The sequence below is a fragment of the Enterococcus sp. 3G6_DIV0642 genome (assembly GCF_002140635.1).
Lineage (GTDB): Bacteria > Bacillota > Bacilli > Lactobacillales > Enterococcaceae > Enterococcus_D > Enterococcus_D casseliflavus.
Genome location: NZ_NGLH01000001.1, coordinates 2,450,547 through 2,508,217, shown reverse-complemented (window position 1 = coordinate 2,508,217; position 57,671 = coordinate 2,450,547). Strand labels below are relative to the sequence as shown.

The window sequence follows — 57,671 nt, the reverse complement described above, 5'->3', positions numbered from 1 at the left end:
CATTGTATCTTCCACTCGATAGACTTCCGAGCCGTTTTCCATCATGATTTTTCCTGCCAACAAACAGGTCTCCAATAATAGCTCTTTTGATTCAGCCATTTCCAAACTCCTTTTTCAATCGAATTTGCGCACTACATTCTTAGTGTACAATTTCAGCGAGTTTTCAACAAGGAAGAAAAGTAGATTTGAAAAATAACTAGCAGCCAATGCGTAGGATTTTTTGTGATAAATGAAAGGAGAAGCACTTCTTTTAATTAGTAAACATTCGTTTTTAATGAACAAAGTGAATAGAAATAAGATAACGGATGGAGTGTTTTATTTTAAAAAAATGAATATCTCGGTTACAATTAAATAAATATAAAAAGGGGGATTTATTGATGCGAAGGAAGGTCTATACAAGAGAACACATTTTGAAGGCCGCTTATGAACTGATCAATAGAGAAGGTTTTGGCAATTTTACGGCCCGGAATATCGCTAAGCACATGGGAATTTCTACTCAACCGATTTATCTTGAGTTCGAAAATATGCAGGACTTAAAAAATACCTTGGTGGAGGCTGTTTTCAAAGATTTATCGGAAAATGTTTTTCCAGTTGTTCGAACAGGAGACAAACTTGTTGATTTAGGCCTGAATTATATACGCTTCGCTCAAGAGCAGCACAATCTCTACATCGCCCTTTTTATCGACGACTATGGCGGTGGGAAATTGATGCATGATTTTTCATCGACCTATTTCAAATCCTTGATCAAATCAGAAGAAAAATATGCGGATCTTTCAGAAGATGCGGTAAATGCACTACATAATGGCGCATGGATCGTTGTGACTGGTTTGGCTTCCTTAATGTCGGCGGGTATCATCACACCCACCGATGACCAGATCATCAAAATCATCAACGAGACCATTGAAGGCGTAATCGAAAAGAAAGATAGCTACATCTTCGATTAAAGAACAAAAAATCTGCATCCCATTACTTATTGGGTGCAGATTTTTCTTGACATTTTTAATAAAACTAGCGAAAATAACTGTTATGGAGAGTTGGCAGAGTGGTAATGCAGCGGACTCGAAATCCGCCGACCCGGTTCATCCCGGCGCGCAGGTTCAAATCCTGTACTCTCCTTATGAAGAAACCAGAAGAACCCTTGATTATATAAGGAATACTTATATATCAAGGGTTCTTGCATTTTTTTAAATGTAAGAAAGTGGAAGAAAACTAGAGAAAATAGAATGATTTTGCACCAATTTTGCACGAGAATATGGATTCATGCAAACAGCTCACCCATTGTCGTGCTAACGATTTGAGACTCTTTTTGTTCCATTTCATCAAGAATATGCTGATAAATACCTAATGTCGTTTCAATTTTTTTATGGCCCAAACGTCTGGAAACGTATTTTAGATTAACACCTTGATAGATAAGTATTGATGCATGTGTATGTCGAAGTCCATGAAAGTTTATCGGTTGATCTATTCCAATTTTCTTTTGATGTTTCTTCAACGTTTTGTTTACTGCAGAGTTTGATATCAACTCCATATCGTCATTTAGGAAAACTAGATTTTTCTCATTCTTTAGTATCCTACCAAAATAATATTCACGTTGATGTTTCTTTAATTGTTTTAAAAGGTCAAGAGTGAAGTCGTCAACAGTAATAAGGCGCATTGATTGGTAATTCTTTGTATTTGAAAAGTCTTGTTTGTATACATAGTCCCATGTTTTCTCAACTCTAACAGTTTTATCTTCAAAATCTATACAGTTCCAAGTCAATCCAAGTATCTCCGCATATCGCATTCCTGTAGCAATACCTAAAAGAATCATATATCTAGATACGTAGGTTGGCTTGATGCCATCAATCAAAGAATTTGTGAGTTTTTTGGTTTCATTGTAGTTTAGGAATTTATCTCTATCTGATTTATCTGAAATACCACCACGAGATGAAACCTTATAAGTAGGGTCTTTAAAAATAATTCCTTCTTGCAGTGCATCTTGGATCGCTGCTTTCATATAGATGTGAATTTTTGAGACAGTGGAGGATCGTCTTGTTTTAGCAAATTCATTCAACTTCTGTTGATAAATTTTCCTATTCAAATCTTTAAGTTTTATTCCTTTGAAATTTACTTCCGCAAATTTTATAGACTTTTCTATATCAGCATCATTTGCTTTTGAAAATTTTCCTTTTCTATAAACTTCATACCATTCTCGAAAATAGACAGGAAATTCTTGATCAGCATCAGAAATTTTAAACCCCTCAGTTAGTTTTTTTTCAATAGCAGCTGCGGCTAAATGAGCTTCTTTTTTTGTAGCGAATTTCCCTTTAGTTTTTGTTTTGTATTTACCATCAGTATCTTTATAAGAAACACGATACTGCCATCCATTATCTTTCTTTTGAATACTAGCCATATTGATTCAACTCCTTAGTTTTGCTACAATAGGCTTGACTAAATAAGCTTTGTGTTTATTTTGTTTTACGCGCTCTCGCTTTGGTCGGTGGAGCGCTTTTTTTTATTGTGCAGAAGTCATATATGCATCGGTAATTAATTCTGCTTGTTCCATATAGACATCAGTTAGTTTTGTAGCCCAATCTTCGTAATCTTCATAATTTCCAGATCCGCTAGTTAAATGAACATTTGCCATTTCCTGTATTCCTTCATTAGATATTTCAGCCAACTTACTTATTTTATCATTGGATAGTTCTGCTAATCCTTCTACTCCGTTTTGATTATTTGGATATTCAGCATTGTATTCATCAACTAACTTTGGTGCTGCATCTTTAATTTTCTGTGTGTATTCGTCTAAAATAGCTTGATACTGTTCATCAGCACTTTTATTATCTTCTACAGGAGCTTGGCTTTCTGATGAAGCTATATCTGATGTTTTTTCTGATGTTGCAGTTACTTCTTTTGAGCTAGTCGTTGTGTTTGCAGAAGAGGCTTTATCTTTAGAATTACCTCCAATAGATCCCCCAACTGCAGCAACTAGAATTACCACTAAAATCCAGAACCAAACCCTTTTGTAGAATGGTTTCTTAACCTTGTACATTTTACCATCTTCGCCTCTAACTCTTTTTGCCATTTTTCTTTCCTCATTTCTTTGATATAATATATTTGTACAGTCTCAGAAATGAGCAGATCTTTTGGGAGCGGGAACTTCCAAAAGATTTTTTGTTTATCCAAAAATTTTAATAGGTTCCACGAATATAAACTCATTGTCGAATGTAAATTTATAGTTGCGATGATAATGGTATTTACCGTATTTATTGAAATAGTGAATGAGAGTATCTTCAAAAAATTCGGGAGTTACGTTTAGGTGTTCGCTGCATTCATAAATGTTGTTGCATCCATTCAAAGCACAGTCTAAGAGATCATCAAGTGTGATCAGAATTTCAATACCAAATCTTCTAGCTTTCCATTCTTCTTTCCAAGCCTCGGGATCTTTATAATTAAGAATATTTCCAATAGTTCTTTTATGGTGACCAAATTATTCAGCCAAAACAACCTTCTTTTTTCTACTTGATTTATTTTTATCTAAGTATATCCGATTGTTTCTATAAAGACCTGTATATCCAGTGTCCTGTTCTAAAGGTAATTCTATAACTGGAATTTCAGTCGTAACCTTGTTTAAAAGATTTTCAAAATCATCCATCTGCAACCCTACTTATCATCAAATTTTTTATCTGCCTCATCTAAATATAGATTTAGATCTTCAAATTCTTTTTTAGATAACTTCCTATTAGGATCGTCAGAGTGAGCTGCGATTGTGAATAATTCTTTTTTCTGTTCTTTGAGTTCATTTTGAGCAAAATCATATACTCTTTTTTGGCGATCCATATTCAACTGGCTGTAAATAGAATCTATTGAAGACTTGCTTTCTTTGTAAGTAGTGTCAATATCACTTTTCATAATCCCAAAATAATCAGCGATTTTTTGAATAACTCCATGAGATGGATTAGAGCGCAAATTCATATAGTCACTCATAGTTGATGGAGAAATCCCAATTTCTTTAGCTAACTGTTTTTGGGTTATATTATTTTTTCTAATAAAACTTTTTATATTTGCTGCAATAATGATATTCCTTTGTTTGTCATCCATGTTCTCACCTCTTTATATTTCATATTATACGAAAAAATCGAATCAAAGTAAATATATAAGTACGAAAATTACGAATTTATTTGTTGACAATACGAAAAAATCGTATTATATTTGACTCATCAAATACAGAACTATGAGGAGGAAGTTGGATGAAGACCCTAAAAGAGTTGCGAGTGATGCATAGTTTGACTCAGGAAGAGCTAGCTGAACTTTTTGATGTTACTTCAAGAACTATTCAAAATATGGAAAAAGACTCTTTAAAAATAAAAGATAGTTTGCTTAGGAAATATATTGATGCTTTCGGTGTCAAGTATGATGAAATTTTTTTAGGTAACGAATACGAAAATTTCGTACATAAGCAAGATAAAAAGAAATCAATCATTTTGACCTTCAAAAGCAAACAAAGAAATTAGGGAGGGAGAAACACTATGTCTCAAACCATTGAAATCAATACACCGATTCAAATCTTAATACCTTCACATTTAAAAGTTGTGGAAATTGAAGAATATGAATCATTAAAGAAAAAAGATTTGATGGGTCAAACATGGACAATGGATGATCTTAAGGAACGGCTGCAAACTACTGACGAAGATTGGATAAAGGAAAAAATTCTTTATCCAAACAGAGAAATACTAGATGTCAGGAACGGCGGTTTTGTTCGTTACTCAAAAGGCAAAGGGAATCCTTGGAAATTCAATGCTTTAGAAATGGCGAAGTATTTGCAAGAAAACTGGGCAAATATCATGTCAGATTGAAAGGATAATTCAAATGAAATACACACTATCCCAAGAACTATTGATACATAATCTTATCAAAGAAAAAATCAGAAGCTTACACGATCAACTTAATGATCGGAAAGTACAACTAACTGAAACACAACGAGATTTATCGATTCGGGAACTCCGAAGTTTTCAAGAGTTGATTTATCAGAATCGATTGAATCGGCAAATAGATTTGAGGTGAGAGGACAATGAATGAGGAAAATAATTTAAATGTACCAACTCTGGAAGAATACACGAAAATTGTTGTTGAAACAGGTGAAAATAACCCGAAAACAATCGCGGTTATCACGGCAAATGATATTGAACCAAGCGAGGGTTTTCGAGTTCGCATTACTCCTAAATATGATTAATGTTCTGTATCACGTGGAGGTATAGGATCATTTCCAAAACTATCTTTTGACTGAATTTGGCCATTCTTTTTTTGGACAATGAATTCAGATTGCTGATTCTTAGAAATATTTTTACCATACTCAACAGCATCCGATTTTTTATCAAAAATTTTAGTATCTTTGGAATTGCCTTCACCATGTACAGCCCATTTTCCGTCTCTAGGAGATACCCATTGATTTTTACCCACAAATCTCACCCCCTCATCAATTATTTCAGCCGACCACTGACTGATAAGGAAATTATACAACAGAAAGGAAAGATTATATGAATAAAAAATGGTTAGCTACGCTCCATGACAATCCTTTGTATAAAGCACGTCAATTACAAGGGATTGCTTATGCCAGCTTATTGTTAAACGGTATTTTGTTAGCTATTTGTTTCCTATTAATGATTGGAGGGTAACTAGATGTTTAAAGAAAGAGAAATTATTTTCACTACAAATCGAATGTATGTTAAGCCATACACTCAAAAAATTAAGTCGATTATCTGGAATAAGTTTGAATCGACATGTGAAGTAGAGGATCGTTCATTTGATAGCGATGAGACACCTGCGATTGCTTTATATTTTGTTGTTTCAGATGATCAGTTTCAAAAGTTACAAATGGCCATCCCTAAGTTGCTACCGGATTTAGTAAGTAAAGGAGGAATTCAATATGAATAACGACAAGTTAGCCCTAACGTTAGCCGATAAGTTGATGGCAAAAGTCAACAGTTTGCTAGATGCAGAAGTTCGAACAATTACTGCCGATTTACAGGATACTCAAAAGGACATTGAAGCAAAACGCACGATTTCAATAAAGGTTGGAATCAAAGTCACTAGTGATCATCGAGGAATTACCATCGATGCAGAATCAAATCATGGATTACCGAAACGAGAATTGGAACCAGTTGTTTATCCAATTGATGTCAATAATTCTGGACAGATAAATTTGTTCGAAGATGAGTGAAAGCTGCAGGTGATGTAGATGTTATCAAAGGCGATCGATTACTTGGAAAAAATGCCTGCAATTGTCATGCAAGTTCGTATGAGGAAACGTGGAAAGAATTATGTATACAGTATTGAAGCGAAAACTGAGCGAGGCAGAGTAGAGACGTTTCAGCTGCGTGGAAGGACATTGTATCATCATATTTTTCATCTGGGAAAACCAACCGAAGAAAAGGTTCTTTTCCAGTTTTCAGAACAATAAAAAAAGCCGCCAAATTGGCGACTTCTGAGAATGGTATTTCTTATCTCCGACAAGATAAGTATACCATCCTCAGACTATTTTTGCAAAAAACGCTACTATTTCGGCGTTTTATCGTCCTTGTATTAGATACTAACTTAACGGACGTAGAAAATTCTGGGGTGTTTGTCATGAAGAAATCATTTGTTAGAGAACGCAGAGTGGAAGCAGGACCATATAAAGAAATCCGACTTTACAGTAGGACGATCGAGCAGGAACGAAAATGCAGAGAACCCAGAGGTAGGAAAAAAAAAGTCACTGGTTTATCTCAAGCAAGATGGAATCAAGCCCAAAGTAAAAGAAAGGCTGCTTTGTTTCTATATGCAAACTTTGGAGAAAAAGATTACTATGCAACCTTCACTTATTCTGATCAATTTCTACCTGAAAAGCCTGCTGATGCCAAGCGTGATCAAGAAAACACTTTGAAAAAACTAAAAAGACTCTATGAGAAAGAAGGGGTCGAACTCAAGTACATGTGGTTTACCTCGTATCAATACGATGAGGAAGTAGGCTATATCACTCGAATCCATCACCATATCGTTTTAAACAATGGTCCATCAAGGGATGCAATCGAGAGTGTTTGGTCTAAAGGGCGAGGTAAGAAGAAGCAGCCTCTTGGTCGAAGGCAAGTGCAAAACATTCAATACGATTCAGATGGAATGCAAGGCTTGGTCAATTATTTAACTGGTCAAGAGAAATGGGAAAATCGCCAGTGGAAGAAAGGTCAAAAGCGATGGTCCAAGAGTCGAAACCTTAAAGAACCACACGAAACAACGAATGATGATTATTGGTCATTTAGAAAACTAAATAAATTAGGTATGTCCAATGATGATGGAGCAGAGGAAATTCTTAAGAGGTTTCCTCAATACCGAATTTTAGGAGATATATTGAAAATTTACGATGAGGATCGTGGATGGTATTTCAAAATCGAACTGTTCAGAAATGATGATGGATAGAGAAAGAGGTAGAAATGGAAAGTAAACAAACGTATCTCGTCGCCTGCTTTGATAAATCAGATTGTATCGACATGATGCAGGAAGTTTTTTTGATATTAAACATTGATGATCAAAACAAAGGGAAATTTTCTCCATGTATTAAAACATTGGAAATCAAATCAGAAGAAAAGGAAATCCGATTTCTTCAAAATCAGCAAATTTGCGATGCTGCATCAAACAAGTTAAATGATCAGTCAGCATATACAGGAATAGTTAAGAGTGATCGGTATTCACAATTCGTTTGCTTTGAAGATAAAGCAAACTATGAGCGCATTTACCGCAGAACATTAGATACATTTGGACAAAACGACAAAGAAGGATTTATTACTGAACTAATGCAGAAAGTAGGTAGAAATGATGTCTTCAAGAAATTTCCAAAATAGAGTCAACAATGATTTGGGCGATATCTTTGAAAAAATGATTGATCAAGGATGCTGGTACTACAGAACAAAAGAAATAGCTTTAATTGAAAAAACGCCTGAACCGTTTCGTGTGAAGCAGATACTCGGCGATGGCAGAATGATCGTTTATCCAATCGGGAAAGCTCAACCAGATTACAAAGGAACTCTATGGGATGGGCGTGCCATTGTTTTTGAAGCAAAGATGACCACAACGGATCGATTAAAAAAATCAGTGATCACACAAAATCAGGCGGCCTTGTTGGATCTCCATCAAAAATTAGGAGCGATGGCAGGTGTTTGTTGCATGATCAAAAAGACCGTTGGGTTTATCCCATGGAGTGATTGGCAGAATATGAAAGCAAAATATGACCGTCAGTACATTCTTGAAGAAGAGTTGGAAGAATATCAGGTTGCTACGCCTGGCTACATTGATTTTCTAAATAAGACAAATTGGTGATCCTGTGGATGAAAGAATAACCAGTTTCAAAGTAGCACGTGTCGAGTTCACCATGTTTTGCGAGATACGAGGATGGACGGTTGAGTATTTTTCTAACAATCCCAAGAATTACCGTCAATACTATGCAAGATGTTACGTTCCGGAAAAGGCGGATACCTATCATTTTATTATTACACTTGCAGGGAAGTACTATCGCCTTCTCGGAAATAAGAAGTGGGAGCCTTATGAATATGTGTATAAGCCAGCAGATGCAGGAGGTGATCAACATGAAACAGAATCAACAGGCGATGAAGCAGAAAGAACATGAGAAAAAGAAACGCCACAGAGAACGGGCTTTAAAACTACAACGATTGCTTTACCTTTCTAACCTTGATGATCGAGAGATTGATCCATTAATTGAGGACGAGCGAGAAGCATTGCGTGTTGAACTTTGGAGAGGGGAGCAATCCCATTTGCGAATTGTTGAAGTTCTATACAAAGGCGAAGTGATTTTCACAGGTACTCGAAAAGACGTATGTCGGAAGTGCAAAAAAGCAAATCGAACGATGAGCGATTTATTACGTTATGGTCATGAAGATAAACAAGGAAGGACTTACCGTTATAAGGATTGGAGTGGAACCATTGACGATGGGGTTGATTACGATTAATCAAAATAATTGGAGGGAAATTCATGAATGAGTTAGTTGAATTAGTAGAACAATGGTCAAAAGAAAAAGGATTGGATAAAGATTCTAGCAAACAAATGTTGAAAGTTGTCGAAGAAACTGGTGAAGTTGCAGCTGCATTAGCAAGAAACGATCAAGATGCATTACGTGATGGTATTGGCGATGTAGTAGTAACCCTGATCATCTTGGCAATGCAAAATGATATGGATTTATACGAGTGCTTGAATTTTGCTTATGACGAAATCAAAGGACGGACTGGAAAGATGGTCAATGGTGTTTTCGTTAAGTCCAGTGACCTGTAATAATTCCAGAATCGGAAGATATTACCAACTAGGAGGACAGAGAATGATTGATGCAAACCAAATGCAAAAACAAAAAAGATGAAATGTTCAGGCTTGAAGTTCAAGTAATCCCATTTCTTAATCAGTTTGAAGTTTTGGAATGTTCAGCCAGCAGAGAAGAATTAGAGTGTGTTCTAATTCCTGAAACAGCAGAAAACATTCAGAAGCTAAATGAATTTCTTTGCTTTATGAATTATTGGGCTATAGTACCAGAACACTATGCTCCAGCAATTTGTGAATTCTTAGAATATTGTCATGCTGAAGGGGCTGGAACATTAGATTTAGCTTATCTGGTATACAACTATCTAAACATCAACACAGATTGGCTATGGTTCGGTACTGCTGAAAGAAAATGGGTAGTCCGTTAATGACAGATACTACTAACTTTAGGAAAAGAAAAATGAAACGGGTATTGTTAATTACGTGTTCTCAAAAAAAAAAGGTGCAAATGCACCCGTCAAAGTCATTGATAGATTTCCCCAGTTGAATCAGCATCATACACTTCTCCATCTGGAGCAACACGATAGAATCCTAATGTGCCAGTACCTCCGTTTGCAATGGCGGCTTCACTTTGTGCTTTAAATAGATAGTCACTGCCTATCATTTCCCAAAATGTTAGTCTCGTGTCCGCATCGGAAAATCCGTATTTCTGCTTAATAGCTTCTTTTGCATCCTCTTCATTTGAGATCAGGGATACTTGGCTTGATGAAGACGTTGTATGATTTGAGTTGCTTGTTGAAGAACTCGTATCTGTTGTAGAAGGTCTAGTAATTGAAGAACTTGAAACTGTTGTCGAAGGCTTAATAATTGTGGAGCTCACGGAGCTACCAGAAGAATCTTTATAACTTTCATGCGTTGAAGAATTTTTTGTATCGTTATTACTTGCCGAGCATCCGGAAAGAAATCCAATAGCAATAAGGGATAGGAAAATTTTTTTCATAATATGTCTCCTTTGAGTTTATAAATGAATTATAGCACAGAATAATTATTGAATATGTATTTTTATAGGATAATCCGATTTTTTTGAATAGTCAGTTATCCACCAAAATAAACAACTTAAGGAGTGAAGCCAGTGCTACAAATTTTAGAGCTTTTCGGCGGCATTGGCAGCCCTCGAATTGCATTAAGAAATTTAGGAATACCGACAAAGTCAATTGATTATGTGGAGATAGATCAAAAGGCCGTTGATAGTTACAACGCTATCTTTGCAAACGAGTTACCGTTTAAGACTCAATCAGTTGTTAATTGGAATCTCAAACCAGATATTTTGATCCACGGATCGCCTTGCCAGGATATATCTATAGCAGGACATCAAAAAGGTGCTGATGAAGGATCAGAAACTAGGTCTAGCTTGATGTGGGAAACCATTAAAATCATACGTGATATGGGAAGGTGGAAGCCAAAAATTGTGATTTGGGAAAACGTCAAAGGCGTGCTGCATAAGCATATGAGAAAGAATTTTAATCGCTATCTTGATGAAATGGAGAAACTTGGATACTCAAATAGTTTTGAATTATTGGACGCAAGAGATTTTGGTCTACCACAAGCAAGGCAGCGTGTATTCACGATATCGATTCTTAATCAAGGGCCTTTCAACTTTCGAATTCTGAAACGCAAGCAAATGCAGGACATCAAAAAGTTCTTGCTTAATAACGATCAGGTCGATCCAATCTACAACGTAACGCAGCCTAGTGTCTTGTCTGTAATCGGAAAGACAGGTATCAAACGAGCAACGGTGATTCAAGAATACGCCTACACAATTACAACTCGACAGGATCGTACACCAGCACAAGTCATTGACTGTGGCAACGATCGATATAGATATCTAACTGAATTGGAATGTTGGAGATTGCAAGGATATTCAGATGATGATTAATTTGCAGCGGCTTCAACAGTTGAAAGAAACGGAAGATTTAGGATGCCAATGTATAAGCAATCTGGCAATAGTATACAAGTTGGGATCTTCGAGAGTCTTTTCGAAGTATTGATTTAAAGAAGGAGTGGTCCAATGGCAATTTACGTAGTATATGAGCAAGATCAATTCGTTTTTGAAGGAACACCGCAAGAAGTGGCAAAACGGCTAGGTATCAAGATTGATACTGTTTTGTGGTATAGCACGCCGACTGGTATTGCGAGAATGAGCAAACTTAAGAAGAGACGGCGTGAAATTGTGAAGTTGGAGGATTAGTCAGTTATCCTCCAAAATAAACAAAAAGAAGACAAAATTAATTGTCCTCTGAATTAGAATCAATAAATTGATTAATTTCTCTTTTTGCATTTTCAAACTCATAATTTTGGAATATGTGGTCGTCAATCAAAAGTAAATTGTCAACTGAATGGGTTGCTATGTGCATCTTGCACGACGTAGCAAAAACATTACAAGAAACATTCGGGGTAAAGAAAGGAAGGATCTCAAAGTCATTTTGCAGTCCTTTCTGAAATTCTTCGAGATAAACTTCGAATCCATCTATGTTGGATGGGGATAGGGTTAATGTTATTTGCTTTTTCAAGATAATTATCTCCTTTTATTAATAATTATACCACAAATTGCCTTAATACCTTTTCCCAGCTTATGGATATTAAATTGTTAAATTTAATGAAATCAACCGTGTGAAGGACATAAGTCTTTGAAAATAGTGGATTAGTCAGCTATCCGACGAAATAAAAAAACTAGTTCGAAAACTAGTTTAAGTTTCATAAGGATTATTTACAACGTTATTGATCATCTACAACTTTTTTCAAAGCGTTCATAATAATTGTTTCATCTGATGGATTATTCATTACTAATTCAGTTGCTTTGGCATTAGCAGCAGCAAAAGGAGTTTGTAAAGATTGTTTTACTTTTGGGTCAGTGACAGAGTCTATATAATCTTTCTCTTTTTGCCAAGCATCTTTAATTTGTTGATAGTATTCATCTTCTATATTTGTCATAGGGACTGAAGTTTCTTGGTTGCTAGAGTTTTCAATAAAACTACTTGCTGGGGTGTTATCTTGTGATTCCGATGTAGATTGATATTTATCGAGAGAATCTTCAGTAGTATTTTCGTGTGATTCTGTTGCAGAAGAAACCATTGTTGTCGAAGATGTTTGTAAAGTATCAGACGAATCGGAAGCAGTGCTGACGGACGTTTTGTTAGAACATCCAGATAGTACCAGAACACAGCCTAAAATAAAAAATGACTTTTTCATAAGTTTATTCTCCTCATATAAAAGCTTTTATGTTGAATTAAGGATAGCATAATGAAATAACTTGGTAAATAATTAGCGCTAGAAACGGTAAATGAAGTGAATTGTCATTTCATTAAACACAGTAAAGAATAGTCAGCGATAGCAAACGGGAGGGATAAGATGAATACGCAAGATCCAATACCGAAAAAAGGAACTTTAAACGACTCTCAACATTGGCATCTAGGTTTATTAGTAACACTCTATCATAATCATAAAGTGGATCAAGGCTATCCTTATTATCTAGCTTTACAAGATTATTTTGCACGGGATGACGGCCCTGAGATTGAAGACGAAGAGTTTGCTCAAGTAATAAAAGTATTTAGCAACTATGTGTTGAGTGAATTGGAGCAAGCCAATGAAAGTTAATCAGTATACAGTAATAGCTATTGTATCAATACTGCTAACAATCACAGGCTTGAGTTGGCTATCCTATACAATTGTGGATCAACAGAAGCAGATTGAGCAGTTACAAGAACAACTGCAGCATGAGCAAATGAAGTACAAGATTATTATCAATGATCCACTGGTACGAGATGCGATGGAAAGTGGAGGTTGATTATGACAGTTGCAGTTTTAGGTTTCACAAGATTCGTAATGATAATGGTCGTTGCAGTAATTGTTGGAAAAAAGATGGACGAGAGGGAAGGTAAATAAAAAAAGCCACTTCCTTTTTGGAAAGTGACTAACGCAAGATTATTTTACCATAAAAGGAGTGGCGTTTGTGAGATTTCAGTGGCTTAAAAATTATCAAGATTTAGAAGAGCAGATTCTCTTCATGAAATGGAATCTTAACAAGAGTAGGTTGGAATTGGAACGATGGGTCAGTGGTGATTTAGCAAACGTCCGTCTTGAAAAAAACTCAAGGTCAGCTTCTTTAGAAGAGAATTTTCAAATAATTGAAGAAGAGATTGAATTACTAGAAGATCAACTAAATGAAATGGTTCTACTGATAAAGTCGTTTAAGGGATTAGACAATCAAATAATGTATTTGAAATATGTTGAAGGGATGACTTTAGAAAAAATTGCCGAAGATCTTAACTACAGTACATCGTATATTCAAAAGAAACATACTGAATTAAGAAAAGCAATTGATTTTGTCGATGAGTATATTTTAAACAAAAATAAGTTGAAGATGAAGATATCATTGCAAGATCATCGAGAAAAGTTGCACAAAAGTTGCACTACTAATTCTAGTTTTAAACTTGATTAATATGGAATATATTAATAGCGTAGAAGAAACGAGAGACGGTCTATGGCTACTCACATAATCATAAACCGAATGGAGGAAAGCTCCTTATCGCAAAACTTCTTTGAATAAATAGAAAGACAGCCCATTGTTTTGAAACGAGGTGAATCACTTCAAATCAAATTTCGCTAGTGCTGTCTTTTTGTTATGAGTATTAAATGTACTCCACCACTAAGAAAGGACCCCTTTATAATGGCTTTAAGAGCGGACAGACAAGGACCCCACCGGGTAGCCTTTGAGAAGAACAAAAAGGTATTGCTTAAAACTCACAACACTTGCGGCATTTGCGGTAAGCCTATTGACAAAACACTAAAAGCACCACATCCTATGAGTCCAGTAGTGGATCACATTGTACCAATCAATAAAGGTGGTCATCCATCAAGCATCGAAAACTTGCAGCTGGCTCACTGGACCTGCAACAGACAGAAGTCTGACAAACTTTACTCGGTTAAAGATGAAGCGCCTAAAGTTGTAGGTAACAGAAACCTTCCACAAAGCACTGAATGGGCGTCTTATGGCGGTTAAAAAATTTAGATACAATCATACCAAAAAGAAATTAAAAACTGATACAAGCGAAAAGAGAAGGGGGGATAGGTACCCCTCCACCTTGGCGGCCGAGCTTCACGCCGTCACTGTACATTTTTTCTCACGCGACTTTTTGAAAGGAGTGAAATAATGGAAATTTATGGCATTGAGTACCTAAGAAATAAGCTAGCTCCTCATAAAATTCGTGTTGATTTAAGGTATAGACAATACGATATGAAGAAGAATGAATCAAGCTTCGGAATCACAATTCCACCTGAAATAAGAAAAAGATATCGATCAGTTTTAGGATGGTGTGCCAAAGGGGTGGATTCTTTGGCTGATCGTTTAGTTTTTCGTGAATTTGAACATGATGACTTTGAGGTAAACGAAATTTTTGAAGCAAATAATCCGGATGTATTTTTTGATAGCTTGGTTTTGTCATCTTTGATTGCTTCTTGTTCTTTCGTTTATATTTCAAGGGGTGAAGGAGAAATACCTAGATTACAAATAATTGAAGCAAGCAATGCAACGGGGATTATTGATCCAATTACAGGACTTCTAACGGAAGGGTATGCAGTTCTCGAAAGAGATAAAGATGGAAATCCATCTATTGAAGCATATTTTCTGCCTGGTATAACTCATTACTATTATGCTGATGAAAATATACCGGATGAACCTATCGAACATAGTTTTGATTATCCATTATTAGTGCCGGTAATTCATCGGCCAGATGCAGTTCGGCCATTTGGTCGTTCTCGTATTACACGATCAGGTATGTATTACCAGTCATACGCAAAACGTACACTAGAACGTGCAGATATCACCGCAGAATTTTACTCATTTCCGCAAAAATATGTTTTAGGAACAGATCAAGATTCAGAACCATTGGATACTTGGAAGGCAACCATTTCAGCGATGCTCGAATTTACAGTTGGAGAAGGTGGTAATGCTCCAACAGTGGGACAGTTCACGACTTCTAGTATGACTCCATTTACAGAACAATTAAAAACTGCAGCTGCTGGATTCGCTGGTGAAACAGGACTTACATTGGATGACTTGGGATTTGTTTCCGATAATCCCTCATCGGTTGAAGCGATTCGGGCAAGTCATGAAAATTTAAGGCTAGCTGGACGTAAAGCACAACGATCGTTAGGATCTGGAATATTGAACGTAGCATTTATTGCTGCTTGTTTACGTGATGACTACCCGTATTTTAGATATCAGTTTGCAAAAACAATTCCTAAGTGGGAACCATTATTTGAAGCTGATGCCAATTCATTAACATTAATTGGAGATGGTGCGATTAAATTGAATCAAGCGATTCCAGGATATATCAATAGTGAAATAATCAGAGATTTAACTGGAATAAAAGGTGGCGATAGTAATGGATAACGACATTGTTCCCGCATTACTTGAAAAAATTAAAAATGAATTTAGTGAGCAGACAATCAATAGTCAGAAGTTGAAGTCTGCTTTTTCTTTGCTCAAAAATCGTAAGGCCACATACAAAAATGTAAATGAGTTTGCTATTGAAATTGGAGAAATATTAGCAAATGTATTAGGCAGCAATATCAACATTGACATTCTTCCTGACGGGAAAATGTATTTTAATATTGCTGATCGGTTGCTTAATGAAACGCTGAAAAACAATTACGATTTGATTTCAAATTTTTCTGTTGATGTTCAAGAGCAGTTAAACAAAGAAGCTGCAATTAAAATTAAAGGACAGAAACCTGACTTCAACCAAGACAGGGTGAATGGCCTTGTAAACAAGATATCAGCAGCAGAAGATTTCGATACTGTTAAGTGGGTATTAGGAGAACCGATCGTAAATTTTAGTCAAAGTGTTGTTGATGATGTTATTAAAGCAAATGTAGATTTTCATGCGAAATCTGGGTTAAGGCCAAGAGTCAACAGAACCTTAGTCGGACATGCTTGTGATTGGTGTAAAAGTTTAGCTGGCTCATTTGATTATTATGATTTACCAGATGATATTTATCGAAGGCATGAAAGGTGTAAATGTATAGTTGAATATAAAACGGGTGATGGTCGAAAACAAAATGTATGGTTAAAAGCTTGGACTGATCCACAAAAGGAACAGAAAATTCAAGCTAGAAAAAATATAAATTTGAGAAAGGATGCGTGATCCAATATCTCCCAGCGACAGGGTTATCATGCATGATCGAGATTGAAAGGGGATAGTTTATGACTACTAAAGTGAAATTTGGTAATCAACATCCTACTCAATCGGTAATTATTCCATATGATAGATCTGTATCTCAAAGAGCGATTGAAAGATATCAAAGAACTGGTCGCAATTGTTATGATTGGCAAATTAGTATGCTTGAACCTATCTTGGCTATTGATGAAGATAATTTATGGGTTCATCAAAAGTTTGGTTTCTCAATTCCACGAAGAAACGGTAAAACCGAGGTTATTTACATTATTGAGTTAGATGCTTTAGAAGAAGGATTAAGTATTTTGCATACGGCTCACAGAATCAGTACGTCTCACGCTTCATATGAACAAGTAAAAAAATTACTTGAAGACACGGGATATATTGAGGGCGAGGACTTCAATTCAATCAAAGCTAAAGGTCAAGAACGATTGGAGCTATACTCAACTGGCGGCGTGATTCAATTCCGAACAAGAACATCTAGTGGTGGGCTTGGGGAAGGATTTGACTTGCTTGTGATCGATGAAGCTCAAGAATACACTACTGAGCAAGAATCAGCTTTGAAGTATACCGTGACAGACAGTCAAAACCCTATGACGATTATGTGTGGTACGCCACCAACTCCTGTATCTAGTGGTACCGTTTTTACAGGTTATCGAGATACTACGCTATTCGGTAAATCGAAGTATTCTGGATGGGCCGAATGGTCAGTTGAGGATATGAAAGATATCCATGATGTCGAGGCTTGGTATAATTCCAATCCTTCATTGGGATATCATTTGACGGAACGAAAGATTGAAGCGGAACTTGGTGATGACAAACTCGATCACAACGTACAGCGTTTAGGATACTGGCCTAAGTACAATCAAAAATCTGCTATTTCTGCTAAGGATTGGACAAGGTTGAAAGTAGTAGCTCTGCCTGTACTGAAAGGACCGTTGTATGTTGGTATCAAGTATGGGAATGATGGACAGAATGTTGCAATGAGTATTGCAGTTAAAACTTTATCCGGAAAAGTATTCGTTGAAGCAATTGATTGTGTGTCTGTAAGAAATGGCAATCAATGGATCATTAATTTCTTGAAAAAAGCTAACGTAAATGCAGTGGTCATTGACGGTGCTGGAGGTCAAAATATCCTAACTAAAGAAATGGAAGAGTTTAAAATTAAAGCGCCAATCCTTCCAAAAGTATCAGAAATCATTACTGCCAATTCATTATGGGAACAAGGGATATTTCAACAAACAATTTGCCACAAAGATCAGCCATCTCTAAGTTCAGTAGTTACGAACAGTGAGAAGCGCAATATCGGTAGCAACGGTGGATTTGGTTATAAATCGCAATTTGAAGATAGAGATATCTGTTTAATGGACAGTGCACTATTAGCACATTGGGCTTGTAGTATTAAAAAGCCCAAGAAAAAACAACAAAAAAGGTATTAGACGACTATTTAGCGGTAGTCGTTTTTTAATACACAAAATTACCGAACTGTCGGGCAAGCAGGAGAAAGGAAGTTTGTATTATGACATTCAAAGCAATTGAAACACAAGAGGAACTGGACCGTATTATCCAGGAGAGATTGAGTCATGAAAAAGGGGAGTTCGCTGATTACGATGAGATCAAAACGCGTAATGCTGCATTAGAAGCAGAACTAGATGATTTGAAATCAACAATCGAAGATTCAAGCAATGCCGCTAAGACTCATGAGCAAACAATAGCTGATCTAAATAAACAAATCGCTGAGAAAGAAACAGTGAATTTGCGCACTAGAATTGCGTTGCAAAACGGATTGCCAATTGATTTAGCAGATCGCTTGGTTGGAGATGATGAAGAAAGTATCAAAGCTGATGCAGAACGGTTAGCGAGTTTTGTAAGTAAGAAACAAACGCCGCCACCTTTGAAAAATACTGAAAATAATTTAGGTGAAGGAAAAGATGGCGCTTATAAAAATCTAATTGAAAATCTTAATTTAGAAGGAGAGTAATATTATGTCAACATTATCAAAAGGAAGTTTATTTGATCCAGAATTAGTTACAGACCTTATTAACAAAGTGAAAGGAAAAAGTTCTTTAGTAGCTTTATCTCAACAAAAGCCGATTCCATTTAACGGTCAAAAAGAATTCACTTTCACTATGGATTCCGAAATCGATATCGTTGCTGAAAACGGTAAAAAAACACATGGAGGAGTTTCTATTGCGCCGTTGACTATCGTGCCAATCAAGGTCGAATATGGCGCTCGTATTTCTGATGAATTCTTGTATGCTTCAGATGAAGAAAAAATTGATATTGTAAAAGCATTCAATGAAGGTTACGCTCGCAAACTTGCTCGTGGTTTAGATTTAATGGCATTCCATGGAATCAATCCACGTACTGGTACAGCGTCAGCAATTATCGGAACGAATCACTTTGACGGGAAAGTAACGCAAACAGTTGACTTTAATGAAGCAGATCCAGATGTAAACATTGAAACGGCTGCTTCAATGGTACAAGGTGCGGAAGGTGTAATTTCGGGTATGGCGATGGATCCGCAGTTTTCAGCTGCCTTAGCATCTTACAAAGTAAATGGTATCAAACAATTTCCAGAGTTAGCATGGGGAGCGAATCCGGGAGCTGTTCGTGGAATCCCAACTGATATCAATCGCACAGTATCTAACGGCGGGAATGACTTGGTTATAATTGGTGACTTTGCTTCCATGTTCAAATGGGGATATGCGAAAGAAATCCCATTGGAAGTTATCAAGTATGGTGATCCTGATAATAGCGGACAAGATTTGAAAGGTTACAATCAAGTTTATTTACGTTCAGAAACATACCTGGGTTGGGGAATTATGGATGGCAATAGCTTTGCTCGTGTGATTAAACCAGCAGGAGGCGGACAATAATGCAATATAAAAATACAAAAACAGGGGTTACTTTTAGTAGCCCTTGCGTTGTTTCTGGCGGTGATTGGGTCTTGTTGAAAGATGAGCCAAAAACTGATGAAGAACCAAAAGCACTGAATGAAGTAGAAATTGAAAATACTGACGATGAAGCTGAAACACCAGTTGCTGTTCCAGAACAACAAGCTGATGAAAAAGATGAACAAGTGGCTGGATTAGAAGGCATTACTAAAAAGCAAATCATGCAGGAATTAGATGCATTTGGCATCAAGTATAACCCTAGCTCTAAAAAGCAAGAATTGTACGATTTGATGATGCAAGGGAAGTGATTTCATGGCAGCCTTTGCAACTATTGATGATTTGTCAAACCTATGGCGTGCCCTTAAGCCAGAAGAAATCACGCGAGCTACTGAATTGCTTAATATTGTTTCTGATTCTTTGCGAATGGAAGCCGATAAGGTGGGAAAAGATTTAGATAACATGATAAGCATGAAGCCTGATTACTTTTTGAATGTTGTCAAATCGGTAACTGTTGATGTTGTAGCTAGAACACTAATGACATCAACTAATCAGGAGCCAATGACCCAGTATGCAGAAGGAGCATTGGGTTATTCCGTTTCTGGATCGTACCTTGTGCCAGGTGGCGGATTATTTATTAAAAACAGCGAATTGAGCCGTCTTGGTTTAAGACGGCAACGGATGGGAGTGATTGAATCTTATGGCACTTTTGAAAGGAATAACAATTCAATTGGTGGGTTTGACCAAAACGGGAACTGATCCATTCGGGAATCCAATCTACGAAGAAGCAGATATTGATGTTGAAAATGTCTTAGTCACTCCTACTTCCACTGATGATATTGTCAACCAACTTACTTTAACTGGAAAAAAAGCTGTATATACGTTAGCAATCCCGAAAGGAGATACTAATGATTGGGAAGACAAAGAAGTAAAATTCTTTGGTAAACGATGGCGCACCTTTGGCTTTCCTACAGAGGGTATCGAAGACTTAATCCCACTTGATTGGAATAAGAAAGTGATGGTGGAACGTTATGGCTAAGATGAAATTCAAGTTGAACCGGAGTGGAGTAGCAGCTCTAATGAAGTCCAATCAGATGCAAGGTGTATTAGAAGAGAAAGCAACTGGTGTGAGAAATAGAGCTGGCGAAGGTTACAAACAAGATATTTATGAAGGTAAAACGAGAGCAAATGCGATGGTATATGCGGATACATACCAAGCAAAAAAAGACAATATGAAAAATAATACCCTCTTAAAGGCGGTGCGATAAATGATTGAAATTGTGATCAAGAATTTTCTCGATAGTCATTTATCTGTAACTTCCTTTTTAGAAAAACAAGGGAAAATGCCAGAAAGCTATGTTCTTTTCGAAAAGACTTGTAGCGGTGAAAACAATCTTATTTCGTCTTCAACATATGCTTTTCAAAGCTATGCACCTACTTTGTATAAAGCTGCATTGCTAAATGCTGAGTTGAAAGAAGTTTTAAAAGATCTGATCAAACTGTATGAGATCAGTAAGATTAAGTTGAATAGTGATTATAACTACACGAACACAACAACAAAAGAGTACAGATATCAAGCAGTATTTGATATCACTCATTATTAGGAGGTTAACAAAATGTCAGATGCAAAAAATGTATCAACAGCTAAGCCCAAGGTAGGTGGAGCTATTTATTCGGCACCATTGGGAACTACATTGCCCCAAAATGCAACAACTGAGTTAAACGCTGCATTCAAAAGCTTAGGGTATATTTCAGAAGATGGTATGACGAACTCAAACACACCGTCTTCTGAGAATATTAAAGCATGGGGTGGGGATACTGTTGCAAGTCCTCAAACAGAGAAAGAAGATACCTTTACTTACACTTTGATTGAAGCGTTAAATCCAGAAGTCTTGAAAGAAGTCTATGGATCGACAAACGTAACGGGCACAATTGATACTGGTATTGAAATTAAAGCAAACGCAAAAGAACTTGAAGAACACGTCTTAGTTGCAGACATGATTCTAAAAGGCGGGATTCTTAAAAGAATTGTTATCCCAAACGGAAAAGTAACGGAAATCGGAGAAATTAGTTACACTGATGCTGATGCAGTAGGTTATGAAACAACTATTACTGCTATTCCGTCTGATGATGAAGGAAATACTCACTTCGAATACATTCAGAAACCAGCAGCTAGCACAGGAGGTTCAGGACAATGATTAAAGGAGAAACAAATTCAGGATTCAAGTATTCTATCGAAGAAAAACGATTAGATAATTATGAACTCTTAGAAGTTATTGGTGAAATAGATGAAAATCCTGTGGTTGCGCCGAAAGCTTTAAATCTTCTTTTAGGAAAAGAACAGGCAGCAGCTTTGAAAGAACACGTTCGAGATGAAGATGGAATTGTTCCTGCTGCTAAAATGGTTGAAGAACTTGGAAATATTTTTCAAAATCAAGATCAAACAAAAAACTCCTAATCCTCGCCGGAATGATCAATATCGATGAGAGTTCATTGATATGCGATCTAGCCGAAACCTATAAAATATATGACTACAAACAGCTGCCAGCTTCTAAGGTAGCTGTTTTTTCATGTGGACTTAGAGATGAATCTAGAATAAAGCAAAAGCTTAGTGGGCAAAAAATTCCGCTGAATACTCTTTTATTAGCGGGAATAAACGATAACTTAAGGCTTTTGGTTTGGGCAAAAACAAAAGATGGCCAAAAAGGAAAAAACCAGCCTGAATCGATTCTTTCTAAATTAGTCGGAAATAACATGAACGAAAGAGAGGAAGTTGTATTTGATTCTGGTGAGGATTTTACTCGTATGAGAAAACAACTGATTGGAGATTCAACGAATGGGGGTGATGAATAATGGCAACAGAATTAGGACAAGCTTTTGTACAAATCATGCCCTCTGCCAAGGGAATTAGTGGATCCATAACAAAACAATTGTCTGGTGAAGCTGATGCAGCAGGAACAAGTGCTGGAAATTTAATTGGCGGTAAGCTAGTTACGGCGATTGGTGGAATTATTGCAGCGGCTAAAATTGGTGAACTTATAACTAAAGGCATTTCTGCTTCTTTGTCAGAGGGTGCCGCATTGCAACAGTCATTAGGAGGGATTGAGACTCTTTTCAAGGGCAGTGCTGATAAGGTAAAGCAGTACGCCAATGAAGCATATAAAACGGCTGGATTATCGGCGAACGATTATATGGAGAATGTTACTAGTTTCAGTGCAAGTTTGTTGCAATCTATGGGCGGAGATACTGAAAAGGCTGCCGATAAAGCGAACATGGCAATGGTTGATATGTCCGACAATGCTAATAAAATGGGCACAAATATGGGTGATATTCAAAATGCCTATCAGGGATTTGCGAAACAAAACTATACTATGCTTGACAACTTAAAACTTGGTTACGGCGGAACTAAAACAGAAATGGAAAGACTTTTAGCAGATGCTACAAAATTAACCGGTGTTAAATATGATATTAACAATTTGAGTGATGTGTACACTGCGATTCATGCTGTTCAAGAAGAATTAGGAATTACTGGAACTACAGCTAAAGAAGCTGCAGAAACATTCAGCGGGTCTTTCACTTCAATGAAATCAGCGTTTTCTAATGTGCTTGGAAATCTTTCATTGGGACGTGATATAGTTCCTTCTCTTCAAGCATTAGCACAAACCACTTCAACGTTTTTATTCGACAACTTCATTCCAATGGTCGGTAATATATTGAAAGGTCTGCCGGTAGTGTTTTCTACACTATTTCAAGAAGCTGGTCCAAGGTTTCTCGAAGGTGGAGAAGCATTGTTGTCACAGTTAGGAATTGGGATCGATGGAGGTTTATCAACGTTGTTAGGAAACGTTCGAAGCGCAATCGATCCAATAATTCAAGCATTTAAAACAGCCTTTGGTCAACTTCCACAGCTATTTCAAACAGTGGTATCTACACTTACGCCAATAATTAACACAATTGCTACTGCCTTTACTAAGCTTGATTTTAGTGGGCTTCAAGCAGTAATCTCTGCAATCATTCCTGCTATAACGAATGCTTTCAGCACGATGATGACAATTGTTAGTCCTGCTATTGATATGGTCGTCAATTCTTTTGTAAAAATGTGGAATGCAGCTCAGCCTATCGTCACTGTGTTGGCTAGTGCGCTGATGCCTGTTTTACAAGTTGTAGGTGCATTTTTAGGAGGAGTTTTCAAAGGAATTCTAATGGGTGTTTCTGCGACATTCGACATGATCACAAGTGCAATCGGATTTTTAACGCCAGTTATTACGTGGCTAGTTGAAGCGTTCAAAGCCTGTGTACCTGCATTAACAACTGTTGCTGAGTGGGTTGGAACTGTTATTGGGTACTTTACAAATTTAGGCAGTGCAGGAGGATCGTTAAGTGGCATACTAAGCAGCGCTTGGAGCAATATTAAAACTGCGGTATCAACAGCTGGAAGTTTAATATCAGGTGCAATTAGTGGCATTCGTGTCGTATTTAGTAGCTTAGGAAGCGCTGGTAGTGCTTTAAGTGGTGTTATGTCTAGTATATGGGGAGCAATTCGATCAGTCATTTCAGCTGCAGGAAGTATTATCAAAACTGTGATATCAACTGTTAGTAGCGGATTTAGTGCAATGGGAAGTATTTTTTCAAGTGTTGGATCTCAAGTAACAGGTATTATCAATAATGTAAAAAATGTTATTAGTGGTCTTGCTAATATTGATATCAGTGGTGCTGGTGCAGCTATAATGAATGGATTTTTAGGAGGATTGCAATCAGCTTGGGAAGGTGTAAAAAATTTTGTTGGAGGAATCGCAGATTGGATCAAAGAACACAAAGGACCGATTTCTTATGACCGAAAATTATTAGTACCAGCTGGTAAAGCAATAATGGGAGGGTTTAACGAGACTTTAAAAGATAAGTTTAAAGATGTACAGGCAACAGTAAAAGGTATGGCTGCAGGTATTTCTAGTAGTTTTATTGATGATGAAATAGATGCATTTTCTAATAAAACACTTCAAATGGATGTATCTAAAACTATATCTGATGGAAACTATACCGCTAAAAGAGTTATTGCTGATGGCGCACTCGCTCAAAAGAAAAATGAACCTATGTATATCACTATAGAGGGTACAGTGTTATTAGATGGTCAAAAGACTGGAACTATCTTAGCACCAATGGTAAAAATTGAAAATGATCGTATAGAAGTTATGGAAAACAAAGTTTATAGAAATAGGGGGTAAGTTATGAAAATACCGGTGTTCTTTGGTGAGGTTGACTTATCTTCTTTTATAGACGAGATTACCTCATTAGACAGAGGGATTGGACCTTCAACCACAATTGAATCAAAATCTTTTGGTGAGGCTGGTAACGCTTTTGTTTCCAGTACAAATGAGGAAGCCTTAATCAAGATGTCCTTTTTTATAAAAAGTAATGTGATAGAGAAGAGAAGAGGATTAGCGGGTCTTTTGAATACTAAAGTACCTCGGAAATTAGTATTTGGTGATGAACCGAATCTCTTTTATTATGCTATACCTCAAGGTGATAAAAGTTTTGATGATAAAAAAACTTATGGAACAGGAACTATAACTTTCCAAATTACTGATGGAGTTGCTCATAATAATTCACTGGATAGTGTAGTCGCGAAAGTTGATTCCAATGGAATTCTTGCGATGGATATTGATTATAAAGGAACAGATAAAACCCCGCTAACACTTACGATCCATAATAATGCCGAAACTGGATTTTTAGGTGCTATTGGCATGCATGGTGATGAAAATACCTTTCTAACACAACTTGGTTATGTTGATGAAGCAGATGGCGAGATCCGAGAAAAAGCGCAGATCATTATCGGAAAGGATGGCGGCGTATTTAGCAATTGGACGGATGCGACAACATTTTATGAGAACCAAGAGAAGGCGATTGTTGCCAAGATGCCGGTAACGACTGCGTATGGTGGATGGATGGGTGGTATCCCAGCGGATGCCAAGAAATCAGGTACAAAAAAATGGTATGGAACAGCCAAGGAACTGATTCTTCCAAATCCAATTGAAAGTGCGTACTTGTGGGGAAGGGCATGGTTTGAAACAGGAAAAATGGGGCAAACTGGTCAATGGACATTAGCCTATGTTGACGAGAATAATCTATTTGTGGCAGGGATGGCAATTTCCAAAGGAGACAAGAACGGAAATAGTGCTACTGTGTATTTTCTGATTAATGAAGGAGCCGGCACAAAGATTTATAAAAGTATCCCACTGACTCCATCTTATTGGTTGCCTCCAAACCCGTATGGATCGCAAGCAAGAAATGACAATCGAAATATGTTTGATCTGAGAAAAGAAGGCGAGAAAATCACGTTTTTCTGGAATGGCGGCTATCATTCTGTCAATGTTCCCTTCTTAAAAGGAAAAAAAGTGAAACGAGTCCAGTTCTATACTGGTCAATATGCAGATCGTACACCGCAACAAGCTGTTCCTAATATGGGACTTAGGGATGTGTTGGTTGCAGATTTGAAATCACAGTATTGGCAAGATCTTCCCAATCGCTTTTCAGCTGGATCAGATGTGATTATCACCAAAGAAAATGGCATGAACATGATCTATCGGGACGGAATCCAAACACTTGAAGATTTTATCACGGGAAGTAATTTTCCATATCTTGTACCTGGCAAAAATCATATTGAATTCCCTTATTCTCCATTTACTACCGTTCCGCCTAAAATAACTGGGACGTATGAAAAGAGGTTTGTTTAGAATGGAACGACCATTAATCGCAATCTTAGATAATAAAGACCAATTACTCTGTGTGACTGATGAATATGAAGGTGGGAATTTACATACCTATTTGTTAGGTACTGCTGCATTCTTTCGATGTTCCATCTTACAAAAATCTGCTATGTCACCTTATTTTAAAGTTGGAAACAAGATCTGCTTTATTTATAAAAACACTGCCTATCATTTTGATATTACGGATATGGTTAAAAATGAGAAGTATGTTACCGTACAAGCTGACAGCCTGACTTTGGAATTGCGAAATGAAGATGCTTCTGAATATAAAGCCGCAAAAGCGATGACCTTTGAGGAATACCTCAAGGTCTTTTTGTTTGCTGGTGACAATCCATTGGTTATGGGGATCAATGAAGTAGCGGACAAAAAACTGCAATTAGAATGGGAAGGCAGCGAAGATGATCTTCTTGCTCGCTTGTTTAGTTTAGCAACGAGGTTTGATGCAGAGATTGAGTTTGTTACGCAATTGAATCAGCACTGGGGCCTATCTCAAATTGTTTTGAATGTGTACAAAGCGAATGATGATAAAAACCAAGGTGTAGGAAATAATCGACAGGATGTTCTTCTTGAGTGGGGGAACAATGTTGAAACAATCGAAGTGAAAGATAACATTGATAACCTAAAAACTGCCATTAAGCCGATCGGAACAGATGGTTTAACAATAGCGGGTATTGAAATCGATGAACGAGATAAGGATGGCAATCAACTTTTTTACAGTCCTAAAGCTTCCGCGATAATTTATGCTGTTCAAGCAAGAAACATTTTTATGGCAAAAATGAATGGCGAAGGGTATATCAAAAAGAATTGGTCCTATGAAACTAAAAACCAAAACACCTTAGCAGGCCAAGCATTAGCACAGTTGAAAAAACTATCACAGGTGGAAGTTACAGTAACAATAAAGTCGTATGAATATCTTGGAATCGGCGATACAGTCAGGGCTTTGAATACAGAGTATCAGCCGGCGTTGAATTTATCTGTTCGAGTAAGTGAACAAGATATTTATTTTGATGAGCCGAATAGAAACCAAACAAAATTTACTAATGCTCAGATTCTACAATCAGAAGTGGATACTACTCTACTTGCTCGTGTTCAAGCATTGATAGAATCAAATAAAGTCTTCACGTATGAAATCATCACTAGTGATGGGGTGACTTTTAAGAATGGATTCGGCAGTACCACATTAACTGCTCGTGTTAGAGATGGTATCAAGGATGTAACAGATACCTTTAGTCTGAAATGGTATAAAGATGGCACTTTGTTTTCAAATACCAAGACAGTGACAATCAATGCTGCAGATATCGAAGAAAAGGCAGTCTTTCGTTTTGAAGTAGCAGACGATTCGGGGAACGTGCGTGGTGGCGCTGAGGTGACAGTTACCAATATCGATGATGGTAAGAAAGGAGAACCAGGCGAAACATACTACCCACATCGTGGATATTTGATGGCAGACGGTACCTTTACCAAGGTTTATCCGAATGATAATTTGTTTAGAAATTCGGAATCACCTAATGCTATTGCTTATGCTGGAGCGACCTCAACTAAGACTGCCAACTTATCAGTTCCAGAATGGAATGCCGCGACAGCTGTAAAATATGCAATCAGTGGTGGTACTTCGACTATAGCCTGTACGATGCCAGCTGGAAGTATGACCACTGCTGGGGTAAAAGAGAATTACGATATTTCTATTTATATTAAGAATACAGGTACAGTAGATTTTAATATAGGTGGCAATATCACTACTTCAACAAGAATTGAAGCAGGTGAAGCTAAATGGGTTACTTTCTTATCTAAAGACTACTCGCACCCTACTGGGGCAGCTAGGCAATTTTCCATTACAAGATTGTCAGTAGGAGCTGCTATTGAATTTATTGTATGGAGAGCTAAGTTTGCATATGGAACCTACAACTCTATTTGGACCCCAAGACCAGATGAAGACTACGAAAATGCCTATCCAAAATACGAAGGATTCTATTCAGATACGAATCAAGTTGGGTCTGATAATCCTGACGATTACAAACCATGGATACCATTCATGGGACCGCAAGGAAAAGACGGCTATACACCGGTAAAAAATGTTGATTATTTTGACGGACAACCCGGTCAAAATGGGAAGAGTGCTTATCTATGGATAAGATACTCTCAGAATGCCGATGGATCAGGAATGACTACAGATCCAGCAAATGCTAAATATACTGGTTATGCTACAACGGAAACGAACGTTGCACCTACCAGTCCAAGCGTTTATAAGTGGCAACAAACGAAAGGCGATCCTGGTATTGGTATTCCCGGAGAACCAGGACCAGACGGAAAGACGTCATATCTGCATATCAAATATTCGAATGATGGCGGATTGACTTTTACGGGAAATGGCGGAGAAGACGGTGGGGATTATATTGGGCAGTATGTTGATTTTACGGAAGCAGATAGTAAAAAGCCAAGTGATTATACGTGGTCATTGACGAAAGGTTCCAAAGGGGACAAAGGTGATCCTGCACCACTCATTTCTTTGTCAGGAACAACACAAGCGATCACAGTTGATAAAGATGGAAAGATCACTCCAGCTTCTAGTTTTTCTGTGACCGGAACTGCAGTGAATACCGCTATATCAAATTGGACGTATAGTCTAAACGGTGGTAATTTTGGTTCAGCTGTTCCTACAGGAGTTACTCGAGCAGGCAACACTGTTACGATCGATCCTACAAAAGCTGTATTTGATACATTCACCATCAAGGCGGCTGATGCGACTGTGAGCGATGTATTCACTATTTCTAGAATCAAAGACGGTGGAGAAGGACCTCCTGGATCAGATGCTTATACTGTGTTTCTTACGAACGAATCCTACACCTTTGCTGGATCAACAACTGCAGCATTGGCTGGATCAACAACAACAGAAGTGATCGTATATAAAGGCATCAATAAAATTACACCTACTAGCATTACTGTAGGAACTAAGCCGACAGGACTCTCCTCTAGTGTGAGTGGATCAGTAATAACATTAATAGCTACAACTGCATTAGTATCGAAGAGTGGTACTGTACCGATCACAATCACAGCTGATGGCAAGACTTTTACGAAGCAGTTTGCCTATTCAATTTCTTTTCAAGGTGGAAAAGGGGACAAAGGAGACAAGGGAAACACAGGGGATAAAGGCGATACAGGAGATACTGGTAAAGGGGTTACTGCAGAGGAAATCAGCTATGCTATTTCTCAAGATGGAACAACTCCGCCAACGTCTGGATGGTCAGGGACAAGTCCCACACCTAAAGCGGGCTGGTATATGTGGACAAGAACAAGGTTCAAATATACGGATAATACCTACAGTGCTTATTTCTATCTTGTCGCTCAACAAGGGAAAGATGCGATTGTTATCTCTGATACAGCACCTGCCAATCCAACAAAAGGAACTTTATGGCAAGACAGCAGCGTCACTCCTCAAATCATTAAAGTGTTTAACGGAACTGTTTGGAGTATGTGGGGGATGCCTATTGATAACTTACTTGCTACCAACATTCTTTCTGAGAATGGGGTGTTCAAAAGGTTAGAAGGAGCAGAGATTGTAAATACATTTTCCTATACAGATTCTGGTGTAACTTATACTGGAACTACTACTATGAGAGATGGGAATGTGACTATTGCACGAACCGGTTCGGACGGGTCAACATGGACGACCACAATGGATCGTGTCCAAGGATTTGTTGATACCTACAAAGCTAGTTCTTCTGCACCGGCTAGAACAACACAGTTAGGACAAGGGAAGTTATACATGGTTGAAAGTGGAGTCGGTGGTTACTTGCCAGCAGCCGCTTTAAATCCGGCACCTTGGGTAAATATTCCATTAGCAAGTGGATTTGTCACAATAGAAGGGGCCACTCCTCAATATCGGAGAATTAGACTTATAGATGGTAGTTATGAAGTCCAGTTGAGAGGTCGTGTGGGACCGTCCAGTGGGAATTTCGATTTAACCGGACGAAGAATCGGGTCGATTCCTTATGCTGCTTCAATGCTTGAACTTTTTTTATGTGGGGCAAATTCTGGTCGATCTGGTCGTATACAAGTAGAATTAAATGGTGATTTGATGGTAGCTTCCGCAGACAGTGGTGTGACTTATATCTCACTATCAGGGATTAGATTTGTTAGTATATAGGGGAGGTGAAACGATGAATATTGCAAGTATTACATTTAATTATGACGCGCAAAAACAAGTAAAGGGATATACTGTTTATGTCGACGGAAAGGTAGGAGATGTACAGTCTTTTTCTGGTCAAGTGAATATTGGTAAAGATGAATTGGATCTATCTTTCATTCTGAATCTAGTTCAGGAAAAAATCGGAGAAACATTTACGAAAGAGCAACCAGAATAGGTTGCTCTTTTAATTTATTGGAAAGTAGGTGGCATATGTTCAGTTGGGGGAAAACAGAATGAAAGAGTTTTTGGAACGCGGACTTTGTTTAAATAATAGAAAAGGTGGTATATATGGTGATTATTGATAATGGTGTGTTACTGAATGAATTTCGGGGGTTGCTGACAAATGGATATGTGCAGTTGTTCTTGTGGGTAGTGGTAGGAGATATCGTGACAGGACTTTGCAAAGGAGTATTTATCAAAGACGCTAATAGTACAAAAGGATTACTCGGCATTGTTAAGCATATGCTAGTTGTGTGCTTAGTGATCATTGCTTATCCGTACCTAAAGATTATGAATCTCGAGACGTTTGCGACCGCATTCGTCTTTTTCTATATCGCAGTTTATGGAATCTCAATTATTGAAAATCTTGGACAACTGGGGATTCCAATTCCAAACTGGGTAAAAGAAAGACTAACTAAATTACAAGATAGTAATGAAAATCCAAAACCTAAAGTAACAGAAATAAAAATCGATTATGGTGATGGTCAATCTGAAACCCAAGCTCTGGATAGTAAAAATGTTCCAGACTATGGCGATGGCCAAGAATTTACAGAAAAGAAGGAGTAGCCGATCGGCTGCTTCTTTTTTAGAGAGGATGATTGATATGAGTTTCATCAAATACGAGTATATCAATATTAATGAGTACTCAAGACCAGTAATCAGGAATAACGGTATTGATGGTATCGTTATGCACTACACCGCCAACAATGGTGGCACCGCACGCAATCACAAGAACTATTTTAATAATCTTAAAGGAACCTATGCTTCTGCTCAACTGTTTATAGATGATATTGAAGCACTCTGTATCATTCCCTTGAATGAAGTTGCATATCACGCTAACGAAATCAGCAAATACAATGCAGATGGTTCACGCTATCGTCCACTGTATTCTAAGATAGGCAACGCCAACTATTCAACGATCGGTGTTGAAATGTGCTTAGACAAGAATGGAAACATTACGGAAAAGACATTCCAAAATGCTGTGAAGGCTGTCAAAGAATTGATCGCCATTTATCCTCATATTACGAGAGAGAAGATTTGGCGCCACTTTGACGTAACAGGCAAAAACTGTCCAGCTCCTTGGGTGGCAAAACCAAGTGAATTCGAACGATTCAAGAACGCAGTTTTCAGCAATACAAGCAACAACACACAAGCAAACACACCACAAATTCAACCAAAGAAAGTAGGAGAAACCATGTTACTATTTAGAAATCAAAATGATCCGAAAGTTTACTTTTTGACAGGAAACAAATTTACTCATGTGAAAACAGAAGGCGACTTGAAGAAAATCCAAGCGATGATGGAAAAAGCAGGCTATGAAACTTGGATTCACACAGATCCAGTTCAAGTTGCGTATCTCCGCAAAGTAGCAACAGAAGCATAAAAAATCGCCCACTCAAAATAAAAAAGTGGGCGATTTTTTTATTAATAGGACAAAGAAAGCTTTCAATTAAATTGTTTGTTTTGATTTGCAGCCGATAGTTCCTTTACAATAAAACTTAGAAAAAAGAGGAATTAGATGCGATTTTTCGAGTGATCGAAAAGCGAAAACTATTAATCTGTTTTTTATTCCCTCTCCTTTTAGTTCATTAGATAAAGGGTTGAGTGTACTATCAAATTTCCTGTCAGAAATCCATTTTTTAATTCGTTTATGTTCAATTAGAAAATCATTTCTATGAGCCTGTCTTCCTGAGAACAGAAGGAACCAAACATAGTAACGCTTAATAAAGTATTTTAAGTAGGCATCTGATTGACCATGTGCAGCTTCAATTAACTTATCTAATAAGAAAAGAATATCAATATCTTTATTAAAACCTTTTTGACAAGTATTTGAGATACTGTGGCCATTAAAATACCAATTATATCCGACATAATCAATTGACACTATTTTTTTGGTGTTGCTGAATACTTTTAAATTAAAGTAAACATCTTCACCAATTGGATAATCTAAGAATAAGATATTGTTGTCTATCAAAATCTGGCGATTATAAATTTTTGCCCACGGCGCAAGAATAACATATTTTCCCCAATCACAATCCCGTGGAAAATCAGAAAACATGATTTTGCTTTTGTTCACACGCTTATAACCACCGATTACCAAATCAGCATCGTTCTTGATACAATTATCAATAAATGTCTGAATGTAATCCTTCTCAATATAATCGTCGTTATCTATAAACATTATGAATTTCCCGGTCGCTACTTTTATTCCAAGATTTCTAGTTTTAGATACACCTTCATTGATTTTTGTAATAACTTTTATTCTTGAATCTTCCATTTCTTTTTCTTTTAGGATCTCTAAGCTGTTGTCAGTTGACCCATCGTTAATTAACAGTAACTCAAAGTTTCTAAACGTATTTGCAGTTATTGAATCAATGCATCGAGTCAAATGTTCTGCAGCATTATAAATAGGGACAACAATTGTGAGTGCGGTTACGGTCGACATTTTTTCACCTTTTATTCTGAAATAAGTTTCTTTTAATAAAAAATAGCACTCAGAGTAAAAAAATACAACTTACAGAATTGTCACATAACGATCAGGCAAAGGGTGAGGTAATTTAATTGATTTTAGAATTGCTCATGCAAAGAGTTGATTTTTTTATCAACAAAAATAGCCTGCTTCGGCGGGCTTGTACATAGAATCATAAAAAATAAGGAGTAGATTGATGGGACTGTTAAAGAATTAAAAGCATTGTGGAAAATGCTACTAACATTCTTACTGAAATTGAAAAATGCTCTCATACTTTAAATGAGTATGAGTTTTTTTATATTTTTAGTTTAATAATAGAATTGAACTGTGTTAATTTTACTGATATTATGTGTTAGGGAATATTCATGTACCAATATGATAAAAGGAGTACTACTATTGAAAAAAATTAACAAGTCACGTATGAGGTATTATGATATTATTGTGTATACAATTTTGTTTGTTATGATAATTCTTATAGGATACTATCCTCTGTGGAGTCAAAACTTATCTTTGGTTTGGAATATAGATGGTTTAGGACAGTATTATCCAGCTTTCATCTATACTGGAAAATACCTCCAAGAAATATTTATAGGGATTTTTAATGGACAATTAAAGTTTCCAAGTTTTGATCTTGCAATTGGTATGGGAGAAGACATAATTGGCTCCTTAAACTACTATGGTTTTGGTGATCCATTAAACATATTTGCAATTTTAGTAAATGATAGAAATGCCCCATATTTATTTTCTTTTATGATTGTATTTAGGATGTGGTTGTCAGGTTTATCACTTATAAAGTATCTATCGAACTTTAACCTTGATAAAGTAGCTGTTAATATAAGTGCTTTGGCTTATGTATTTTGTGGCTTTTCCGTAATGGGTGGAACAAGGTACGTTGAGTGGTTGTCCGTATTAATTTTTTCTCCGATGATTTTGTTAGGTGTTGAAAAGATTATTTATAATAAAAATTTTACTCTTTTTATTGTATCGGTAATGTACGCTGCCCTATGTGGTTTTTATTTTTTATTCATGATTTCAGTTGTTCTAGCTTTTTACCTCCCTATAAGACTTTTGTTTCAGAAAAAGAGTTTTAGAATAATGATTTTAGAAATAGTAAAATCTATTTTTGCTTATACTGTTGGTATACTTTTAGCGGCACCATTTTTCTTTCCGACTCTTCAAAGTTATTTTTTAAGTGAAAGAAAAAGCGAGCCAATTCAAAATATAGTTTTTAATTCAAATAATTATATTCCTAATGTTTCAATAAAATTTGATAAATTAATTAGTCTACAAGCAGTAGAACCACCAAATTTTTTGTCCGGAATTATCATACTGGAATTATTGGCAGTTGTATTATTGTTGTTTTTACCTAACAATAGAAGAAAATTACAATGTTTGATTTTCTTTGTAATTACTTTTGTCGCTTATTCATTACCAATTACTGGGTATCTATTTAATGGTTTTGGTCAGACAAATGATAGGTGGGTGTTTATTGTTCATTTATTATTGTCAGGAATTTTAGCATATGTATTGACCGAATACAGAAAGATTTTGGAGAAAGAGTTTGCTCAACATAAAAGTAAGGGCAAAAAAATAAATATTATTTTTTCTCTAACAGGATTGATGGTTTTTTTGAATATTATTATCAATTTATGGGGTGTTTATAGTAGCTATGGTTATGACTGGACAAAAGAATTTATTGCATATGAAAATTCTGAAGTTTATACCAACTCACCCGTAAACTTTTCAACTAAAGTACAAAAAGATTCTGAGTTGTATAGAGTATCAAATGATATTCTTACGGGTATAAATGGACGACCTGAAAATGTAGCAATGATTAACGATTACTATGGATTGTCTTATTGGTTTAGCGTTATTAATAATCGTTCGCAAGAAATTGTTGATCAATATAGTCAATCATCATTAAAGTGGCGCTCCTATGGTTTTGCCAGCCATAATACGATGAATACATTAAGTGGCGTCAAATACTATTTTTCAAAAGAACCTCTAGTTGATCCTACAGGGTACCAACTTATCGAAAATGTTTCTTTTAATAATCAGAACTGGTTTGTTTATAAAAATGTAAACTTTCAGAGCATTGCGTTTGTTTTAAGTGAGGGAGAACAGGGAAGATTTGCAATAAACAATCCAGAAGACAGGGAATTACTCATCAAATCAAGAAATGACGCAGATGGAAAATTGGAAGATATAGTTTATAGTGGAAACACATTTGAAATAAAAGCATCTGCTTCTTTAGGAGAAAAACTTTTGCTACTAGTTCCATATCATGAAAACTGGAATGCTTATGTAAATGGTAAAAAAGTTGATCCCAGAATTGGACCTATGAATTACATGTATGTGATCTTAGATAATGGAGAAAATAGTGTACGATTTGTTTATTCAAACCCATTTATCAAATTAGGTCTGATATCGTCAATTTTAGCTTTGGTCATGTGTATTATATTTTATATTTATTTTAAAAGAAGTTTCTAAAAAATTAATGTATAAATTTCTATGAAATTAATAATAGAGACGTCTAATTCATCTATAAATCGTAAAGTAGATAATGAAGAAAAATAAAATAGTCCGCTACGCGGGCGTTTGCATAAATCCTATTCATTTTACTTGCAGTAACTAAGTTTATCCTATAGATTAGTAGGTACGTGCAATACTCTACGAGGAGTATTAGGCGGTAATGCTTGGGGAAGTGTGCCTAGTACTCTTCGATTTTTTTATTTTAGCATTATTTCAATGTAATAGATATTATTGATTAGAAAACCGTCATAAATTGGTTGAGTTTGATTAATAAAAGATGTATCTTATACTCATACCCAAAATGTTTATTTTTCGTTTACTCTTTCGAGATCCACTCTATCATAACTAGGGTGGATTTTTTGTTGAAATAAAAACTATGTTCTTGTAGAATGGAATCATAGCCTTGACCGGGGCTATTTCATTTTATATCTTTTTTCAGGCCACTCTCCTTGAGGGTGGGTTATTTTTGAGCATAAGGTTTGAATAAATTTTAGATTGCTCATAAAATTAATTTACCATATAAAAAAACTTTTTTATCTAATTGAGCCACTCCTCCCCGAGAGTGGTTATTTTTTGTAAAAAAAGCACAGCATATTCTCATATGCCGTGAAAGAGTGACAAATAAAAATGTGAAAAAACAGTTCTCACTAAGAAAATTTATTTTGCATCAATTTTGCATTAACTCTGAAAATTGGCTTCTAAATCAATGTTTATAATGGGGGTTTTAGGCTTGTACTCTCCTTATATCAACGCTTTGGAGCGTTTAGCCTATCTTTCGAGATAGGCTTTTTTGTTTGTTGTGGGCAGAAGCGTGGGCAGAGAAGCTAACTGACTGCCGAGCTTGATCAATAACTATCTGAAAAAACCTCAGCCTATCCTCGATTTGGAAATCAACAGAAACATACGCCAATTTGCTGAACCCTTTTTTTGCTTGTGGTCCTGCAACAAACGAAAAGAATCAATCGGGCAAACGTGCTAAGGCATATTCAATTTGTTCAGAAGTAAAGCCTTCATAGGAAAGTTGGTTCGCCACACGCTCATCTGATAAGGATAAATTTTGCGAGTAGCGAATCGCTTTTTTCAATGCTTGCTCGTTCCAATCGGCATCTACCGTAGCTACGGCAAAGTCTGCGGCGCTCTCAGAAAAATCCTCATAGAGTAGTTGGCGTTTTAAGCTCGACTGAGAAAACGCATTGCTGGATAAGTATCTTTCTGCACGATTCAGTGCATTTCTTTCTTCGCGGGAAAGTTGAGGTGTATGTTGCTCGTTGTTTGCGGGTTCTTCTTGTTGCGCGCTACTTGCTTCGTTGTTGCCAGCTGTTTGTTCTCCTTGTGGTTGTTCCACGGGAGCAGCGGCATCGCCAAAGGATTCATTTTTCCCTGATTCGTTACGTAAAGAAAGGCTTAATTGCGCAGTGATGCTATCGAAAGACGCCACATCTTGGTAGAAGGACAAGCCACCATACGAAAACAAGACAATAAAAGCGGAAGCGACAATGAGAAAAACATTTCGATCTCGTTTGTTTTTTTGAGTTATCAACCCAATATAAAATAAGATAATGCCAAAAATGAAACCAATCAAACCGATAAAAAACAAACCAGCGAAAAATGTAGCCATAAGCATCCCCCCTAAGAAAACAGTTTCCTAAAGTTAATAGTACTATGTCTGGAATCAGAAAACAGATTTGTCTTTTCATGAATAGAGGAAAAGGATGATTTGACAAATGTAACGTCTATGCTATTAACAGATCATTCATATGTATTAAAGAAGTGACGCTCAAGAATTACTGGTGAAATCGCTGGTAAACGAAATGAAAGTACAGTTGTATCAGTAGGAGGGAAGAAGATGGATTTTGAAGAAAAAGATTACTTCATGCGTTACACAAAAATTGCGGCACAGGGATTGAGCAAATTTATTACGCAAGGATCTGTTGATGAAATCTTACAGCTGGATGAACAGCAAAGTGGACAGAAGCAAGAAGCGGATACTGCAAAAGACAAAAGCGAGCAAAAAAAACAAGAAAGCACCTAGCTAATTTTTTCCTTAGCGAGGTGCTTTCAGTACGAATCGGTATCCTTCATTTGGATAAACTCCTTATGCAGTTTTTTTCAATTCTTGTACAGCTTGCTCGATCGTAATTCCAGTCGCAAAATGATTCGCATCTTTTTTATCGAAAACGATAAATAAATTCAATTTGGTATCCAGAGTTACACGATATTGTAGATCTGTGTTATAGAATGTCATAGTCATTCTCCTTTCTTAAATCTTGTCATTGAAAGGCAACGGTTAGTTGATAACGAAATTCCATAGTTAGAATAACACTTTTTTTCACAATAGTCCAATAAAACTATCAAGCGAACAAATCTGACTGATCCTTTTCAGGAAATCAATGCCTGAGAATGGCAGCAAAAGAAGTTTCCTGGAGTCAGTAAATTCGGGAAAAGTATCTTTGTATATTTTCAGAAAAATAGAATTCATAAAAAATTTCTTAAGAATTTTGAGGATAGCTATTTTCTTAGATAACAAATTTGTAAGATTGAGAGTATGAGATGATTGGAAACCTTGATATCATAAGGTTTGTCTCCAAATTATGTTTTGTGCAAAAATATATTGATTGTATTTTTTTGAAAAAGAGATCGTATCTCTTGAATTCTATGGTATGATTTACTTTAGAAAAATGAAAATGGATTATGAAAACGGATGTGAAAATATGTGCGGAATTGTCGGCTTTGTCAATTCGAAAGACCAAAAAGAAATCATTATTGAACGCATGATGGACCGGATCGTTCATCGCGGACCAAACAGTTCAGGAAAATTTACCGACGACCAAGTAGCGTTAGGGTTTCGTCGTTTATCGATCATCGACTTAGAAGGTGGCTCACAACCGATTTTTAACGAGGATCGAACAAAAGTCATTATTTTTAATGGGGAAATCTATAACTTTCAAGTGTTGCGGGAAGAATTGATCCAAGCGGGTCATGTTTTTTCTACCCATGCGGATACCGAAGTAGTCTTACATGGCTATGAGGAGTGGGGCATTGATGTTTTGCAGCGCCTGCGGGGAATGTTTGCTTTTGCCATCTGGGATACTCAAAAACAAGAGCTTTTCGGCGCACGAGATCACTTTGGCATCAAACCATATTACTATGCGCAAATGAATGGCAGTTTTATGTTTGGTTCTGAAATCAAGAGCTTTTTGCCTCATCCAGATTTCAAGAAAGAGTTGAACCAAGAGGCGTTGAAACCTTATTTGACGTTTCAATACTCGCCTTTGAACGGAGAAACCTTCTTTAAAGGCGTTCATCGTTTGCAAGAAGGGCATTATTATTTGTTTAATGAACAGGGATTGACGATCAAGCAGTATTGGGATGCAGATTTTTCAGTGAAAGAAAATCATTCAAGAGAAGAATGGGTCGACAAAATCGATCAAGCAGTCCAAGAATCAATTGCCGCTCATCAAATCAGTGATGTTGAAGTCGGCTCATTTTTATCCAGTGGTGTCGATTCAAGTTACGTAGCTTCTGTCTTGCGACCAGATCGCTCGTTTTCAATCGGGTTCGATGACAAAACCTACAACGAAGCGATCGAAGCCCGCAAATTGACGGAAAAACTCGGTTTGAACAACACAGCAGCGGTCATCGATGGTGAAATGTCCTTTGAGGCATTCCCGTTGATTCAGTATCACTTGGACGAACCAGATTCTAACCCTAGCTGTGTCCCTTTGTACTTTTTAGCCAATCTGGCAGCACAGCAAGTGCGAGTCGTTCAATCTGGGGAAGGGGCAGATGAATTATTTGCCGGTTATGCTGCTTATGGCTTCCACACAAACTCTAAAGCGGTGCGCGTTTTTGCCCAAGGATTGAAAAAATTGCCACAAAACATCCGCTTTCGTTTGGGACGTCAAATCGGCAAAATGAAAAACTTCCATGGTCGAATCCATCTTTATGAAGCAACGGCACCTGCCCAAGACTTCTTTATCGGGCAAGCACTGGTCTTTGAAGAAGAGGAAGCACTGCAGCTTTTAAAACCAACGTATCAAAAAGGACCCTCTGTTGCTGAAATCGTTGCGCCTCATTACGAGAAAGTCAATGGTCTCAAAGACGAGGTCAATAAGATGCAATATTTAGATCTTCATCAGTGGATGCCGAAGGATATCTTGTTAAAAGCAGACAAAATGTCCATGGCGAGTTCCTTGGAATTACGTGTTCCTTTATTGGATATCGAGATGCAGAAGTTGTCGCAAACGATCCCGACGAAATATTTGATCAATCAAAACAACACCAAAGATGTGTTTCGACAAGCGTCAAACCGTCATTTGCCAAAAGAGTGGGCAAACCGTGAAAAACTCGGCTTTCCTGTACCTATCAAGGCATGGCTGAAAGAAGGAACAGGGTATGAAGCAGTCAAGAGCCTTTTTGAGTCAGACTTTGCGGCAACCTTCTTCGATCAAACAGCAATTTTACAAATGCTTGAAGACCATCGCCAAGGAAAACCGAATCTTCAGCGAAAAATCTGGACGATCTTTACGTTCTTGACCTGGTATAAAGTATTCTTTATTGATGAATCGATTCCAGAAGCCAAAGAAATCGTTTATGAAACACTTTGATTTGAATATGGAAGCAAAAAAAAAGCTGATGCGGACATCCCGCATCGGCTTTTTTTATAGACCTAAATATTTTTCCAAGTAATCGACCATGCCATCTTCCGCATTGGTTTTGTCGGTAACATCATTGGCGATCGATTTTAATTGTTGCGTGCCATTCGCCATAGCAACGCCCCAACCCGCATAATCCAGCATCTCCAAATCGTTGTGTTCATCACCAAAAGCGATGATATCTTGTCGATCCAAAGACAAAGAATCCGCGATCACCGAAAGACCAAGTGCTTTATGGACCCCTTTTGGTACGATCTCTAAGATAGCTTGAGGTCCGCCCCATGTTCGAACATCGACCGCATCGTCGAATTGATCCTTGATACGTAAAGAAACAGATTCTGCTAATTCATTTTCGGTTTTCACCAGTAATGAAGTGGGGTCCGTTTTTAAATTTGCTAATAGATTTTTTTCGGAAGCATTGCCCGAAAAGAAAAAGTGCTGATCAAATCCACTTAGGTCATCAATAAAAAAGGTTTCGCGATTTTCTGCTGCCACAAACGTCAGCCCCAACTGCTCTTTTTGCGCTATGAGCTCAAACGCAATTTCTCGAGAGATCGAGTGCTCCATTTCATTTGCCCAGACTTGTCGAGGTTTATGGACCAACCCGCCGTTAAAATTGACCATTGGTGTTGTGAGCGCCAATTCTTTATAGAACTGATCGCTCATACGAAAAGGTCTTCCTGTAGCGATGGTAACAAAGTGTCCCGCTTTGGTGGCGCGAACCAGTACCTCACGTGTGCGAGGGGAAAGTTGGGATTCAGTATTTAAGGTTGTGCCATCTAAATCAATGGCGATGATTTTTGGTTTCAAAAGACTCGCTCCATTCTCTTATGGTAGTGGCTTAAGTGTAACATATTTCTGTCATTTCACAATACAAGTAAGTTTTCGATAAGTTTTCATAATATTTACAAAGCAAAACACGAACATTAAACGTTTTTGGTTCGTTTTATTCGGAAAAAGGTTTGAAAAGCGAAAATTATTCCCTTATAATTTGTAATTGTTCGATGAAAAGCGCAATTATTCATTTTTTCTTTTCATAGAAACGATTAAAGTTCAGGAGTGAAACATAACATGGAAAAGTTTTTCAAATTAAAGGAGAATAAAACGACGGTTTCAACAGAAGTGATGGCCGGGGTCACCACCTTCTTCGCGATGAGTTATATTTTGTTTGTAAATCCGACGATTTTATCTGCTGCAGGCATGCCGTTTCAAGCTGTTTTCTTAGCAACGATCATCGCTTCAGTGATTGGGACCCTGATCATGGGCTTATTTGCAAATGTACCTTATGCGCAAGCGCCTGGAATGGGACTTAATGCATTCTTCACCTTTACCGTTGTTTTTGGTTTGGGCTATACGTGGCAGCAAGGATTAGCAATGGTTTTCATCTGCGGCCTGATCAACATTTTTATCACGGTCACTCGAATCAGAAAACTGATCATTCACGCCATTCCTGAAAGCATGCAGCATGCAATCGGCGGCGGAATCGGGATCTTTGTGGCTTATGTAGGGATCAAAAATGCCAACTTGCTAAACTTCAGTGCAGACACTGCCGCAGTGACTGGTTCAGTTGTCGACGGTGAGACGATCGTGAGTGCCAATTTTAATGGTGGGATCGTCCCAGCTTTGGCGAATTTCAATAATGCACCTGTTTTGTTAGCAGTGATTGGTTTAGTAGTGACTACTTTATTAGTGGTGAAAAATGTTAGTGGGGCAATTATTTTTGGTATTTTAGGAACGACGATCATCGGTATTTTGATGGGTGTAGTGGATTTAAGTGCCATTGATTGGCACGGGAATTCATTAGGAAGTTCCATCAGCGAACTAGGCATCACATTTGGCGCTGCGTTTGGCCCTGAAGGAATGGGCTCACTATTCAGTGATTCTGCCAAAATCCCTCAAGTAATCATGACGATTTTAGCGTTTAGTTTATCAGATGTCTTTGATACGATCGGTACCTTTATCGGAACAGGACGTCGTACAGGGATCTTTTCGAAAAAAGATGAAGAAGCGGTTGAAAACAGTAATGGGTTGAACACAAAGATGGATAAGGCTCTTTTTGCAGATGCCGTAGCCACTTCTGTAGGTGCCATCGTAGGGACCTCAAATACAACGACTTATGTGGAATCAGCAGCTGGTATCGGTGCTGGTGGACGCACGGGCTTGACTTCTGTTGTAGTGGCAGCACTCTTTGCAATCAGCAGTATCTTTTCTCCACTGATCTCAATCGTTCCCGCACAAGCGACAGCACCAGCGTTGATCTTAGTTGGGGTAATGATGATGGCTTCGTTTGCAGACATCAAGTGGACCGATCTAGAAGAAGCAGTTCCCGCTTTCTTCGCGTCTATTTTTATGGGCTTGTCTTACAGTATTTCCAACGGGATCGCTGTTGGTTTCATTTTCTACGCATTAGTGAAAGTAGTGAAAGGAAAAGCCAACGAAGTGTCTCCGATCATCTGGGTCGTCAATGCGTTGTTTATCCTAAACTTTGTCATTTTGGCTTTGATCAGTTAAGTTTAATGAAGAAAATCTTTCTGTATTTTAGATGCAGAAAGATTTTTTATTTGATTATTACTCACGATACGGTATAGTATTTGTGAAAGAAGGTTTGTAAATGAAGATTGATTGGAAACGAAATCTACTGATTTCATGGGTAGGTTGTTTTTTTACGGGTGCCAGTTTTAGTCTTGTCATGCCATTCATTCCCTTATATATAGAAGAGTTAGGCGCTCCAGAGAGTCAAATTGAGTTGTTTTCTGGATTAGCAATCTCAGTAACGGCGTTTGCGGCGGCTATCATTGCTCCAGTATGGGGAAATCTAGCAGATCAAAAAGGTCGTCGTTTAATGATGATTCGCGCGGCTGCGGGGATGACAGTGACGATGGGTTCATTGGCTTTTGTACCGAATGTCTATTGGTTGTTGATCATGCGATTCTTTACCGGAATTTTATCGGGGTATATTCCCAATGCGACTGCATTGATTGCTTCGCAGGCGCCTCGAGAAAAAAGCGGTTGGGCGCTTGGGACATTGGCTACAGGAGCCATCGCAGGGAATTTGATCGGTCCATCGATGGGTGGAGCGTTGGCGCAATGGTTCGGTATGAAAAATGTTTTTATCATTACTGGTGTTGTGCTGCTGATCACGCTCTTGCTTACGATTTTTCTCGTTCAAGAAGATTTTGAGCCGGTTGAAAAGGGCGATTTGCTGTCCATCAAAGAAATTTTTGGTCAAATCAAAAATATGCAGCTGCTCGTCGGTTTGTTTATTACGTCACTGATTTTACAGCTAGGTGTAACGAGTATTAGTCCGATCCTTACGTTGTATATTCGTGATCTAAGCGGGAATAGCGGCAATATTTTGTTTGTCAGCGGATTGATCGTCTCTGTTGCCGGTGTTTCAGCAATCATCTCTTCGCCATTTTTAGGCAAAATCGGTGATCGTTACGGCAATCACAAGGTATTGTTAGGCGGTTTATTGCTGTCATTTTTCTGTTTCATTCCGATGGGCTTTGTCTCCACACCGTTTCAGTTGGGCGTGCTGCGCTTCTTGCTTGGTTTTTCTACTGGTGCGTTGATGCCGTCGATCAATACACTGATCAGCAAGATCACCCCGATGGAAGGGGTCAGCCGCATCTACAGCTACAACCAAATGTTCTCTAACTTTGGGCAAGTGTTAGGTCCGATGGTCGGCTCAACGGTGGCAGCCGGTTTTGGTTATCCCGCCGTCTTTTGGGTAACTAGCGGGTTTGTACTGATCAATATTTTTATCTCAGGATTTAATTTCCGTAAAAGCTTGCGTAAAACGGACATCAGTGAATAGTTGAAAAGAAAAAAAAACCAGTTACAATAAAGGTAACTGGTTTTTTTTTAATGGCTTGTCTTTTCAGGCGCTGGTGCGATAATACCAACAAGAATGATCACCACACCTGTGACCAAAGAGATGATTGAAGTTAATTGAAAATCATAAGTTGCTCCAGCAAGTGAGCTGCCTAGATAGCCAACGACTTGACCTAATACAAAAGTCCAAAATAAAGTGACTAGGTAACGCATGACGACACCTCTTTTCTGCGTATCTTCCATTTCGACTTTAGTTTATCACAAAAATATTTATTGTAAAGATTTTCACTTTTTCATTTTGTTTTTCAAATCTAATTACTAGCAGAAAGAAAGAGAATTTTCATTTTTGGAGGGATTTCAATGTATTCACAGCTCACCACCTTAAGCGCCTATTCGTTGCTGCAAAGTACGATCAAAATTCCTCACTATATAGAGCAAGCCAAAAAGATGGGCTATCAGACGTTGGGGCTGACCGATCATAATGTTCTCTATGGCGCGGTCGAGTTTTATCAGCAATGCCTAGCACAGGGCATCAAGCCGATTTTTGGCGCTTTGTTCGACTGTACCTTCGGGGAGGGATCAATGTCCTTTCCATTGTACGTATTTGCAAAAAACCTCAAGGGCTATCAAACCTTGATGCGTTTATCAAGTGAAAAAATGATCACCGAGCAGTTGAATTTGGCTGCTTGTGATTCTTTGCAGGACCTCTTTGGTTTGCTGCCTGAAGGCGAGGGATTTCTGCCTTCTCAGCACGATGATCTAGAAGCCAATCAAGAAGCACTGCGAGCAATCAGCCATAAATTTGATTCTGAGAGCTTGTTTTTAGGTATTACTAGCAAAGGGGTAGATCCAGAAACGATCGCTTGGTTTAACGAGCAAAACATTGCACCATGTGCGTATCAACCAATCGCGGCTTTAGCACAAGAAGAAGCCTTTGCAGTCAAAGTGATGACCCATATCAAAGAGGGCTCGCAAATTGAAGACTTTCGTCAGGCAAAAGAGCAAGGGACTGCGCAGCTTTTTCTACAACCGGCAGACCAACTGACCGCGGCATTTGGTGAAGCGTCGCAGGCATTGATGAATAATCAGCGGATTGCAGCTGAATGCGCCGTCGAGCTGCCACTGCATCAGCGGCTATTGCCTCATTACCCGCTACCAGCCGAAGAAAGCGCTGCGGACTATTTGCGGAAAATTTGTTTTGAGCGTCTGCCTCAGCGTGTTGATCACGTTACATCGGCGTACGAACAGCGTTTGGATTATGAGTTGTCTGTCATCCATAAGATGGGCTTTGATGATTACTTCTTGATTATTTGGGACGTCATGGACTTTGCCCACCAACAAGAAATTGTTACCGGAGCTGGACGGGGATCGGCTGCCGGAGCATTGGTGGCGTATGTTTTATCAATCACCGACGTGGATCCCATCAAATATGATCTTTTGTTTGAACGATTCTTGAATCCAGAACGTTACACGATGCCTGATATTGATTTAGACATTCCTGACAATCGCAGAGACGAGATTTTACAGTATGTGCGCCAAAAATACGGACAAGAATATATGGCACAGATCGCCACGTTTGGCACCATGGCGGCCAAAATGGTTCTGCGAGATGTTTCTCGTGTCTTTGGTCTTTCGCAAAGTGAAGCCAATCGCTGGTCAAAAGCCATCCCCAATGCCTTGAAAATGACCTTAGATCTTGCTTATGAGCAATCCAATCAGCTGCGAGAGTTGGTGTCGTTTAATGAGCGAAACCAAGTAATGTTTCAAGTCGCCAAAATTTTAGAAGGCTTGCCACGTCACGTATCGACTCATGCCGCTGGTGTGGTGATCAGTGACAAGAATTTGCTTGATCTGGTTCCCTTACAAGAAGGCAGCGATGGGATCTGGTTGACCCAATTTACCATGAATGACGTAGAAGCCATCGGCCTATTGAAGATGGACTTTTTAGGCTTGAGAAACTTATCGATCATTGATAATACCTTGAAAGGCATTAAACGAATCAGCCAACAAATTGTTACCCAAAAGGAGGTTCCTCTTGATGATCCAGCAACATTGCGCTTGTTTCAAAAAGGTGAGACCGCAGGGATCTTCCAATTTGAATCAGCGGGGATACGCAATGTGCTGCGTAAGTTAGGACCAGAAAGCATCGAGGATATTGCCGCAGTCAATGCCTTGTATCGTCCAGGACCGATGCAAAATATCGATACCTTTATTAAGCGGAAAAAAGGACAAGAGCGTGTCTCTTATCCAGATGACAGTTTGATTCCGATTTTGCAAAACACTTACGGAATCATTGTCTACCAAGAGCAGATCATGCAGGTAGCTTCCAAAATGGCTGGTTTCAGCTTAGGACAAGCAGATATTTTGCGTCGAGCAATCAGTAAAAAGAAAAAAGACGTCTTGGATGAGGAACGTCGTCATTTTGTGCAAGGAGCCTTAGCCAATCAGTACGATGAAAAGACCGCCAATTTGGTCTATGACTATATCGAGCGGTTCGCCAATTATGGGTTTAATCGATCCCATGCGTTTGCCTATTCCTTTATCGGCTTTCAAATGGCCTATCTGAAGGTACACTATCCCGCACCATTTTTTGCTTCGATCCTACACTCGGTACGCAACACCGCCAGCAAAATGAAAGAATATTTAAATGAAGCCGCACGTTATGGCGTAGAAGTACTGCCGCCTTCGATCAATGCCAGTGGGTTTAGTTTTCAACTGCAAAATGAAAAACAAATTCGTTTTGGTTTCAGCAGTATCAAAGGAATCCGACGCGACATGATCCAAGACATTTTGGCAGAAAGAAAAGAGCATGGTAATTTCACGTCTATGGATCAATTTTTGCTTCGCTTAAATCAGCGTAACAGCAAATGGTTAAAATTGGATTATTTATTACCGCTTTTGAGCATCGGCGTATTCGATGTGATCGCCCCCAATCGAAAACAAGCATTGATCCAGCTAGAAGGAAAGATCCAAAACATTACTTATAGTGGCGGCAGTTTGGATCTCTTAGAAACTATGGCACTAAAAGAAGAAGCCGTTGCTGATTACAAACTGGAAGAAAAACTGGCTTTGGAAGAAGAATACTTAGGTGTTTATTTGTCTGGCCATCCCGTGGAACAGTTTCATAAATTGCACCAGTTAAAACAAATCACCGACATTGCCGATCTGGTTCCGAATGAACGGGTGCGTATCCTTTTATATGTGCGCAAGATTCGAGAGATTCGAACGAAAAAGGGCGAACAAATGGCGTTTGTCGAAGGAACGGATGCCAGCAAAGAAGTGTCAGTAACGATTTTTCCCATCGTTTATCGACAAGTACGTTTCTTGATTGAAGAAAATGCTGTTCTTTATATCGAAGGAAAGGTCGAGGTAAGTCGTTACAATGGTGAAATCCAACTCATTGCTGATAAAATAGACTTAGCAGAAAACGTTCAAAATAAAATTGCGTCACAAACTTGTTACTTAAAGATTTCTGCTGAAGCTGAAACGTCGCACCTGCAAGCATTGTCGAAGGAAATGAAGCAGCATCACGGAAATATTCCAGTGGTGATGTTCTATGAAAGCAGTGGCAAAAAAGTGTTATTAGCAGAAGAAAACTGGGTGACGGATGAGCCGAACTTTGTCAAACAACTGATCGCATTATTAGGAAATGGAAATGTAATTTTCAAGTAATTTTCCGAAAACGGTAATTCAACTTACACTTTTTTCAACTTTTTCCCACTATTTCAAGACATTTTCATGGAATAATGGTAGAATATGTCTCGTGGTTATTACTTGAAAACTAGCAAACAGGGGCTTCCCTAAACAAAATCTTTTGATGAGGTGAAAGAATAATGAAACGCATTGGAATTCTAACCAGTGGCGGCGATGCACCAGGAATGAACGCAGCGATTCGCGCAGTTGTCAGAAAGGGTATTTTTGACGGACTTGAAGTATACGGAATCAACTATGGCTATGCCGGACTAGTCGCAGGCGACATTCGTCGCTTAGATGTTGCTGATGTTGGTGACAAAATTCAACGTGGTGGAACATTCTTATATTCAGCACGTTATCCAGAATTTGCGACACAAGAAGGACAATTAAAAGGAATCGAACAATTAAAGAAATTTGGCATCGAAGGGCTAGTCGTGATTGGGGGAGATGGATCTTATCATGGTGCGATGGCACTTACTCGTCACGGTTTCCCAGCGATCGGGATTCCAGGAACGATCGATAATGACATTCCAGGAACAGATTTCACGATTGGTTTTGATACAGCCATCAATACTGTCTTGGAATCGATTGACCGGATCCGTGATACAGCGACATCACATGTCCGCACATTCGTGATCGAAGTAATGGGTCGTGGTGCTGGCGATATCGCTTTATGGTCAGGTGTGGCCGGTGGTGCGGATGAAATCATCATCCCAGAACATGATTTTGACATGCAAGTTGTTGCTGATCGTATCCGTGAAGGACGCGACCGCGGGAAAAAACATTGCTTGATCGTTTTAGCCGAAGGTGTGATGGGCGGAAATGATTTTGCTGACAAACTTTCTGAATACGGCGATTTCCATACCCGTGTATCAATTCTAGGACATGTTGTCCGTGGTGGTTCACCAAGCGCTCGTGACCGTGTGTTAGCAAGTAAATTTGGTTCATATGCCGTTGAATTATTGCAACAAGGCAAAGGCGGTCTATGTATCGGTATCGAAAACAATGAAATGATTGCTTCTGATATCATCGATACCCTTGAAAACAATCGTCACAAACCAGATCTTAGCTTGTATAACTTGAACAAAGAAATCTCATTCTAAAGAGATTTTTAAAGCAACGCAACAGTAATTTTGTAAAAAAAGCTTATTAGCTATTTTAAATAAATGAATAGGAGCGTTTAGTAATGAAAAAAACAAAGATCGTAAGTACATTAGGACCAGCAAGTAACAGTGTGGAAATTATTTCTCAACTGATTGAAGCCGGTGCGAATGTCTTCCGCTTTAACTTCTCTCATGGAGATCATGAAGAACAATTAGCGCGTATGACAATGGTTCGTGAAGCCGTAAAGAAAACTGGTAAAGATGTCGGTATCCTTTTAGATACAAAAGGTGCTGAAATCCGTACAACTGTACAAAATACGACAGAAGCAGACTTTGGTCGTGCTGGATACATCCAATTCAACGTTGGCGATGAAACACGTATTTCAATGGATCCAGAACACAAAGGAACAAAAGAAAAAATTGCTGTAACTTATCCTGGTTTATTTGAAGATGTTCATGTGGGCGGACACATCTTGTTTGATGATGGCTTGATCGACATGGAAATCAAAGAAAAAGACGAAGCAACCCGTGAATTAGTGGTTGTCGTTAAAAATGCTGGAATGTTAGGATCACGTAAAGGGGTCAATGCTCCTGGCGTATCAATCAGCTTACCTGGTATTACTGAAAAAGATGCAGAAGATATCCGTTTTGGTCTTGATAACGATATCGACTTCATTGCCGCTTCATTTGTACGTAAAGCGCAAGACGTTTTAGAAATTCGTGAAATTTTAGAAGAAAAAGACATGACTCACGTGCAAATCTTCTCTAAAATCGAATCACAAGAAGGTATCGATAATATCGATGAAATCATCAAAGTTTCTGATGGTATCATGGTTGCCCGTGGTGACATGGGTGTTGAGATCCCTGCTGAAGAAGTACCAATGGTTCAAAAGAGCATCATCAAAAAATGTAACGCTGCTGGTAAATCAGTTATCACAGCAACACAAATGTTAGAATCAATGCAACAAAACCCACGTCCAACTCGTGCAGAAGCTTCTGACGTTGCCAATGCTGTCTTTGACGGTACTGATGCAACAATGCTTTCTGGTGAGTCAGCAAACGGTGACTACCCTGTTGAAGCAGTAGCAACAATGGCACGTATCGACGTGGAAGCAGAAAAAGCTTTATCAGAAAACAGCACTTTCCAAATCAACCAATTTGATAAAACAGATGTAACGGAAACAATCGGTTTATCTGTTGCTCGTGCAGCGAAAAACTTAGGGGTTAAAACAATCGTTGCTGCCACTGAATCTGGCTACACTGCAAAAATGATCTCTAAATATCGTCCAGATGCTGACATTTTAGCTGTCACATTTGACGAACGCACAAAACGCGGCTTGATGCTTAACTGGGGTGTGTACCCAACCGTTGCTGAAAAACCATCAACAACTGATGAAATGTTTGAATTAGCAGCAAAACAAGCAGTTGATTTAGGCTTTGCTAAAGAAGGCGATCTAATCTTGATCACAGCCGGTGTTCCTGTTGGTGAACGCGGAACAACCAACGTAATGAAGATCCAATTGATCGGATCAAAATTGCTTGAAGCGCAAGGAATTGGTGAAAAATCAGTTGTTGCCAATGCCGTGATCGCTCACAGTGCCGAAGAAGCAATTGCGAAAGCAAAAGATGGCATGATTTTAGTTGTACCAACAACAGATAAAGAATATATGCCAGCAATCGAAAAAGCAGCAGCTTTAGTTGTTGAAGATGGCGGCTTGACTTCTCATGCAGCAGTTGTCGGAATCGCGAAAGATCTACCAGTGATCGTTGGTGCCAAAGACGCAACAACAACCATCAAAGATGGCGAATTGGTTACTCTTGATTCTCGTCGCGGTATCGTTTATCGTGGAGAAACAACAGCGATCTAATGATTTTTAACGATTGATCAAGCAACAGGCAAGTGCACGTTGTGCGCTTCCTGTTGTTTTTTTGAGAGTGTCGAAATCCCTTGAGAAAAGGCATTAAAATGACACGATCAAAAATGAAAAAGGTGTCAAGAAAATTTCATTGACAAAGCCTCAGAAGCCCTGTATAATTGCTTTTGTTGCTTAGGGGTGATAAAAATGAAATGGTCTTTATTGGAATTAAAAAAATACCAAGAGACACCGCTGATGTTTGAAGAAACACTTGACCTAAAAAGTCAACTGATAAAACGCGATGGACAGATCATTGATTTGTCTCCTGTAAAAGTAAAAGGGCTGATGAGTGTTGATAAGCAAGGATACTTGCTGCACTATCAAGTGGAAACGACGATGACATTACCATCTACTCGTTCTTTGACACCTGTAGCGATTCCTTTTGATTTTTCAGTGGATGAACAATTCATGACACCAGAGCAATTTCAGCGTCGCGATGAAACGATCGTCGAAGAAGAGGTTTTGATCATTGAAGGTCAAACCATCAGCTTAGATGAATCAGTCGCTGATAACCTATTACTTGCGATTCCATTGCAAGTCCTGACAGAAGAAGAAAAGCAAGGTTCAGCAATGCCATCTGGCAACGATTGGGCTGTTTTGTCAGAAGAAGACTTTGCAAATCAAAAAGAAGCGCAAGCTCAACAAGTTGATCCTCGTCTTGCAAAATTATCCGAATTATTCAATGAATCAGATGACGATAACGCGTAGGATTGGAATAAATTGCAGCCTCAAGGTTGCGTTCATTAACAAGGAGGTGTAGCAAAATGGCAGTACCAGCTAGAAAAACTTCGAAAGCGAAGAAAGCAAAACGTCGTACACATTACAAATTGACAATCAACGGTTTGAACGAATGTGCAAACTGTGGTGAAATGAAAAAAAGCCACCATGTCTGCTCTAACTGTGGTCATTACGATGGCAAAGACGTAGCAACAAAAGAAGCATAATTCCTTTTTTTCAGAAAGAGGATTCTAAAACCTTAGGCTAACCATGGAGCCTGAGGTTTTTTTGTTTTTTTTGGAAAAGATGGAACTTTTCAGAAATATTTTTTGTCCATCGAAAGAGAATAGTTCAAAAGCAGGTACATTTGCGCTATAATGAAAAAGATAATTGAATCTTAGGAGGATGAAAGATGACAAAACAACAAATCGGCGTTGTCGGTATGGCTGTTATGGGCAAAAACTTAGCGTTGAACATCGAAAGTCGCGGTTATTCAGTTGCCTTATTTAACCGTACTGGTTCAAAGACAGAAGAAGTAGTAAAAGAACATCCAGATAAAAATTTTAAAGCAACTTATACGATAGAAGAATTTGTCCAATCAATTGAAAAACCACGTCGTATTTTATTAATGGTAAAAGCAGGATTTGCGACGGATGCTACGATCCAAGAACTATTGCCTCATCTAGACAAAGGCGATATTTTGATCGATGGCGGAAATACCTTCTTTAAAGATACCGTTCGTCGTAACGAAGAGTTGGCAAACTCAGGAATCAACTTTATCGGTACGGGTGTTTCTGGTGGGGAAGAAGGCGCCTTGAAAGGTCCTTCGATCATGCCTGGTGGTCAAAAAGAAGCATATGAATTGGTTGCACCGATCTTGGAACAAATTTCAGCAAAAGCTGAAGATGGTACACCTTGTGTAACTTATATTGGACCAAATGGTGCAGGCCATTACGTAAAAATGGTTCATAACGGGATCGAGTATGGCGACATGCAGCTGATTGCGGAGTCTTATGACTTGATGCAAAACATTTTAGGTCTATCTGTTGATGAAATGGCTGATATCTTTGCCGAATGGAACAAAGGTGAATTGGATAGCTACCTAATTGAGATCACAGCGGATATCTTGACACGTAAAGATGATCAAGGAACAGGCAAACCGATCGTTGATGTGATCTTAGATGCTGCAGGCAATAAAGGAACTGGAAAATGGACAAGCCAAAGTGCCTTAGACCTAGGTGTTCCATTGCCATTGATCACTGAATCTGTTTTTGCTCGCTATATCTCAGCATACAAAGAAGAACGGGTCAATGCCAGCAAAGTATTACCGAAACCAGAAGCGGTTGCTTTTGAAGGAAATAAAGAAGAATTTATCAATAAGATCCGTGAAGCCTTATACTTCAGTAAAATCATGAGCTATGCACAAGGTTTCGCGCAATTACGTACAGCATCAAAAGAGTACGATTGGGATCTTCCTTTTGGTGAGATTGCCAAAATTTGGCGTGCAGGCTGTATCATCCGTGCGCAATTTTTACAAAAAATCACGGATGCTTATGACAAGAACGCTGACATCGAAAACTTATTATTAGATGATTACTTCAAAGACATCACCAAACGCTATCAATCTTCTGTACGTGAAGTAGTTGCGCTAGCTGTCCAAGCGGGTGTCCCTGTGCCGACGTTCTCTTCTGCGATCGCGTACTTTGATTCGTATCGTTCTGATCGTTTGCCAGCGAACTTGATCCAAGCACAACGGGATTACTTCGGCGCGCATACGTATGAACGGACAGATAAAGAGGGAATTTTCCATTATTCATGGTATGACGAAGCGTAAGCTTCAAGAGAATTCAAAAGAGAAAGGCCGAAAGTGAGAACTTTCGGTCAATCTCTTTTTTATTTTTTAGATACATGATAAAATAAGACAGATAATGTCTATTTTAAAGGCAGAATAATCAATAAAGGGGCTATCAATAATGAGTAATATTCTAATCATTGAAGATGAAAAGAACTTAGCTCGATTTGTGGAATTAGAATTGAAGCATGAAGGGTATAATACCGAAGTTCATTACAACGGACGGACGGGACTGGATGCTGCGCTGAATAATGAATGGGATGCAATCTTATTGGATCTAATGCTTCCAGAGCTAAATGGGTTAGAAGTTTGCCGCCGTGTGCGTCAATCGAAGAACACCCCGATCATCATGATGACCGCGAGAGATTCTGTGATTGATCGAGTATCAGGTTTGGATCATGGTGCTGATGATTATATTGTGAAGCCTTTTGCAATTGAAGAATTGCTGGCACGCTTACGTGCGTTGCTTCGCCGTATCGATATCGAAGGGGACAAAAACGTCGCAAAACAAACCACGATCACTTACCGCGATCTAACGATTGAAAAAGAAAACCGTGTCGTTCGACGTGGAACAGATGTCATTGAACTAACAAAACGCGAATATGAGCTATTGTTGACTTTAATGGAAAACGTCAATGTCGTTTTAGCCAGAGATGTTTTATTAAACAAAGTCTGGGGCTATGAGACAGAAGTTGAAACCAACGTTGTCGATGTTTACATCCGCTACTTACGGAATAAAATTGATGTACCAGGGGAGGAAAGCTATATCCAAACCGTTCGTGGTACAGGTTATGTGATGCGGTCGTGAACCTTAAAAAAAGAATGAAAAAATTAAAAGAACTGAAGGGGCCTTCTTTAACTGTAAAGTGGGCCTTCGCAAGTTCTTTCTTTATATTCGTCGTATTTACGATCTTTGCTGTGATCACCTATAAAACATCGGTGAATTTGATCGTCGCTAAAGAAGAAAACAATGTGGAGCGGACGATGTCAGAGGTCGCTTCTCGTTTAGCCAATTCGGATCAAGAACTAACATTGGTTCGAACATATCGTAATTTAACCAAAAATGATGCGGGGACGACGAGCATTTATGATCGCACTTCAACGATCGATGGCAACTTAATGAAAATCGATTCCTTTATTTCGGAATTAGGCCAAGCGCCGTTGAGCTTGTTTGTTTATAATTTGAATGAGGATCTTGTGTTTAAAACCCATGAAAATGATTTAGCACTGATCGACACGCAGCGCAAGGCGCCAACCATCGTAACGCTGGATGGTATCACAGGTTTTCTCTCGATCCAGCCCATCTATTCAAAAGGCACCAGAGAGCGGATTGGCTATGCACAAACATTTTATGAATTGACTTCTTTTTACGAAATACGCAGCAAACTGCTGCTGACTTTGATTATCTTAGAAGTCGTTTCTCTGATTCTTAGTAGTGTGCTTGGGTTCTTTTTATCAGCGTATTTCCTTCAGCCGTTAAAGGTCTTGCGAGATACGATGGAAACTGTTCGGAAAAACCCACAGTCAACGGTGCATATGCCAGAATTAAATACGAACGATGAACTGTCTGATTTAGCAGATATATTTAATGAGATGTTGGATCGCATGCGCCTGTACATTGAGCAGCAAGAGCGATTCGTCGAAGACGTTTCTCATGAGTTGCGAACACCTGTGGCGATCATTGAAGGACATATGAATCTGTTGCAGCGTTGGGGAAAAGACGATCCAGAAATTTTGGATGAGTCTCTGGCAGCCAGTATGCAAGAGATCAGTCGGATGAAGACGCTAGTACAGGAAATGTTGGATCTCTCAAGAGCGGAACAAGTGGATGTTCATTATGCAAATGAAACAACCAATGCAAAAGAAGTTGTCTATCAAGTCTTCAATAACTTTAAAATACTGTATCCAGATTTTGTTTTTACATTGGATGATGATTTATATCATGAGTTGAAGCTGAAAATCTATCGCAATCATTTTGAACAGATCATTATTATTGTCTTGGATAACGCAGTGAAATATTCCACTGATCGAAAAGAAGTGCATCTATCCATTTCGTTGGATCGGCAATCCTTTGAAATTGCCATTCAAGACTTTGGTGAGGGAATCTCCAAAGAAGACCTCGACAAGATCTTTAATCGTTTCTATCGGGTAGATAAAGCCCGTGCTAGAACCAAAGGCGGAAATGGGCTAGGGCTATCTATTGCGAAACAGTTATTGGAAAGCTATAAAGGAAAAATTTCAGCAGAGAGTGTCATCGGTCAAGGAACGATCTTTCGAATCTATATACCGATCGTCCAATCAGAAGATCGGACGAAAAGAGAACGTTAGGCGAAAAGCTTAAGTTCTCTTTTTTTATCCATTAATGATAGATTTAGCCGCAAAATACTTCTTATAAACGAACGTTCGAATCGTTTGACAATGAATAATTCGCTTATAAAAATAGTTGCCCAAAAGCCTATTTTTTTAGTTGATTTTTCCTTTAAGAATTGCTATATTATTACTTGTCCTTGTTAAGACATTTGTAACAAACACTGATTGATCTTTTTTGAAATTAGTTGTTGACGAAACATTTTACAAGTGTTATTATAACAAAGTCGAAAAAATATCATCTCTGAAAAACCTAATAAATCAAAAAAAACTTTTCAAAAAAGTGTTTGACATATAACGGTTGAGATGGTAAGATAAAAAAGTCGCTGAGGTTAAGAAAGAAGTTAAATAACAACTTCTTGAAAAAACTTTTAAAAAAGAGTTGACAAACAAACGTCGCTCTGATATGATATAAAAGTTGCTAACACAGCACGGTAGACCTTTGAAAACTGAACAAAGCAAGCAAACGAACCAATGTGTAGGACGTTTCAATTTATTGAAACAAATACATGCAAGCAATAGCTAGCAAAGTTAATTTTTATGAGCTTAATGACCGTATGGTCATTCAAACAAATCATTATGAGAGTTTGATCCTGGCTCAGGACGAACGCTGGCGGCGTGCCTAATACATGCAAGTCGAACGCTTTTTCTTTCACCGGAGCTTGCTCCACCGAAAGAAAAAGAGTGGCGAACGGGTGAGTAACACGTGGGTAACCTGCCCATCAGAAGGGGATAACACTTGGAAACAGGTGCTAATACCGTATAACACTATTTTCCGCATGGAAGAAAGTTGAAAGGCGCTTTTGCGTCACTGATGGATGGACCCGCGGTGCATTAGCTAGTTGGTGAGGTAACGGCTCACCAAGGCAACGATGCATAGCCGACCTGAGAGGGTGATCGGCCACACTGGGACTGAGACACGGCCCAGACTCCTACGGGAGGCAGCAGTAGGGAATCTTCGGCAATGGACGAAAGTCTGACCGAGCAACGCCGCGTGAGTGAAGAAGGTTTTCGGATCGTAAAACTCTGTTGTTAGAGAAGAACAAGGATGAGAGTAAAATGTTCATCCCTTGACGGTATCTAACCAGAAAGCCACGGCTAACTACGTGCCAGCAGCCGCGGTAATACGTAGGTGGCAAGCGTTGTCCGGATTTATTGGGCGTAAAGCGAGCGCAGGCGGTTTCTTAAGTCTGATGTGAAAGCCCCCGGCTCAACCGGGGAGGGTCATTGGAAACTGGGAGACTTGAGTGCAGAAGAGGAGAGTGGAATTCCATGTGTAGCGGTGAAATGCGTAGATATATGGAGGAACACCAGTGGCGAAGGCGGCTCTCTGGTCTGTAACTGACGCTGAGGCTCGAAAGCGTGGGGAGCGAACAGGATTAGATACCCTGGTAGTCCACGCCGTAAACGATGAGTGCTAAGTGTTGGAGGGTTTCCGCCCTTCAGTGCTGCAGCAAACGCATTAAGCACTCCGCCTGGGGAGTACGACCGCAAGGTTGAAACTCAAAGGAATTGACGGGGGCCCGCACAAGCGGTGGAGCATGTGGTTTAATTCGAAGCAACGCGAAGAACCTTACCAGGTCTTGACATCCTTTGACCACTCTAGAGATAGAGCTTCCCCTTCGGGGGCAAAGTGACAGGTGGTGCATGGTTGTCGTCAGCTCGTGTCGTGAGATGTTGGGTTAAGTCCCGCAACGAGCGCAACCCTTATTGTTAGTTGCCATCATTTAGTTGGGCACTCTAGCGAGACTGCCGGTGACAAACCGGAGGAAGGTGGGGATGACGTCAAATCATCATGCCCCTTATGACCTGGGCTACACACGTGCTACAATGGGAAGTACAACGAGTTGCGAAGTCGCGAGGCTAAGCTAATCTCTTAAAGCTTCTCTCAGTTCGGATTGTAGGCTGCAACTCGCCTACATGAAGCCGGAATCGCTAGTAATCGCGGATCAGCACGCCG

63 protein-coding genes, 1 tRNA gene, 1 rRNA gene and 1 pseudogene (2 of these 66 cut by a window edge) are annotated in these 57,671 nt (G+C 38.5%); 53 read left to right on the top strand and 13 right to left on the bottom strand.

All coding sequences use genetic code 11. The features are described from left to right. Positions 1-99: the beginning of a threonine/serine exporter family protein gene (locus A5878_RS12065; protein WP_010749694.1), read on the bottom strand. 660 nt of this gene lie to the left of the window's left edge; 99 of the gene's 759 nt are visible here — the first part of the coding sequence; its start codon is at positions 97-99; the stop codon falls past the left edge of the window. A gap of 278 nt (positions 100-377) precedes the next feature. Between A5878_RS12065 and A5878_RS12060 the strand changes: the two genes are divergently transcribed. Together A5878_RS12060 and A5878_RS12055 are read left to right on the top strand one after the other, a co-directional pair. After that, entirely contained in the window at positions 378-944 is a 567-nt protein-coding gene (locus A5878_RS12060; protein ID WP_010749693.1) for a TetR/AcrR family transcriptional regulator, read from the top strand. An 84-nt stretch (positions 945-1,028) separates the two neighbouring features. Then, positions 1,029-1,116: transfer RNA gene (locus A5878_RS12055), tRNA-Ser, on the top strand. 142 nt (positions 1,117-1,258) lie between these two features. Here A5878_RS12055 and A5878_RS12050 read toward each other — a convergent pair. The 4 genes from A5878_RS12050 to A5878_RS17795 form a co-directional block, all read right to left on the bottom strand. Then, positions 1,259-2,392: a tyrosine-type recombinase/integrase gene (locus A5878_RS12050; protein WP_086295641.1), complete on the bottom strand. Its 1,134-nt coding sequence runs from the start codon at positions 2,390-2,392 to the stop codon at positions 1,259-1,261. Between the two features lie 102 nt (positions 2,393-2,494). After that, entirely contained in the window at positions 2,495-3,064 is a 570-nt protein-coding gene (locus A5878_RS12045; protein WP_228077425.1) for a hypothetical protein, read from the bottom strand. A 405-nt stretch (positions 3,065-3,469) separates the two neighbouring features. Beyond that, a complete protein-coding gene (locus tag A5878_RS17540) occupies positions 3,470-3,634 on the bottom strand; it encodes a hypothetical protein (protein WP_179190647.1) in 165 nt (54 codons plus the stop codon). 8 nt (positions 3,635-3,642) lie between these two features. Then, the gene (locus A5878_RS17795; protein ID WP_086295640.1) at positions 3,643-4,080 is read right to left on the bottom strand and encodes a helix-turn-helix domain-containing protein; all 438 of its coding nucleotides are present in this window, start codon (positions 4,078-4,080) and stop codon (positions 3,643-3,645) included. 149 nt (positions 4,081-4,229) lie between these two features. On the opposite strand from A5878_RS17795, the gene A5878_RS12035 reads away from it, so the two are divergent. The 3 genes from A5878_RS12035 (at position 4,230) to A5878_RS17535 (ending at position 5,212) form a co-directional block, all read left to right on the top strand. Then, positions 4,230-4,493: a helix-turn-helix transcriptional regulator gene (locus A5878_RS12035; protein WP_086295639.1), complete on the top strand. Its 264-nt coding sequence runs from the start codon at positions 4,230-4,232 to the stop codon at positions 4,491-4,493. 15 nt (positions 4,494-4,508) lie between these two features. Beyond that, positions 4,509-4,835, top strand: a complete 327-nt coding sequence (locus A5878_RS12030) for a DUF771 domain-containing protein (RefSeq protein ID WP_041120560.1) — start codon at positions 4,509-4,511, stop codon at positions 4,833-4,835. Between the two features lie 215 nt (positions 4,836-5,050). After that, entirely contained in the window at positions 5,051-5,212 is a 162-nt protein-coding gene (locus A5878_RS17535; protein WP_179190646.1) for a hypothetical protein, read from the top strand. On the opposite strand, the gene A5878_RS12020 is transcribed toward A5878_RS17535, so the two are convergent. Next, on the bottom strand, positions 5,209-5,439 hold the full coding sequence (locus A5878_RS12020) for a DUF2188 domain-containing protein (RefSeq protein ID WP_086295637.1): 231 nt from the start codon (positions 5,437-5,439) through the stop codon (positions 5,209-5,211). The two genes, A5878_RS17535 and A5878_RS12020, sit on opposite strands and share 4 nt — an antisense overlap. A gap of 77 nt (positions 5,440-5,516) precedes the next feature. Here A5878_RS12020 and A5878_RS17530 point away from each other — a divergent pair, with 77 nt between their 5' ends. The 9 genes from A5878_RS17530 (at position 5,517) to A5878_RS11970 (ending at position 9,702) form a co-directional block, all read left to right on the top strand. Beyond that, positions 5,517-5,654, top strand: a complete 138-nt coding sequence (locus A5878_RS17530; protein WP_179190645.1) for a hypothetical protein — start codon at positions 5,517-5,519, stop codon at positions 5,652-5,654. Between the two features lie 4 nt (positions 5,655-5,658). Further along, the gene (locus A5878_RS12015; RefSeq protein WP_086295636.1) at positions 5,659-5,913 is read left to right on the top strand and encodes a hypothetical protein; all 255 of its coding nucleotides are present in this window, start codon (positions 5,659-5,661) and stop codon (positions 5,911-5,913) included. Then, a complete protein-coding gene (locus tag A5878_RS12010) occupies positions 5,906-6,199 on the top strand; it encodes a hypothetical protein (RefSeq protein WP_041120554.1) in 294 nt (97 codons plus the stop codon). Before A5878_RS12015 ends, A5878_RS12010 begins: the two co-directional genes overlap by 8 nt. A 407-nt stretch (positions 6,200-6,606) precedes the next feature. Then, entirely contained in the window at positions 6,607-7,431 is an 825-nt protein-coding gene (locus tag A5878_RS12000) for a hypothetical protein (RefSeq protein ID WP_228077427.1), read from the top strand. Between the two features lie 14 nt (positions 7,432-7,445). After that, positions 7,446-7,853 carry a hypothetical protein gene (locus A5878_RS11995; RefSeq protein ID WP_086295633.1) on the top strand — a complete coding sequence of 136 codons (408 nt, stop codon included), beginning with the start codon at positions 7,446-7,448 and terminating at the stop codon, positions 7,851-7,853. After that, positions 7,828-8,328, top strand: a complete 501-nt coding sequence (locus tag A5878_RS11990) for a Holliday junction resolvase RecU (protein WP_373270294.1) — start codon at positions 7,828-7,830, stop codon at positions 8,326-8,328. Before A5878_RS11995 ends, A5878_RS11990 begins: the two co-directional genes overlap by 26 nt. A gap of 266 nt (positions 8,329-8,594) precedes the next feature. Then, entirely contained in the window at positions 8,595-8,975 is a 381-nt protein-coding gene (locus A5878_RS11980) for a hypothetical protein (protein WP_228077428.1), read from the top strand. A gap of 23 nt (positions 8,976-8,998) precedes the next feature. Then, positions 8,999-9,295, top strand: a complete 297-nt coding sequence (locus A5878_RS11975; RefSeq protein WP_086295631.1) for a MazG-like family protein — start codon at positions 8,999-9,001, stop codon at positions 9,293-9,295. A gap of 47 nt (positions 9,296-9,342) precedes the next feature. Further along, positions 9,343-9,702 carry a hypothetical protein gene (locus A5878_RS11970; protein ID WP_373270293.1) on the top strand — a complete coding sequence of 120 codons (360 nt, stop codon included), beginning with the start codon at positions 9,343-9,345 and terminating at the stop codon, positions 9,700-9,702. A 95-nt stretch (positions 9,703-9,797) separates the two neighbouring features. Here A5878_RS11970 and A5878_RS11965 read toward each other — a convergent pair whose 3' ends face one another. Beyond that, positions 9,798-10,274 (bottom strand): hypothetical protein, encoded by a 477-nt coding sequence (locus A5878_RS11965; RefSeq protein WP_086295630.1) that lies wholly within the window; start codon positions 10,272-10,274, stop codon positions 9,798-9,800. Positions 10,275-10,406: 132 nt separating this feature from the next. Between A5878_RS11965 and dcm the strand changes: the two genes are divergently transcribed. Next, positions 10,407-11,210, top strand: coding sequence for a DNA (cytosine-5-)-methyltransferase (gene dcm, locus A5878_RS11960; RefSeq protein WP_256925788.1), 804 nt, complete (start codon positions 10,407-10,409; stop codon positions 11,208-11,210). 132 nt (positions 11,211-11,342) lie between these two features. Then, positions 11,343-11,522 (top strand): hypothetical protein, encoded by a 180-nt coding sequence (locus A5878_RS11955; RefSeq protein WP_086295629.1) that lies wholly within the window; start codon positions 11,343-11,345, stop codon positions 11,520-11,522. 527 nt (positions 11,523-12,049) lie between these two features. On the opposite strand, the gene A5878_RS11945 is transcribed toward A5878_RS11955, so the two are convergent. Beyond that, positions 12,050-12,523 carry a membrane lipoprotein lipid attachment site-containing protein gene (locus A5878_RS11945; protein WP_086295627.1) on the bottom strand — a complete coding sequence of 158 codons (474 nt, stop codon included), beginning with the start codon at positions 12,521-12,523 and terminating at the stop codon, positions 12,050-12,052. A gap of 159 nt (positions 12,524-12,682) precedes the next feature. On the opposite strand from A5878_RS11945, the gene A5878_RS11940 reads away from it, so the two are divergent. The 23 genes and pseudogenes from A5878_RS11940 to A5878_RS11830 all read left to right on the top strand — a co-directional run bounded on the left by A5878_RS11940 (position 12,683) and on the right by A5878_RS11830 (position 31,956). After that, the gene (locus A5878_RS11940) at positions 12,683-12,928 is read left to right on the top strand and encodes a hypothetical protein (protein WP_086295626.1); all 246 of its coding nucleotides are present in this window, start codon (positions 12,683-12,685) and stop codon (positions 12,926-12,928) included. Then, a complete protein-coding gene (locus tag A5878_RS11935; RefSeq protein WP_086295625.1) occupies positions 12,918-13,118 on the top strand; it encodes a hypothetical protein in 201 nt (66 codons plus the stop codon). Before A5878_RS11940 ends, A5878_RS11935 begins: the two co-directional genes overlap by 11 nt. A 165-nt stretch (positions 13,119-13,283) precedes the next feature. Beyond that, a complete protein-coding gene (locus A5878_RS11930; protein WP_086295624.1) occupies positions 13,284-13,772 on the top strand; it encodes a hypothetical protein in 489 nt (162 codons plus the stop codon). Between the two features lie 228 nt (positions 13,773-14,000). Then, positions 14,001-14,333, top strand: coding sequence for an HNH endonuclease (locus A5878_RS11925; RefSeq protein WP_086295623.1), 333 nt, complete (start codon positions 14,001-14,003; stop codon positions 14,331-14,333). Positions 14,334-14,483: 150 nt separating this feature from the next. After that, positions 14,484-15,725 (top strand): phage portal protein, encoded by a 1,242-nt coding sequence (locus A5878_RS11920; RefSeq protein WP_086295622.1) that lies wholly within the window; start codon positions 14,484-14,486, stop codon positions 15,723-15,725. Then, positions 15,718-16,479 carry a hypothetical protein gene (locus A5878_RS11915; RefSeq protein ID WP_086295621.1) on the top strand — a complete coding sequence of 254 codons (762 nt, stop codon included), beginning with the start codon at positions 15,718-15,720 and terminating at the stop codon, positions 16,477-16,479. Before A5878_RS11920 ends, A5878_RS11915 begins: the two co-directional genes overlap by 8 nt. A gap of 59 nt (positions 16,480-16,538) precedes the next feature. Further along, positions 16,539-17,948 carry a DEAD/DEAH box helicase family protein gene (locus tag A5878_RS11910; RefSeq protein WP_086295620.1) on the top strand — a complete coding sequence of 470 codons (1,410 nt, stop codon included), beginning with the start codon at positions 16,539-16,541 and terminating at the stop codon, positions 17,946-17,948. An 80-nt stretch (positions 17,949-18,028) separates the two neighbouring features. Next, positions 18,029-18,490, top strand: coding sequence for a DUF4355 domain-containing protein (locus A5878_RS11905; protein ID WP_086295619.1), 462 nt, complete (start codon positions 18,029-18,031; stop codon positions 18,488-18,490). Positions 18,491-18,494: 4 nt separating this feature from the next. Continuing rightward, entirely contained in the window at positions 18,495-19,388 is an 894-nt protein-coding gene (locus A5878_RS11900) for a phage major capsid protein (RefSeq protein WP_086295618.1), read from the top strand. Further along, on the top strand, positions 19,388-19,714 hold the full coding sequence (locus A5878_RS11895; protein WP_086295617.1) for a hypothetical protein: 327 nt from the start codon (positions 19,388-19,390) through the stop codon (positions 19,712-19,714). Before A5878_RS11900 ends, A5878_RS11895 begins: the two co-directional genes overlap by 1 nt. Positions 19,715-19,718: 4 nt before the next feature. Continuing rightward, positions 19,719-20,162 carry a phage Gp19/Gp15/Gp42 family protein gene (locus A5878_RS11890; RefSeq protein ID WP_086295616.1) on the top strand — a complete coding sequence of 148 codons (444 nt, stop codon included), beginning with the start codon at positions 19,719-19,721 and terminating at the stop codon, positions 20,160-20,162. Next, complete coding sequence (locus tag A5878_RS11885; protein ID WP_086295615.1) at positions 20,104-20,442, top strand: hypothetical protein; 339 nt, start codon at positions 20,104-20,106, stop codon at positions 20,440-20,442. The genes A5878_RS11890 and A5878_RS11885 overlap by 59 nt, the downstream gene beginning before the upstream one ends. Then, positions 20,435-20,671, top strand: a complete 237-nt coding sequence (locus A5878_RS11880) for a hypothetical protein (protein ID WP_086295614.1) — start codon at positions 20,435-20,437, stop codon at positions 20,669-20,671. Before A5878_RS11885 ends, A5878_RS11880 begins: the two co-directional genes overlap by 8 nt. Further along, positions 20,672-21,007 (top strand): hypothetical protein, encoded by a 336-nt coding sequence (locus tag A5878_RS11875; RefSeq protein ID WP_086295613.1) that lies wholly within the window; start codon positions 20,672-20,674, stop codon positions 21,005-21,007. A gap of 12 nt (positions 21,008-21,019) precedes the next feature. Then, positions 21,020-21,601 carry a phage tail protein gene (locus tag A5878_RS11870; protein ID WP_086295612.1) on the top strand — a complete coding sequence of 194 codons (582 nt, stop codon included), beginning with the start codon at positions 21,020-21,022 and terminating at the stop codon, positions 21,599-21,601. Then, the gene (locus A5878_RS11865; protein ID WP_086295611.1) at positions 21,598-21,861 is read left to right on the top strand and encodes a hypothetical protein; all 264 of its coding nucleotides are present in this window, start codon (positions 21,598-21,600) and stop codon (positions 21,859-21,861) included. The genes A5878_RS11870 and A5878_RS11865 overlap by 4 nt, the downstream gene beginning before the upstream one ends. 11 nt (positions 21,862-21,872) lie before the next feature. After that, a complete protein-coding gene (locus tag A5878_RS11860) occupies positions 21,873-22,256 on the top strand; it encodes a DUF5361 domain-containing protein (RefSeq protein ID WP_086295610.1) in 384 nt (127 codons plus the stop codon). After that, entirely contained in the window at positions 22,256-24,625 is a 2,370-nt protein-coding gene (locus A5878_RS11855) for a phage tail protein (RefSeq protein WP_086295609.1), read from the top strand. The genes A5878_RS11860 and A5878_RS11855 overlap by 1 nt, the downstream gene beginning before the upstream one ends. Before the next feature lie 3 nt (positions 24,626-24,628). Beyond that, positions 24,629-26,134 carry a distal tail protein Dit gene (locus A5878_RS11850; protein ID WP_086295608.1) on the top strand — a complete coding sequence of 502 codons (1,506 nt, stop codon included), beginning with the start codon at positions 24,629-24,631 and terminating at the stop codon, positions 26,132-26,134. 1 nt (position 26,135) lies between these two features. Then, positions 26,136-30,311 (top strand): phage tail protein, encoded by a 4,176-nt coding sequence (locus tag A5878_RS11845; RefSeq protein WP_179190644.1) that lies wholly within the window; start codon positions 26,136-26,138, stop codon positions 30,309-30,311. Positions 30,312-30,324: 13 nt separating this feature from the next. Next, positions 30,325-30,528 carry a hypothetical protein gene (locus A5878_RS11840; RefSeq protein WP_086295606.1) on the top strand — a complete coding sequence of 68 codons (204 nt, stop codon included), beginning with the start codon at positions 30,325-30,327 and terminating at the stop codon, positions 30,526-30,528. A 113-nt stretch (positions 30,529-30,641) separates the two neighbouring features. Then, positions 30,642-31,010: pseudogene (locus A5878_RS11835) on the top strand (phage holin family protein); the annotation flags it as partial. A gap of 166 nt (positions 31,011-31,176) precedes the next feature. Then, positions 31,177-31,956: an N-acetylmuramoyl-L-alanine amidase family protein gene (locus tag A5878_RS11830; protein ID WP_086295604.1), complete on the top strand. Its 780-nt coding sequence runs from the start codon at positions 31,177-31,179 to the stop codon at positions 31,954-31,956. Between the two features lie 66 nt (positions 31,957-32,022). On the opposite strand, the gene A5878_RS11825 is transcribed toward A5878_RS11830, so the two are convergent. After that, a complete protein-coding gene (locus tag A5878_RS11825) occupies positions 32,023-33,018 on the bottom strand; it encodes a glycosyltransferase (protein ID WP_060792512.1) in 996 nt (331 codons plus the stop codon). Positions 33,019-33,438: 420 nt separating this feature from the next. On the opposite strand from A5878_RS11825, the gene A5878_RS11820 reads away from it, so the two are divergent. After that, positions 33,439-35,532 carry a YfhO family protein gene (locus tag A5878_RS11820; RefSeq protein WP_228077429.1) on the top strand — a complete coding sequence of 698 codons (2,094 nt, stop codon included), beginning with the start codon at positions 33,439-33,441 and terminating at the stop codon, positions 35,530-35,532. Positions 35,533-36,532: 1,000 nt separating this feature from the next. On the opposite strand, the gene A5878_RS11815 is transcribed toward A5878_RS11820, so the two are convergent. Beyond that, positions 36,533-37,192, bottom strand: a complete 660-nt coding sequence (locus tag A5878_RS11815) for an Ltp family lipoprotein (protein ID WP_086295602.1) — start codon at positions 37,190-37,192, stop codon at positions 36,533-36,535. 228 nt (positions 37,193-37,420) lie between these two features. Between A5878_RS11815 and A5878_RS11810 the strand changes: the two genes are divergently transcribed. After that, entirely contained in the window at positions 37,421-37,606 is a 186-nt protein-coding gene (locus A5878_RS11810) for a hypothetical protein (protein ID WP_060792510.1), read from the top strand. 63 nt (positions 37,607-37,669) lie between these two features. Here A5878_RS11810 and A5878_RS17525 read toward each other — a convergent pair whose 3' ends face one another. Further along, positions 37,670-37,819 carry a hypothetical protein gene (locus A5878_RS17525; protein WP_005229155.1) on the bottom strand — a complete coding sequence of 50 codons (150 nt, stop codon included), beginning with the start codon at positions 37,817-37,819 and terminating at the stop codon, positions 37,670-37,672. Positions 37,820-38,285: 466 nt separating this feature from the next. On the opposite strand from A5878_RS17525, the gene asnB reads away from it, so the two are divergent. Then, positions 38,286-40,181, top strand: a complete 1,896-nt coding sequence (gene asnB / locus A5878_RS11805; protein WP_010749664.1) for an asparagine synthase (glutamine-hydrolyzing) — start codon at positions 38,286-38,288, stop codon at positions 40,179-40,181. A 54-nt stretch (positions 40,182-40,235) separates the two neighbouring features. On the opposite strand, the gene A5878_RS11800 is transcribed toward asnB, so the two are convergent. Continuing rightward, the gene (locus A5878_RS11800; RefSeq protein WP_086295600.1) at positions 40,236-41,039 is read right to left on the bottom strand and encodes a Cof-type HAD-IIB family hydrolase; all 804 of its coding nucleotides are present in this window, start codon (positions 41,037-41,039) and stop codon (positions 40,236-40,238) included. A 261-nt stretch (positions 41,040-41,300) separates the two neighbouring features. Here A5878_RS11800 and A5878_RS11795 point away from each other — a divergent pair, with 261 nt between their 5' ends. Both A5878_RS11795 and A5878_RS11790 read left to right on the top strand, forming a co-directional pair. Continuing rightward, complete coding sequence (locus tag A5878_RS11795) at positions 41,301-42,740, top strand: NCS2 family permease (protein ID WP_060792509.1); 1,440 nt, start codon at positions 41,301-41,303, stop codon at positions 42,738-42,740. A 100-nt stretch (positions 42,741-42,840) separates the two neighbouring features. After that, positions 42,841-44,046, top strand: coding sequence for a multidrug efflux MFS transporter (locus A5878_RS11790; protein WP_005231893.1), 1,206 nt, complete (start codon positions 42,841-42,843; stop codon positions 44,044-44,046). A 47-nt stretch (positions 44,047-44,093) separates the two neighbouring features. On the opposite strand, the gene A5878_RS11785 is transcribed toward A5878_RS11790, so the two are convergent. Then, positions 44,094-44,276: a YjzD family protein gene (locus tag A5878_RS11785; RefSeq protein ID WP_008377814.1), complete on the bottom strand. Its 183-nt coding sequence runs from the start codon at positions 44,274-44,276 to the stop codon at positions 44,094-44,096. Positions 44,277-44,423: 147 nt separating this feature from the next. Here A5878_RS11785 and dnaE point away from each other — a divergent pair, with 147 nt between their 5' ends. From dnaE to A5878_RS11740, 9 genes are all read left to right on the top strand, one after another. After that, positions 44,424-47,735 carry a DNA polymerase III subunit alpha gene (gene dnaE, locus A5878_RS11780; protein ID WP_086295599.1) on the top strand — a complete coding sequence of 1,104 codons (3,312 nt, stop codon included), beginning with the start codon at positions 44,424-44,426 and terminating at the stop codon, positions 47,733-47,735. Positions 47,736-47,896: 161 nt separating this feature from the next. Next, positions 47,897-48,859 carry a 6-phosphofructokinase gene (pfkA, locus tag A5878_RS11775; protein ID WP_005229169.1) on the top strand — a complete coding sequence of 321 codons (963 nt, stop codon included), beginning with the start codon at positions 47,897-47,899 and terminating at the stop codon, positions 48,857-48,859. A gap of 83 nt (positions 48,860-48,942) precedes the next feature. Beyond that, positions 48,943-50,727: a pyruvate kinase gene (gene pyk, locus A5878_RS11770; RefSeq protein ID WP_005229179.1), complete on the top strand. Its 1,785-nt coding sequence runs from the start codon at positions 48,943-48,945 to the stop codon at positions 50,725-50,727. A 195-nt stretch (positions 50,728-50,922) separates the two neighbouring features. Beyond that, a complete protein-coding gene (locus A5878_RS11765) occupies positions 50,923-51,483 on the top strand; it encodes a DUF177 domain-containing protein (protein WP_010749661.1) in 561 nt (186 codons plus the stop codon). Positions 51,484-51,539: 56 nt separating this feature from the next. Beyond that, positions 51,540-51,719 (top strand): 50S ribosomal protein L32, encoded by a 180-nt coding sequence (rpmF, locus tag A5878_RS11760; protein WP_005229191.1) that lies wholly within the window; start codon positions 51,540-51,542, stop codon positions 51,717-51,719. A gap of 185 nt (positions 51,720-51,904) precedes the next feature. Then, entirely contained in the window at positions 51,905-53,326 is a 1,422-nt protein-coding gene (gndA, locus tag A5878_RS11755; protein ID WP_005229192.1) for an NADP-dependent phosphogluconate dehydrogenase, read from the top strand. Positions 53,327-53,465: 139 nt separating this feature from the next. Further along, a complete protein-coding gene (locus A5878_RS11750) occupies positions 53,466-54,152 on the top strand; it encodes a response regulator transcription factor (RefSeq protein WP_005229193.1) in 687 nt (228 codons plus the stop codon). A gap of 14 nt (positions 54,153-54,166) precedes the next feature. Further along, on the top strand, positions 54,167-55,672 hold the full coding sequence (locus A5878_RS11745; RefSeq protein ID WP_034696083.1) for a HAMP domain-containing histidine kinase: 1,506 nt from the start codon (positions 54,167-54,169) through the stop codon (positions 55,670-55,672). Positions 55,673-56,286: 614 nt separating this feature from the next. Beyond that, a 16S ribosomal RNA gene (locus A5878_RS11740) occupies positions 56,287-57,671 on the top strand; it runs 174 nt beyond the window's last position.

Bases quoted from the DNA above. Each gene is read 5' to 3' on its own strand.
- A5878_RS17540 (WP_179190647.1), bottom strand. From the start codon at position 3,634: ATGGATGATTTTGAAAATCTTTTAAACAAGGTTACGACTGAAATTCCA.
- A5878_RS11905 (WP_086295619.1), top strand. From the start codon at position 18,029: ATGACATTCAAAGCAATTGAAACACAAGAGGAACTGGACCGTATTATC.
- A5878_RS11840 (WP_086295606.1), top strand. From the start codon at position 30,325: ATGAATATTGCAAGTATTACATTTAATTATGACGCGCAAAAACAAGTA.
- A5878_RS11945 (WP_086295627.1), bottom strand. From the start codon at position 12,523: ATGAAAAAGTCATTTTTTATTTTAGGCTGTGTTCTGGTACTATCTGGA.
- A5878_RS12050 (WP_086295641.1), bottom strand. From the start codon at position 2,392: ATGGCTAGTATTCAAAAGAAAGATAATGGATGGCAGTATCGTGTTTCT.
- A5878_RS11895 (WP_086295617.1), top strand. From the start codon at position 19,388: ATGCAATATAAAAATACAAAAACAGGGGTTACTTTTAGTAGCCCTTGC.
- A5878_RS11785 (WP_008377814.1), bottom strand. From the start codon at position 44,276: ATGCGTTACCTAGTCACTTTATTTTGGACTTTTGTATTAGGTCAAGTC.
- A5878_RS12030 (WP_041120560.1), top strand. From the start codon at position 4,509: ATGTCTCAAACCATTGAAATCAATACACCGATTCAAATCTTAATACCT.
- A5878_RS17530 (WP_179190645.1), top strand. From the start codon at position 5,517: ATGAATAAAAAATGGTTAGCTACGCTCCATGACAATCCTTTGTATAAA.
- A5878_RS12035 (WP_086295639.1), top strand. From the start codon at position 4,230: ATGAAGACCCTAAAAGAGTTGCGAGTGATGCATAGTTTGACTCAGGAA.
- A5878_RS17525 (WP_005229155.1), bottom strand. From the start codon at position 37,819: ATGACATTCTATAACACAGATCTACAATATCGTGTAACTCTGGATACC.
- asnB (WP_010749664.1), top strand. From the start codon at position 38,286: ATGTGCGGAATTGTCGGCTTTGTCAATTCGAAAGACCAAAAAGAAATC.
- A5878_RS11990 (WP_373270294.1), top strand. From the start codon at position 7,828: ATGTCTTCAAGAAATTTCCAAAATAGAGTCAACAATGATTTGGGCGAT.
- A5878_RS11980 (WP_228077428.1), top strand. From the start codon at position 8,595: ATGAAACAGAATCAACAGGCGATGAAGCAGAAAGAACATGAGAAAAAG.
- A5878_RS11940 (WP_086295626.1), top strand. From the start codon at position 12,683: ATGAATACGCAAGATCCAATACCGAAAAAAGGAACTTTAAACGACTCT.
- A5878_RS11855 (WP_086295609.1), top strand. From the start codon at position 22,256: ATGGCAACAGAATTAGGACAAGCTTTTGTACAAATCATGCCCTCTGCC.
- A5878_RS12060 (WP_010749693.1), top strand. From the start codon at position 378: ATGCGAAGGAAGGTCTATACAAGAGAACACATTTTGAAGGCCGCTTAT.
- A5878_RS11795 (WP_060792509.1), top strand. From the start codon at position 41,301: ATGGAAAAGTTTTTCAAATTAAAGGAGAATAAAACGACGGTTTCAACA.
- A5878_RS12015 (WP_086295636.1), top strand. From the start codon at position 5,659: ATGTTTAAAGAAAGAGAAATTATTTTCACTACAAATCGAATGTATGTT.
- A5878_RS11845 (WP_179190644.1), top strand. From the start codon at position 26,136: ATGGAACGACCATTAATCGCAATCTTAGATAATAAAGACCAATTACTC.
- A5878_RS11935 (WP_086295625.1), top strand. From the start codon at position 12,918: ATGAAAGTTAATCAGTATACAGTAATAGCTATTGTATCAATACTGCTA.
- A5878_RS11975 (WP_086295631.1), top strand. From the start codon at position 8,999: ATGAATGAGTTAGTTGAATTAGTAGAACAATGGTCAAAAGAAAAAGGA.
- A5878_RS11750 (WP_005229193.1), top strand. From the start codon at position 53,466: ATGAGTAATATTCTAATCATTGAAGATGAAAAGAACTTAGCTCGATTT.
- A5878_RS11860 (WP_086295610.1), top strand. From the start codon at position 21,873: ATGATCAATATCGATGAGAGTTCATTGATATGCGATCTAGCCGAAACC.
- A5878_RS11900 (WP_086295618.1), top strand. From the start codon at position 18,495: ATGTCAACATTATCAAAAGGAAGTTTATTTGATCCAGAATTAGTTACA.
- A5878_RS12010 (WP_041120554.1), top strand. From the start codon at position 5,906: ATGAATAACGACAAGTTAGCCCTAACGTTAGCCGATAAGTTGATGGCA.
- A5878_RS17535 (WP_179190646.1), top strand. From the start codon at position 5,051: ATGAATGAGGAAAATAATTTAAATGTACCAACTCTGGAAGAATACACG.
- A5878_RS11880 (WP_086295614.1), top strand. From the start codon at position 20,435: ATGGCTAAGATGAAATTCAAGTTGAACCGGAGTGGAGTAGCAGCTCTA.
- A5878_RS11915 (WP_086295621.1), top strand. From the start codon at position 15,718: ATGGATAACGACATTGTTCCCGCATTACTTGAAAAAATTAAAAATGAA.
- A5878_RS11825 (WP_060792512.1), bottom strand. From the start codon at position 33,018: ATGTCGACCGTAACCGCACTCACAATTGTTGTCCCTATTTATAATGCT.
- rpmF (WP_005229191.1), top strand. From the start codon at position 51,540: ATGGCAGTACCAGCTAGAAAAACTTCGAAAGCGAAGAAAGCAAAACGT.
- A5878_RS11830 (WP_086295604.1), top strand. From the start codon at position 31,177: ATGAGTTTCATCAAATACGAGTATATCAATATTAATGAGTACTCAAGA.
- A5878_RS11890 (WP_086295616.1), top strand. From the start codon at position 19,719: ATGGCAGCCTTTGCAACTATTGATGATTTGTCAAACCTATGGCGTGCC.
- A5878_RS12045 (WP_228077425.1), bottom strand. From the start codon at position 3,064: ATGGCAAAAAGAGTTAGAGGCGAAGATGGTAAAATGTACAAGGTTAAG.
- A5878_RS11850 (WP_086295608.1), top strand. From the start codon at position 24,629: ATGAAAATACCGGTGTTCTTTGGTGAGGTTGACTTATCTTCTTTTATA.
- A5878_RS11865 (WP_086295611.1), top strand. From the start codon at position 21,598: ATGATTAAAGGAGAAACAAATTCAGGATTCAAGTATTCTATCGAAGAA.
- A5878_RS17795 (WP_086295640.1), bottom strand. From the start codon at position 4,080: ATGGATGACAAACAAAGGAATATCATTATTGCAGCAAATATAAAAAGT.
- A5878_RS11810 (WP_060792510.1), top strand. From the start codon at position 37,421: ATGGATTTTGAAGAAAAAGATTACTTCATGCGTTACACAAAAATTGCG.
- A5878_RS11995 (WP_086295633.1), top strand. From the start codon at position 7,446: ATGGAAAGTAAACAAACGTATCTCGTCGCCTGCTTTGATAAATCAGAT.
- gndA (WP_005229192.1), top strand. From the start codon at position 51,905: ATGACAAAACAACAAATCGGCGTTGTCGGTATGGCTGTTATGGGCAAA.
- pfkA (WP_005229169.1), top strand. From the start codon at position 47,897: ATGAAACGCATTGGAATTCTAACCAGTGGCGGCGATGCACCAGGAATG.
- A5878_RS12000 (WP_228077427.1), top strand. From the start codon at position 6,607: ATGAAGAAATCATTTGTTAGAGAACGCAGAGTGGAAGCAGGACCATAT.
- A5878_RS11955 (WP_086295629.1), top strand. From the start codon at position 11,343: ATGGCAATTTACGTAGTATATGAGCAAGATCAATTCGTTTTTGAAGGA.
- A5878_RS11885 (WP_086295615.1), top strand. From the start codon at position 20,104: ATGGCACTTTTGAAAGGAATAACAATTCAATTGGTGGGTTTGACCAAA.
- A5878_RS11745 (WP_034696083.1), top strand. From the start codon at position 54,167: ATGAAAAAATTAAAAGAACTGAAGGGGCCTTCTTTAACTGTAAAGTGG.
- A5878_RS11765 (WP_010749661.1), top strand. From the start codon at position 50,923: ATGAAATGGTCTTTATTGGAATTAAAAAAATACCAAGAGACACCGCTG.
- A5878_RS11920 (WP_086295622.1), top strand. From the start codon at position 14,484: ATGGAAATTTATGGCATTGAGTACCTAAGAAATAAGCTAGCTCCTCAT.
- dnaE (WP_086295599.1), top strand. From the start codon at position 44,424: ATGTATTCACAGCTCACCACCTTAAGCGCCTATTCGTTGCTGCAAAGT.
- A5878_RS11965 (WP_086295630.1), bottom strand. From the start codon at position 10,274: ATGAAAAAAATTTTCCTATCCCTTATTGCTATTGGATTTCTTTCCGGA.
- A5878_RS11910 (WP_086295620.1), top strand. From the start codon at position 16,539: ATGACTACTAAAGTGAAATTTGGTAATCAACATCCTACTCAATCGGTA.
- A5878_RS11815 (WP_086295602.1), bottom strand. From the start codon at position 37,192: ATGGCTACATTTTTCGCTGGTTTGTTTTTTATCGGTTTGATTGGTTTC.
- A5878_RS11875 (WP_086295613.1), top strand. From the start codon at position 20,672: ATGATTGAAATTGTGATCAAGAATTTTCTCGATAGTCATTTATCTGTA.
- A5878_RS11870 (WP_086295612.1), top strand. From the start codon at position 21,020: ATGTCAGATGCAAAAAATGTATCAACAGCTAAGCCCAAGGTAGGTGGA.
- A5878_RS11925 (WP_086295623.1), top strand. From the start codon at position 14,001: ATGGCTTTAAGAGCGGACAGACAAGGACCCCACCGGGTAGCCTTTGAG.
- A5878_RS11790 (WP_005231893.1), top strand. From the start codon at position 42,841: ATGAAGATTGATTGGAAACGAAATCTACTGATTTCATGGGTAGGTTGT.
- pyk (WP_005229179.1), top strand. From the start codon at position 48,943: ATGAAAAAAACAAAGATCGTAAGTACATTAGGACCAGCAAGTAACAGT.